The sequence below is a fragment of the Haemophilus influenzae genome, assembly GCF_019703545.1.
In the GTDB taxonomy this organism is placed as follows: Bacteria; Pseudomonadota; Gammaproteobacteria; order Enterobacterales; family Pasteurellaceae; genus Haemophilus; species Haemophilus influenzae_E.
In genome coordinates, this window is the sequence record NZ_AP018771.1 from 1095757 (window position 1) to 1153427 (window position 57671).

Annotated in this window: 46 protein-coding genes, 1 tRNA gene, 2 rRNA genes and 1 pseudogene (2 of these 50 only partly in view); 37 read left to right on the forward strand and 13 right to left on the reverse strand. The window is 37.8% G+C overall.

Features of this window, described 5'->3' with window-relative positions; translation table 11 throughout:
• The 8 genes from K6J66_RS05445 to K6J66_RS05480 all read left to right on the forward strand — a co-directional run.
• A 23S ribosomal RNA gene (locus K6J66_RS05445) occupies positions 1 to 1908 on the forward strand; it begins 1102 nt to the left of the window's first position.
• A gap of 193 nt (positions 1909 to 2101) precedes the next feature.
• Positions 2102 to 2217 (forward strand): 5S ribosomal RNA (gene rrf, locus K6J66_RS05450).
• Between the two features lie 270 nt (positions 2218 to 2487).
• Positions 2488 to 2715 (forward strand): hypothetical protein, encoded by a 228-nt coding sequence (locus K6J66_RS05455; RefSeq protein WP_005667093.1) that lies wholly within the window; start codon positions 2488 to 2490, stop codon positions 2713 to 2715.
• A 9-nt stretch (positions 2716 to 2724) separates the two neighbouring features.
• A complete protein-coding gene (locus tag K6J66_RS05460; protein ID WP_005667095.1) occupies positions 2725 to 3225 on the forward strand; it encodes a hypothetical protein in 501 nt (166 codons plus the stop codon).
• 230 nt (positions 3226 to 3455) lie between these two features.
• Positions 3456 to 4385 carry a LysR family transcriptional regulator gene (locus tag K6J66_RS05465; RefSeq protein WP_038439636.1) on the forward strand — a complete coding sequence of 310 codons (930 nt, stop codon included), beginning with the start codon at positions 3456 to 3458 and terminating at the stop codon, positions 4383 to 4385.
• A gap of 9 nt (positions 4386 to 4394) precedes the next feature.
• Positions 4395 to 5114 carry an azaleucine resistance protein AzlC gene (gene azlC, locus K6J66_RS05470; protein ID WP_038439637.1) on the forward strand — a complete coding sequence of 240 codons (720 nt, stop codon included), beginning with the start codon at positions 4395 to 4397 and terminating at the stop codon, positions 5112 to 5114.
• Positions 5111 to 5440: a branched-chain amino acid transporter permease gene (locus K6J66_RS05475; RefSeq protein WP_005670246.1), complete on the forward strand. Its 330-nt coding sequence runs from the start codon at positions 5111 to 5113 to the stop codon at positions 5438 to 5440. The genes azlC and K6J66_RS05475 overlap by 4 nt, the downstream gene beginning before the upstream one ends.
• Positions 5441 to 5542: 102 nt before the next feature.
• Positions 5543 to 5776, forward strand: a complete 234-nt coding sequence (locus K6J66_RS05480) for a YgjV family protein (RefSeq protein ID WP_038439638.1) — start codon at positions 5543 to 5545, stop codon at positions 5774 to 5776.
• A 75-nt stretch (positions 5777 to 5851) separates the two neighbouring features.
• Here the strand turns inward: K6J66_RS05480 and prfC are convergent, their stop codons facing one another.
• Positions 5852 to 7432 (reverse strand): peptide chain release factor 3, encoded by a 1581-nt coding sequence (prfC, locus tag K6J66_RS05485; protein ID WP_038439639.1) that lies wholly within the window; start codon positions 7430 to 7432, stop codon positions 5852 to 5854.
• A 329-nt stretch (positions 7433 to 7761) separates the two neighbouring features.
• Between prfC and K6J66_RS05490 the strand changes: the two genes are divergently transcribed.
• From K6J66_RS05490 to K6J66_RS05520, 7 genes are all read left to right on the forward strand, one after another.
• Positions 7762 to 8550, forward strand: a complete 789-nt coding sequence (locus K6J66_RS05490; protein ID WP_038439640.1) for an SDR family oxidoreductase — start codon at positions 7762 to 7764, stop codon at positions 8548 to 8550.
• 79 nt (positions 8551 to 8629) lie between these two features.
• The gene (gene rnb / locus K6J66_RS05495; protein WP_038439641.1) at positions 8630 to 10609 is read left to right on the forward strand and encodes an exoribonuclease II; all 1980 of its coding nucleotides are present in this window, start codon (positions 8630 to 8632) and stop codon (positions 10607 to 10609) included.
• A gap of 378 nt (positions 10610 to 10987) precedes the next feature.
• Positions 10988 to 14542: an autotransporter adhesin Hia gene (hia, locus tag K6J66_RS05500; RefSeq protein WP_425514514.1), complete on the forward strand. Its 3555-nt coding sequence runs from the start codon at positions 10988 to 10990 to the stop codon at positions 14540 to 14542.
• Between the two features lie 145 nt (positions 14543 to 14687).
• Positions 14688 to 15329, forward strand: a complete 642-nt coding sequence (pxpB, locus tag K6J66_RS05505) for a 5-oxoprolinase subunit PxpB (RefSeq protein WP_110442626.1) — start codon at positions 14688 to 14690, stop codon at positions 15327 to 15329.
• On the forward strand, positions 15326 to 16255 hold the full coding sequence (locus K6J66_RS05510) for a 5-oxoprolinase subunit C family protein (RefSeq protein WP_038439644.1): 930 nt from the start codon (positions 15326 to 15328) through the stop codon (positions 16253 to 16255). Before pxpB ends, K6J66_RS05510 begins: the two co-directional genes overlap by 4 nt.
• On the forward strand, positions 16242 to 16979 hold the full coding sequence (pxpA, locus tag K6J66_RS05515; protein WP_038439645.1) for a 5-oxoprolinase subunit PxpA: 738 nt from the start codon (positions 16242 to 16244) through the stop codon (positions 16977 to 16979). The genes K6J66_RS05510 and pxpA overlap by 14 nt, the downstream gene beginning before the upstream one ends.
• Positions 16980 to 17022: 43 nt before the next feature.
• Positions 17023 to 18216, forward strand: coding sequence for an NRAMP family divalent metal transporter (locus K6J66_RS05520; protein WP_038439646.1), 1194 nt, complete (start codon positions 17023 to 17025; stop codon positions 18214 to 18216).
• Positions 18217 to 18286: 70 nt separating this feature from the next.
• Here the strand turns inward: K6J66_RS05520 and argG are convergent, their stop codons facing one another.
• From argG to erpA, 5 genes are all read right to left on the reverse strand, one after another.
• On the reverse strand, positions 18287 to 19621 hold the full coding sequence (gene argG / locus K6J66_RS05525; protein ID WP_005658289.1) for an argininosuccinate synthase: 1335 nt from the start codon (positions 19619 to 19621) through the stop codon (positions 18287 to 18289).
• Positions 19622 to 19776: 155 nt separating this feature from the next.
• Positions 19777 to 20649, reverse strand: coding sequence for a phosphoribosylaminoimidazolesuccinocarboxamide synthase (locus K6J66_RS05530; protein ID WP_038439647.1), 873 nt, complete (start codon positions 20647 to 20649; stop codon positions 19777 to 19779).
• 172 nt (positions 20650 to 20821) lie between these two features.
• Positions 20822 to 23167, reverse strand: coding sequence for a penicillin-binding protein 1B (gene mrcB, locus K6J66_RS05535; protein ID WP_110442627.1), 2346 nt, complete (start codon positions 23165 to 23167; stop codon positions 20822 to 20824).
• A gap of 6 nt (positions 23168 to 23173) precedes the next feature.
• Positions 23174 to 23527 (reverse strand): YacL family protein, encoded by a 354-nt coding sequence (locus K6J66_RS05540; RefSeq protein ID WP_011272764.1) that lies wholly within the window; start codon positions 23525 to 23527, stop codon positions 23174 to 23176.
• A 1-nt stretch (position 23528) separates the two neighbouring features.
• Positions 23529 to 23873, reverse strand: a complete 345-nt coding sequence (gene erpA / locus K6J66_RS05545) for an iron-sulfur cluster insertion protein ErpA (protein ID WP_005654936.1) — start codon at positions 23871 to 23873, stop codon at positions 23529 to 23531.
• Positions 23874 to 24008: 135 nt separating this feature from the next.
• On the opposite strand from erpA, the gene map reads away from it, so the two are divergent.
• The 3 genes from map to wecA all read left to right on the forward strand — a co-directional run bounded on the left by map (position 24009) and on the right by wecA (position 28642).
• Positions 24009 to 24815 (forward strand): type I methionyl aminopeptidase, encoded by an 807-nt coding sequence (gene map, locus K6J66_RS05550; protein WP_005649958.1) that lies wholly within the window; start codon positions 24009 to 24011, stop codon positions 24813 to 24815.
• A gap of 93 nt (positions 24816 to 24908) precedes the next feature.
• Positions 24909 to 27500, forward strand: a complete 2592-nt coding sequence (gene glnD / locus K6J66_RS05555) for a bifunctional uridylyltransferase/uridylyl-removing protein GlnD (protein WP_038439652.1) — start codon at positions 24909 to 24911, stop codon at positions 27498 to 27500.
• Between the two features lie 74 nt (positions 27501 to 27574).
• Positions 27575 to 28642 carry a UDP-N-acetylglucosamine--undecaprenyl-phosphate N-acetylglucosaminephosphotransferase gene (wecA, locus tag K6J66_RS05560; protein WP_005688044.1) on the forward strand — a complete coding sequence of 356 codons (1068 nt, stop codon included), beginning with the start codon at positions 27575 to 27577 and terminating at the stop codon, positions 28640 to 28642.
• A 136-nt stretch (positions 28643 to 28778) separates the two neighbouring features.
• Here the strand turns inward: wecA and K6J66_RS05565 are convergent.
• Positions 28779 to 28854: transfer RNA gene (locus tag K6J66_RS05565), tRNA-Gly, on the reverse strand.
• A 93-nt stretch (positions 28855 to 28947) separates the two neighbouring features.
• On the reverse strand, positions 28948 to 29496 hold the full coding sequence (orn, locus tag K6J66_RS05570) for an oligoribonuclease (protein WP_038439653.1): 549 nt from the start codon (positions 29494 to 29496) through the stop codon (positions 28948 to 28950).
• Positions 29497 to 29566: 70 nt separating this feature from the next.
• Here orn and rsgA point away from each other — a divergent pair, with 70 nt between their 5' ends.
• From rsgA to K6J66_RS05615, 9 genes and pseudogenes are all read left to right on the forward strand, one after another.
• Positions 29567 to 30607 carry a small ribosomal subunit biogenesis GTPase RsgA gene (rsgA, locus tag K6J66_RS05575; protein ID WP_038439654.1) on the forward strand — a complete coding sequence of 347 codons (1041 nt, stop codon included), beginning with the start codon at positions 29567 to 29569 and terminating at the stop codon, positions 30605 to 30607.
• Between the two features lie 158 nt (positions 30608 to 30765).
• On the forward strand, positions 30766 to 31023 hold the full coding sequence (locus K6J66_RS05580) for an HPr family phosphocarrier protein (RefSeq protein WP_038439655.1): 258 nt from the start codon (positions 30766 to 30768) through the stop codon (positions 31021 to 31023).
• A 79-nt stretch (positions 31024 to 31102) separates the two neighbouring features.
• Positions 31103 to 32830 carry a phosphoenolpyruvate-protein phosphotransferase PtsI gene (ptsI, locus tag K6J66_RS05585; RefSeq protein WP_038439656.1) on the forward strand — a complete coding sequence of 576 codons (1728 nt, stop codon included), beginning with the start codon at positions 31103 to 31105 and terminating at the stop codon, positions 32828 to 32830.
• A gap of 59 nt (positions 32831 to 32889) precedes the next feature.
• Positions 32890 to 33390, forward strand: a complete 501-nt coding sequence (gene crr / locus K6J66_RS05590; RefSeq protein WP_038439657.1) for a PTS glucose transporter subunit IIA — start codon at positions 32890 to 32892, stop codon at positions 33388 to 33390.
• A 244-nt stretch (positions 33391 to 33634) separates the two neighbouring features.
• Positions 33635 to 34654 (forward strand): annotated as a pseudogene (manA, locus tag K6J66_RS05595) (mannose-6-phosphate isomerase, class I).
• Between the two features lie 114 nt (positions 34655 to 34768).
• Positions 34769 to 35134, forward strand: a complete 366-nt coding sequence (locus tag K6J66_RS05600) for a YgiW/YdeI family stress tolerance OB fold protein (protein ID WP_038439658.1) — start codon at positions 34769 to 34771, stop codon at positions 35132 to 35134.
• A gap of 63 nt (positions 35135 to 35197) precedes the next feature.
• Positions 35198 to 35863 (forward strand): response regulator, encoded by a 666-nt coding sequence (locus K6J66_RS05605; RefSeq protein WP_038439659.1) that lies wholly within the window; start codon positions 35198 to 35200, stop codon positions 35861 to 35863.
• Positions 35860 to 37215 carry a quorum sensing histidine kinase QseC gene (gene qseC, locus K6J66_RS05610; protein ID WP_038439660.1) on the forward strand — a complete coding sequence of 452 codons (1356 nt, stop codon included), beginning with the start codon at positions 35860 to 35862 and terminating at the stop codon, positions 37213 to 37215. Before K6J66_RS05605 ends, qseC begins: the two co-directional genes overlap by 4 nt.
• 265 nt (positions 37216 to 37480) lie before the next feature.
• Positions 37481 to 39508: a BCCT family transporter gene (locus tag K6J66_RS05615; RefSeq protein WP_038439662.1), complete on the forward strand. Its 2028-nt coding sequence runs from the start codon at positions 37481 to 37483 to the stop codon at positions 39506 to 39508.
• 105 nt (positions 39509 to 39613) lie between these two features.
• On the opposite strand, the gene K6J66_RS05620 is transcribed toward K6J66_RS05615, so the two are convergent.
• The 3 genes from K6J66_RS05620 to K6J66_RS05630 all read right to left on the reverse strand — a co-directional run bounded on the left by K6J66_RS05620 (position 39614) and on the right by K6J66_RS05630 (position 44410).
• The gene (locus K6J66_RS05620) at positions 39614 to 42109 is read right to left on the reverse strand and encodes a DEAD/DEAH box helicase (protein WP_110442628.1); all 2496 of its coding nucleotides are present in this window, start codon (positions 42107 to 42109) and stop codon (positions 39614 to 39616) included.
• Positions 42110 to 42288: 179 nt separating this feature from the next.
• Positions 42289 to 43806 carry an Eco57I restriction-modification methylase domain-containing protein gene (locus K6J66_RS05625; protein ID WP_061723927.1) on the reverse strand — a complete coding sequence of 506 codons (1518 nt, stop codon included), beginning with the start codon at positions 43804 to 43806 and terminating at the stop codon, positions 42289 to 42291.
• Complete coding sequence (locus tag K6J66_RS05630) at positions 43781 to 44410, reverse strand: DNA methyltransferase (RefSeq protein WP_005692119.1); 630 nt, start codon at positions 44408 to 44410, stop codon at positions 43781 to 43783. The genes K6J66_RS05625 and K6J66_RS05630 overlap by 26 nt, the downstream gene beginning before the upstream one ends.
• A 111-nt stretch (positions 44411 to 44521) precedes the next feature.
• Here K6J66_RS05630 and K6J66_RS05635 point away from each other — a divergent pair, with 111 nt between their 5' ends.
• Complete coding sequence (locus tag K6J66_RS05635) at positions 44522 to 44938, forward strand: hypothetical protein (protein ID WP_005692117.1); 417 nt, start codon at positions 44522 to 44524, stop codon at positions 44936 to 44938.
• Between the two features lie 47 nt (positions 44939 to 44985).
• On the opposite strand, the gene K6J66_RS05640 is transcribed toward K6J66_RS05635, so the two are convergent.
• Complete coding sequence (locus tag K6J66_RS05640) at positions 44986 to 46461, reverse strand: leucyl aminopeptidase (RefSeq protein ID WP_038439664.1); 1476 nt, start codon at positions 46459 to 46461, stop codon at positions 44986 to 44988.
• Between the two features lie 107 nt (positions 46462 to 46568).
• Between K6J66_RS05640 and lptF the strand changes: the two genes are divergently transcribed.
• The 3 genes from lptF to metE all read left to right on the forward strand — a co-directional run bounded on the left by lptF (position 46569) and on the right by metE (position 51209).
• Entirely contained in the window at positions 46569 to 47672 is a 1104-nt protein-coding gene (gene lptF, locus K6J66_RS05645) for an LPS export ABC transporter permease LptF (protein ID WP_005658246.1), read from the forward strand.
• Positions 47669 to 48745, forward strand: a complete 1077-nt coding sequence (lptG, locus tag K6J66_RS05650; RefSeq protein WP_038439665.1) for an LPS export ABC transporter permease LptG — start codon at positions 47669 to 47671, stop codon at positions 48743 to 48745. Before lptF ends, lptG begins: the two co-directional genes overlap by 4 nt.
• Before the next feature lie 193 nt (positions 48746 to 48938).
• A complete protein-coding gene (metE, locus tag K6J66_RS05655) occupies positions 48939 to 51209 on the forward strand; it encodes a 5-methyltetrahydropteroyltriglutamate--homocysteine S-methyltransferase (protein WP_038439666.1) in 2271 nt (756 codons plus the stop codon).
• Between the two features lie 220 nt (positions 51210 to 51429).
• Here metE and K6J66_RS05660 read toward each other — a convergent pair whose 3' ends face one another.
• The gene (locus K6J66_RS05660) at positions 51430 to 52173 is read right to left on the reverse strand and encodes a YdcF family protein (protein ID WP_005670331.1); all 744 of its coding nucleotides are present in this window, start codon (positions 52171 to 52173) and stop codon (positions 51430 to 51432) included.
• A 134-nt stretch (positions 52174 to 52307) separates the two neighbouring features.
• On the opposite strand from K6J66_RS05660, the gene lsgA reads away from it, so the two are divergent.
• The 6 genes in view from lsgA to lsgF are tightly spaced (at most 11 nt apart) and all read left to right on the forward strand, a layout consistent with a single transcriptional unit that may run on beyond the window.
• Positions 52308 to 53513, forward strand: a complete 1206-nt coding sequence (lsgA, locus tag K6J66_RS05665) for a lipooligosaccharide flippase LsgA (protein ID WP_038439668.1) — start codon at positions 52308 to 52310, stop codon at positions 53511 to 53513.
• Entirely contained in the window at positions 53510 to 54424 is a 915-nt protein-coding gene (gene lsgB / locus K6J66_RS05670) for a lipooligosaccharide biosynthesis sialyltransferase LsgB (RefSeq protein ID WP_040033959.1), read from the forward strand. The genes lsgA and lsgB overlap by 4 nt, the downstream gene beginning before the upstream one ends.
• Before the next feature lies 1 nt (position 54425).
• On the forward strand, positions 54426 to 55487 hold the full coding sequence (gene lsgC, locus K6J66_RS05675; protein ID WP_110442629.1) for a lipooligosaccharide biosynthesis family 4 glycosyltransferase LsgC: 1062 nt from the start codon (positions 54426 to 54428) through the stop codon (positions 55485 to 55487).
• A gap of 11 nt (positions 55488 to 55498) precedes the next feature.
• Entirely contained in the window at positions 55499 to 56272 is a 774-nt protein-coding gene (gene lsgD, locus K6J66_RS05680) for a lipooligosaccharide biosynthesis galactosyltransferase LsgD (RefSeq protein ID WP_040033954.1), read from the forward strand.
• A gap of 11 nt (positions 56273 to 56283) precedes the next feature.
• A complete protein-coding gene (gene lsgE / locus K6J66_RS05685; RefSeq protein ID WP_040033953.1) occupies positions 56284 to 57168 on the forward strand; it encodes a lipooligosaccharide biosynthesis N-acetyl-glucosamine transferase LsgE in 885 nt (294 codons plus the stop codon).
• A 1-nt stretch (position 57169) separates the two neighbouring features.
• A protein-coding gene (gene lsgF, locus K6J66_RS05690) for a lipooligosaccharide biosynthesis galactosyltransferase LsgF (RefSeq protein ID WP_040033952.1) crosses the window boundary here: on the forward strand, positions 57170 to 57671 show its 5' portion. Its footprint extends 302 nt past the window's final position; 502 of the gene's 804 nt are visible here — the first part of the coding sequence; its start codon is at positions 57170 to 57172; its stop codon lies beyond the right edge, outside the window.

Here is a 57671-nt window from a genome sequence, read left to right on the forward strand (position 1 = left end):
AGTCGAGTCGGCCTGCGCGGAAGATGTAACGGGGCTGAAATATAGCACCGAAGCTGCGGCATCAGGCGTATCACTAATACGCCTTACGATTAACAAGCTAGAATGGTGCGAAGCGACATGAAAGGTTGTTCAAGCAACCCGAACGTTGAGTCGGGCATCTTAGAGTGAGGATTATTAGTGATACGCCTGTTGGGTAGGGGAGCGTTGTGTAAGCGGAAGAAGGTTCATCGAGAGGTGGGCTGGACGTATCACAAGTGCGAATGCTGACATAAGTAACGATAAAACGGGTGAAAAACCCGTTCGCCGGAAGACCAAGGGTTCCTGTCCAACGTTAATCGGGGCAGGGTGAGTCGGCCCCTAAGGCGAGGCTGAAAAGCGTAGTCGATGGGAAACAGGTTAATATTCCTGTACTTGGTAAAGCTGCGATGTGGGGACGGAGTAGGTTAGGTTATCGCACTGTTGGATATGTGCGTTTAAGTTGGTAGGTGGGAAGTTTAGGCAAATCCGGACTTCCTTAACACAGAGAGATGATGACGAGGCTCTACGGAGCTGAAGTAACTGATACCACACTTCCAGGAAAAGCCACTAAGCGAAAGGCTTTACTAAACCGTACTGAAAACCGACACAGGTGGTCAGGTAGAGAATACTCAGGCGCTTGAGAGAACTCGGGTGAAGGAACTAGGCAAAATAGCACCGTAACTTCGGGAGAAGGTGCGCTTACAGTAATTGTAGTCCCTTACGGATGAAGGTGAAGTAAGTCGAAGATACCAGCTGGCTGCAACTGTTTATTAAAAACACAGCACTCTGCAAACACGAAAGTGGACGTATAGGGTGTGATGCCTGCCCGGTGCTGGAAGGTTAATTGATGGTGTCATCGCAAGAGAAGCACCTGATCGAAGCCCCAGTAAACGGCGGCCGTAACTATAACGGTCCTAAGGTAGCGAAATTCCTTGTCGGGTAAGTTCCGACCTGCACGAATGGCATAATGATGGCCAGGCTGTCTCCACCCGAGACTCAGTGAAATTGAAATCGCCGTGAAGATGCGGTGTACCCGCGGCTAGACGGAAAGACCCCGTGAACCTTTACTATAGCTTGACACTGAACATTGAATTTTGATGTGTAGGATAGGTGGGAGCCTTTGAAGCAGTGACGCCAGTCATTGTGGAGGCGACCTTGAAATACCACCCTTTAACGTTTGATGTTCTAACGAAGATGACGAAACGTGGTCTCGGACAGTGTCTGGTGGGTAGTTTGACTGGGGCGGTCTCCTCCCAAAGCGTAACGGAGGAGCACGAAGGTTTGCTAATCACGGTCGGACATCGTGAGGTTAGTGCAATGGTATAAGCAAGCTTAACTGCGAGACAGACAAGTCGAGCAGGTACGAAAGTAGGTCATAGTGATCCGGTGGTTCTGAATGGAAGGGCCATCGCTCAACGGATAAAAGGTACTCCGGGGATAACAGGCTGATACCGCCCAAGAGTTCATATCGACGGCGGTGTTTGGCACCTCGATGTCGGCTCATCACATCCTGGGGCTGAAGTAGGTCCCAAGGGTATGGCTGTTCGCCATTTAAAGTGGTACGCGAGCTGGGTTTAGAACGTCGTGAGACAGTTCGGTCCCTATCTGCCGTGGGCGTAGGATGATTGATTGGGGCTGCTCCTAGTACGAGAGGACCGGAGTGGACGCATCACTGGTGTTCCAGTTGTCTCGCCAGAGGCATTGCTGGGTAGCTAAGTGCGGAAGAGATAAGTGCTGAAAGCATCTAAGCACGAAACTTGCCAAGAGATGAGTCATCCCTGACTTTAAGTCAGTAAGGGTTGTTGTAGACTACGACGTAGATAGGTCTGGTGTGTAAGTGTAGTGATACATTGAGCTAACAGATACTAATTGCCCGAGAGGCTTAACTATACAACGCTCAAGTGTTTTTGTGAAAGAGCGAAAGAGAAGGCTAGACAAACAAATCAAATAAGAAGACTTAATAGAAAGAAAATCGAGTTCAGCTTGTGACCAATAAGAACGAGTGAAAGGTAGAGGAAAGACTGAGTAACGAGAGATAAAAGAGACGAGAGATAAAAGAAAAGACGAGTTATCAAAGAATTATCCTGGCGGCGATAGTGCGGTGGACCCACCTGAGACCATACCGAACTCAGAAGTGAAACGCTGTAATGCCGATGGTAGTGTGGGGTTTCCCCATGTGAGAGTAGGGCACCGCCAGGTTAGCAAATACTTATCTAAGTTAAATAAAAACAGAAGAACCCCGTGTCGAAAGATATGGGGTTTTTGTTTTTTACAAATAGATATACCTGAAAAGATTTTTCAAAACCCTATTTCTTTTTTACCTATGTCCTTCCTATCCTTCCCATTTTTATTATTCTAATCAGAACAAAAATAAAGTATTTTTCACTTTAGTATACTAAAGTCCTTAGATATTGACATATCTAAGGAAACATACTGCTAAGAAACAATTTAACTTTGGAGAGGTTTAGAATGGAAACGTCATACGAATTATTGAATCGAGTCGTGCAATCTAAAATTGTGATTTTAAAAGAAGAAGCCCATCTTTCAGACAAAGAACAAAAAGCTACCGTTTTGCTACATTACACAAAGCGAACGATTGATAAATCTATGAAAAGGATTATTGATGAAAATCCAGATTATCATATTATTTATCGATGTGAAATCAATGCGGTTATTTTGCATATCAAGGTTAAATAAGGAGAAGTTATGAATAATAATCAAGGGTTTGAAAATATTAAAACACAAATGTCTGAGTTTATTTCTCTTAAGAAAGAAATAGACAGAATAGAGTTTATTATTTATAGTACAATTTCCATTTCATTATTCTTTCTTCCTTGGAGTCAATCTTACTTACTGAGATACAATTTATTTGATGGTGATGTTAATTCAGTTATAGCTTGGGGATTGGTGATTGTTATGGTTACATCTACTATCGGCCTTATTATATTTTCAATTCAACGTTTAAATTCATTAAATTTGAGTAGATATATTGCTTATATATTTATATTTCCAAATTTATTTATCATGAATATAGTTATGATAGATCCTTTATTGAGTAAGTGTGCTTGGTCTAATGTTTTTTGTAACGAAATGTTGGATTTTAGTAGGGAAGTAGCTTATAATTCTGAGAATCTTACAATTGTATTATCTTTTGTTTCTATTATTTTGATTCTTCTATTATCCGTTTTAAAAGGTATTAATAAATAATTTTCATATCTCATGTATATCAGAAGTGAAACGCTGTAATTTCGATGGTAGTGTAGAACTTCCCTATGTGAGCGTAAGGCACTATGGGTTACCAAATGTGAATTGAAAGAGAACAACCCCAGTTGAATGACTGGGTTTTTTGTTTTCTCTATAGAATATTAATTAGCATATTTCTAATTTTAATGTATTATACTGGTTCCCTAATTCTTAATTTTATATGAATATTATTAATGAAACCAACCTTTCTAGAATTTAGACATCTTAAAACTTTATTGGCTTTAAAAGAGACAGGCAGCGTTTCTCTAGCTGCAAAGCGCGTATATCTAACCCAATCAGCACTTTCTCACCAAATTAAATTAATAGAAGAACAATTTGGCTTGCCTTTATTTGAGCGTAAAAGTAATCCACTTCGTTTTACTTCAGCGGGAGAGCGTTTAATTCGTCTTGCGAATGAAGTAATACCGAAAGTGATTGATGCTGAACGTGATCTTGCACGGGTAAAACACGGCGATGCAGGACAGTTACGTATAGCGGTGGAATGCCATACTTGTTTTGATTGGTTAATGCCAGCGATGGATGAATTCCGTCAGCATTGGGGGCTAGTAGAACTGGATATTGTATCTGGCTTTCATACGGATCCCGTTGGCTTATTACTTTCCCATCGAGCAGATTGGGCGATAGTATCAGAAGTAGAGCATAATGATGATGTTATTTTTAAACCGCTCTTTTCTTATGAAATGGTTGGAATTTGCTCAAAAAATCATTCTTTAGCAGAAAAAGATATTTGGGAAGCAGAAGATTTTATTGATGAAACTTGGGTAACTTACCCCGTACCTGACGATATGTTAGATCTATGGCGTAAAGTGCTTAAACCAAAAGGCATTAATCCTACTCGCCGTACAACAGAACTTACTATTGCAATGATTCAACTTGTTGCGAGCAAACGCGGCATTGCCACAGTGCCTTATTGGGCTGCTTTGCCTTATTTGGAAAAAGGTTATGTTGTGGCAAGAAAAATCACAAAAAGTGGCTTATACAGCAACTTATATGCCGCGATTCGCAAAGAAGACGAATCCCTTTCTTATTTAGAAGATTTTTATCAAACAGTCAAATCTCAAAGTTTCTCAACTTTACCGGGACTTTCTGTTTTAAATTTATAGACGTAATTAATGAATTTATCTCAACAAAATCAACAGCCTAACCCAATTACTGAAGCGGCTAAGGCTGCTTTTCCCTACAGCGTACCAATGATTGCAGGATTTTTATTTCTTGGCATAGCATACGGTATTTATATGAAAGCACTTGGTTTCGGATTTTTATATCCCACTTTAATGGCTTTACTTATTTATGCGGGTTCTGTTGAATTTATTGCGGCAGGCGCACTTATCGCACCTTTCTCTCCAATCAGCGTATTATTAATTACCTTAATGATTAGTGCCAGACAAATTTTTTATGGCATATCAATGTTAGAAAAATATGGCATACATATAGGAAAAAAACGCTGGTATTTAATCACAACACTCGTAGATGAATCTTTTTCCTTAAATTATATGGCAAAAATCCCACCGCACTTAGATAAAGGATGGTATATGTTTTTTGTGAGCTTATATTTACATATTTATTGGGTACTTGGTGCAGCAATGGGGAATTTATTTGGTACTGTTTTACCTTTTAATTTAAAAGGTGTGGAATTTTCAATGACAGCACTATTCTTAGTTATTTTTGCCGAAAATTGGTTAAAAGAAAAATCCCACGAAAGCTCTCTATTAGGTTTAGGCATCGCATTAGTTTTTTTATTTATTATAGGAAAAGAATATTTTTTAATTCCAACATTAATTAGCATTTGGTTAATTTTAACTATGCGAATAGCTAAATTAGAAACAAAATGACACTAACAGAACAAATTATTACCATCGGAATTTGTATAGTCGCGGTACAATTTACACGTTTATTACCATTTTTTGTGTTTCCTGTTAATCGCCCCATTCCACAATATATCCGTTATCTCGGAAAAGTTTTACCTCCAGCAATGTTTGGTATGCTTGTCGTTTATTGCTATAAAAATATTGATATTTTAACTGGCTATCACGGCATTCCTGATTTGCTTGCAGGGATAGTCGTGCTTGGCTTACATTTCTGGAAGAAAAATATGTTTCTATCTATTGCCGTAGGCACACTTTTCTATATGGCTCTTGTTCAACTTATTTTTATATAATTTTCCCTTGCAAACGGTTGCTTCTTTTTCTTATCTTTTCCTTGCATTAAAAATCTTTTATCATAGCCAATGTTTTTATTTTTAATCAAAGAGAACAACATAATGGAATTTAATTTTATTGAGTTTTTAGGTTATATGGCGACTTTTTTTGTTGCTGCATCTTTCTTATTTAAATCTATTGTGCATTTACGCATTGTAAATAGTATCGGCGCTATTTTATTTGTTATTTACAGCGTAATTATCATAGCGTATCCTGTTGCATTATTAAATGCGTTTTTAGTTGTGGTAAATATTTATCAACTTTGGCGATTAAAACAAGAAAAAGTCTCTAAATAAAAGAAAAGCGTTGAATTAAATTTCAACGCTTTTTTTCTGGAAAAGTGCGGCAGAATTTTACCGCACTTTGTTATTTTAATGCTCCCGCGTTTTATAAAACGCCACATCGGGATAACGTTCTTGGGCTAAATTTAGATTTACCATTGTTGGTGCAATATAGGTTAAATTATCGCCGCCATCTAAGGCTAGATTTTGCTCGTTTTTACGTTTAAATTCTTCAAATTTTTTCCCATCGGCACATTCCACCCAACGAGCTGTGGCAACGTTCACATTTTCATAAATTGCTTCCACGTTATATTCAGTTTTTAGACGAGAAACCACCACATCAAACTGCAACACACCCACAGCACCCACAATTAAATCGTTGTTTAATAATGGACGAAACACTTGCACTGCACCTTCTTCAGAAAGTTGCACCAAGCCTTTTAACAGTTGTTTTTGTTTAAGAGGATCTTTCAAACGAATGCGACGGAATAACTCTGGCGCAAAGTTTGGAATGCCTGTAAATTTCAGCATTTCGCCTTGCGTGAAAGTATCGCCAATTTGAATGGTACCGTGATTATGCAAACCAATAATATCGCCTGCGTAAGCTTCTTCAGCGTGAGCGCGATCGCCCGCCATAAAAGTCAGCGCATCAGAAATAACCACATCTTTTCCAATACGGACGTGTTTAAGTTTCATTCCTTTTTCGTATTTGCCCGAAACAACACGCATAAACGCCACTCTGTCACGGTGTTTCGGATCCATATTGGCTTGAATTTTAAACACAAAACCACTGAATTTTTCTTCCGCACTTTCCACCGTTCTTGTATCCGCTTGACGAGATTGCGGCTTCGGAGCCCATTGCGTTAAGCCATCAAGAAAATGATCCACTCCAAAATTGCCTAATGCCGTCCCGAAAAATACTGGTGTAAGTTCCCCTTTAATAAAGGCATCTTGCTCAAATTCATTACTTGCGCCTTGCACCAATTCCAATTCGTCACGAAGCTGTTGTGCTAAATCATCGCCAACCGCGGCATCTAATTCAGGGCTATTTAAACCTTTAACAACACGAACTTCTTGAATAGTTGAGCCTTGACCAGATTGATAAAGATAGGTTTCATCTTTTGCAAGATGATAAACACCCTTAAACAATTTCCCACAGCCAATTGGCCAAGTAATTGGCGCACAACGAATTTTCAACACATTTTCCACCTCGTCCAACAATTCCATCGGATCACGAATATCACGGTCGAGTTTATTCATAAACGTGATAATTGGCGTATCACGTAAACGTGTGACTTCCATCAACTTAATCGTACGTTCCTCCACCCCTTTGGCAGAGTCAATAACCATCAAACAGCTATCCACAGCGGTTAAAGTGCGGTAAGTATCTTCAGAGAAATCTTCGTGTCCGGGGGTATCGAGCAAATTCACTAAACAATCATTATAAGGAAATTGCATCACAGAAGTGGTAATCGAAATTCCACGTTGTTTTTCCATTTCCATCCAGTCAGATTTTGCGTGAGCCGCCGAGCCTTTGCCCTTGACCGAGCCAGCGGTTTGAATTGCATTGCCGTATAAAAGTACTTTTTCAGTAATCGTTGTTTTACCCGCATCAGGGTGGGAAATAATCGCAAAAGTGCGACGTTTATTCACTTCTTGAGGATAAGCCATAATCTTCTCTTATTCATTCAAATTGTATTAAAAAATCGGCGTATTATCCTTGAAAATAGCGTGTTTTGCAAAAACACCTTATATAGAACCCTACAATTTTACAAATTTATAATGGAACACCGCGTGGGCTTACGCCCACCCTACAATTTTACAATTTTACGGTTTTGCAATTTTACAAATTTAAGGAAAATTTAATGGTTATCATAACATTTCCATTGTAGGGTGGGTGTAAGCCCACGCGTTTAATTTAAAAATTGGTCGGCTTTGTATAAAAACAAATTTTCGCTTATACTACGCAAGTTTTTTACGCTAACAACATAGGAAAAATTATGGGTTTCTTAACAGGTAAACGCATTTTAGTCACAGGTCTTGCAAGCAATCGTTCCATCGCTTACGGGATCGCAAAATCAATGAAAGAACAAGGTGCAGAACTTGCTTTCACTTATTTAAACGATAAATTACAACCACGTGTAGAAGAATTTGCCAAAGAATTTGGCTCTGACATCGTGCTTCCTTTAGATGTTGCAACTGATGAAAGCATTCAAACTTGCTTTGCAGAATTAAGCAAACGCTGGGAAAAATTTGATGGTTTTGTTCACGCAATCGCATTTGCACCGGGCGATCAACTAGACGGCGATTACGTCAATGCCGCAACCCGTGAGGGCTACCGCATCGCACACGACATCAGTGCATACAGCTTCGTCGCAATGGCACAAGCGGCACGCCCTTATTTAAACCCAAATTCAGCATTATTAACCCTTTCTTACTTAGGTGCAGAACGTGCAATTCCTAATTACAACGTAATGTGCCTCGCAAAAGCCTCTCTTGAAGCCGCAACACGCGTAATGGCAGCAGATCTAGGCAAAGAGGGCATTCGTGTAAACGCCATTTCAGCAGGCCCAATCCGCACTTTAGCGGCATCAGGCATTAAAAACTTCAAAAAAATGCTTTCCACCTTTGAGAAAACCGCTGCATTACGTCGCACTGTGACTATCGAAGATGTGGGTAACTCAGCGGCATTTTTATGTTCTGACTTAGCCTCTGGCATTACAGGCGAAATCGTTCACGTTGATGCAGGTTTCAGCATTACGGCAATGGGCGAATTAGGCGAAGAATAAATTTTCTTCCATTCTTTTTAGGCAGGCTTTCAGTCTGCCTTTTCGCTTTTTTAAAATATAACTATGTTTCAAAATAACTATGTTTCAAGATAATCCTCTACTCGCACAACTTAAACAACAAATCCACGACAGCAAAGAACAGGTTGAGGGCGTGGTAAAAAGCACAGATAAAGCCTACGGCTTTTTAGAGTGCGATAAAAAAAACTATTTCATCGCACCGCCATCAATGAAAAAAGTGATGCACGGCGACAAAATCAAAGCCACCATTGAAAAACAAGGCGACAAAGAACAAGCCGAGCCAGAAGCCTTAATAGAGCCAATGCTCACACGTTTTATCGCAAAAGTGCGGTTCAATAAAGACAACAAATTACAAGTGCTGGTGGATCACCCAAGCATCAATCAACCCATTGGCGCACAACAGGCGAAATCGGTAAAAGAAGAACTGCAAGAGGGCGACTGGGTCGTCGCACATTTAAAAACCCATCCATTGCGTGACGATCGCTTTTTCTACGCCACCATTAATCAATTTATTTGCCGAGCTGATGATGAATTTGCCCCTTGGTGGGTTACATTGGCACGCCACGAACAATCTCGCTATCCCGTGCAAGGCGTAGAACATTATGAAATGTTAGATCAAAAAACACGTGAAAATCTGACCGCACTTCATTTTGTAACCATTGATTCCGAAAGCACAATGGATATGGACGATGCCTTATATATCGAACCCATCACACAAAACAACGAACAAACAGGCTGGAAACTCGTGGTCGCCATTGCCGATCCCACCGCTTACATCGCCCTAGATTGTCAAATTGAACAAGAAGCAAAACAGCGTTGCTTCACAAATTATTTGCCGGGCTTTAACATTCCAATGTTACCCCGTGAATTATCCGATGAATTATGTTCCTTAATCGCCAATGAAACTCGCCCCGCACTGGTTTGTTATATCGAAACCGATCTTGCAGGCAACATCACAGCCAAACCGCATTTTGTTTCCGCTTATGTGCAATCTAAAGCCAAACTGGTTTACAACAACGTCTCGGATTATTTAGAACAAACCAATAACCAATGGCAGCCAGAAACGCCAGAAATTACACAACAAATTCATTGGTTACATCAATTTACCAAAGCACGCATACAATGGCGTAAAACCCATTCCTTACTCTTTAAAGAAAAACCCGATTATACCTTTGTGCTGGCAGAAAATGGCAAAGTGCAAGAAATCAAAGCAGAATATCGCCGCATTGCCAATCAAATTGTGGAAGAAGCAATGATTATCGCCAACATCTGTGCTGCCCAATTTTTACACGAACAGGCAAAAACAGGCATTTTCAACACCCACAGCGGTTTTGATAAAAAATACTTAGAAAATACGCATCATTTCTTAATGGCAAATTTAGCTAATGAACAAAATCAAGCTGAACTTGCAGTGCGTTATTCAGTAGAAAATTTAGCAACCTTAAACGGCTATTGCCAAATGCGTCACGACATCGACCATCTAGAAAGTGATTATGTAGCCCTACGCCTACGCCGTTATTTAACCTTCTCCGAATTTAAATCAGAATTAGCACCGCACTTCGGGCTGGGGCTAGAGGGCTATGCCACTTGGACATCCCCAATTCGTAAATATTCTGACATGGTTAATCATCGCTTAATCAAAGCCGTGCTTGCCCAACAGCCTTGCGAAAAACCACAAAATGAAGTTTTGGCACGTTTGCAAGAGGCCCGTCGCCAAAATCGCCTCGTCGAACGTGATATTGCCGATTGGCTATATTGCCGTTATCTTTCGCCGAAAGTGGCTGAAAATGTGGAATTTAATGCAGAAGTGCAAGATGTAATGCGGGCAGGCTTACGCGTACAACTGCTCGAAAATGGCGCATCGCTATTCATTCCTGCTGCCACCTTGCACAACAACAAAGAAGAAATACAACTAAATCCTGATGAACTCGCTCTTTACATAAAAGGCGACCGCACTTATAAAATCGGCGACATGGTAAAAGTGAAACTCACAGAAGTGAAAGAAACCACACGCAGCATTGTCGGCGAAATCGTTCAATAAATTGCCGTTCCCTTTTGCCTAAAACCTGCTTTCAATGCCAGAAAGTAGGTTTTTCTTTTAATTTTTACCGCACTTTTCAACAAAAAATACCTAAAATGAGTCATGATTAATCTTTTTTCTTGCTAAAAAGAAATAAAAGATAAACAAACCTAAACCTTATTTTAAATAAAAAATAAATTAACTTATCTGAAAATATTTGATTTTTGTGTAAGTGTTTGTTTTTTTTTATTTTTTTTTTTTTTTTTTTTTTTTTTTTTTGAGGCTAAACTTTTCGCAAAATATCACTTTTTTATTCTCCAAATGTAGAATAGAATGCACGCAATTTCACTAAGAAAAGTGTATTTACTATTAATTTTATTAAATATAAGGTAAATAAAAATGAACAAAATTTTTAACGTTATTTGGAATGTTGTGACTCAAACTTGGGTTGTCGTATCTGAACTCACTCGCACCCACACCAAATGCGCCTCCGCAACCGTGGCAACCGCTGTATTAGCTGTGTTGTCTGCAACGGTTCAGGCGAGTAACAGTAAAACTGTTACAAATGGTTTGAATGCTTATGGCAGTACAAATGCTAATTTCGATGCGTTGAATAACTCTGCAACTGATTTAAATAGAAACGTTGATCCTGCTTATAGCGGTTTATTAAACCTGAATGAAAAAACAGGTGCGAATAAACAGTTGTTGGTGGCTGACAGCACGGCGGCAACTGTAGGCGATTTGCGTAAGTTGGGTTGGGTCGTATCAACCAAAAACAGTACGAAAGAAGAAAGCAATCAAGTTAAACAAGCTGATGAAGTTCTCTTTACTGGATCTGGTGCTGCAACGGTTAGTTCCAAATCTGAAAACGGTAAACATACGATTACTGTGTCTGTTACCAAAGGCGAGTTTAATACCGTAAAAACAGATGCAGCTACGGCAGGTGCAGCAGGTGCAAATACTAACGAGCGCGGTAAAGTAACCGTGAGTGGTGTAACAGACCTTACAAAAGCAACTGCTGAAGATAAGAAAAAAGTGGCGACAGTGGTTGATGTTGCTAAGGCGATTAACGACGCAGCAACTTTCGTGAAAGTGGAAAACTCTAATGAAGAATTAGATGATAATCAGCAAGCTGATAATGCAGACCAAGCCCTTAAAGCAGGCGATACTTTGACCTTTAAGGCGGGTAAAAACTTAAAAGCCAAACGTGATGGTAAAAATATTACTTTTGCCCTTGCGAACGACCTTAACGTAAAAACTGCAACCGTTAGCGATAAATTATCGCTTGGTGCAAACGGTAATAAAGTTAATGTAACCAGTACAACTGATGGTTTGAACTTCGCGAAAGAGACAGCAGTTAATGGCGATACTAATATTCAATTGAGAGGTATTGGTTCAACTTTAACTGACACTATTACTGGTATAACAAAAACTGCAACTAACGGCGTGGCTGTTGAAAATCATAACCTTGCAGCAAGCGTGAAAGATGTGTTGAGTGCGGGTTGGAATATCAGAGGTGCTGCTACTGCGGGTGGTGTGGTTGATAATGTTGATTTTGTTTCGACTTACGACACTGTGGATTTTACAGATGATGGCGAAACTACAACAGTAACCGTAACCCAAAAAGCAAATGGTAAAGGTGCTGAAGTTAAAATTGGTGCAAAAACTTCTGTTATCAAAGAAAAAGACGGTAAGTTAGTTACAGGTAAAGCTAATAAAGAAGCAGGTGGTACAAATACTACCCCTGCAACTGAAGATATGGACGAAGGCAAAGGCTTAGTGACTGCAGAGACTGTTATCAATGCAGTGAACAATGCTGGTTGGAGAATTAAAACAACAACGGCTAATGGTCAAGCTGGCAAGTTTGAAACTGTCACATCAGGCACAAATGTAACCTTTGATAATGGTAATGCGACCACTGCGATTGTAAGCAAGGATGATAAAGGTAACATCACTGTCAAGTACGATGTAAATGTTGGCGATGGCTTGAAAGTTGATACTGCAACGAAAAAAATCGTTGCAGATACGACCGCACTTACTGTGAATAGTGGTAATGAAGCTAACAAACCGAAAGGTAAAGTGGCTGAAATTACAAATGAAGGCGACAAGAAAAAGCTGGTTAATGCGGAAGGCTTAGTAAATGCTTTAAACAGCTTAAGCTGGACAGCAACTGCTGGCAAAGATGGCACTGGTAATGCAGAGGGTGCAAGCGACCAAGAAGTTAAAGCAGGCGACAAAGTTACCTTCAAAGCTGGCGACAACTTAGAAGTGAAACAGGATGGTGCGAACTTTACTTATTCACTGAATAGTACTTTGACTGGTTTAACGAGCATTACTTTAGATAAGACAGCGAATGGCGCAACCACTAAGATTACCAAAGACGGCTTAACCATTACGCCTGCGAATGGCGGTGCAACAGGTACGAATAATGCAAACATCATTAGCGTAACTACATCAGGTATTAGTGCGGGTAATAAAGCGATTACCAATGTTGCGAGTGGTTTGAATGCTTATGGCGATACGAATACTAATTTCGATGCTACAGCTAATTCTGCAACTGATTTAACTAGACAGTTTGATGCGAATGGTGCTTATAACGGTTTATTAAATCTGAATGAAAAAGGAGCAAATAAAAATCTCTTGGTGGCTGACAGCACTGCAGCGACCGTAGGCGATTTGCGCGGCTTGGGTTGGGTTATTTCTGCGGACAAAACCACAGGAGAACCCAATAAGGAATACAACGCGCAAGTGCGTAACGCCAATGAAGTGAAATTCAAGAGCGGTAACGGTATCAATGTTTCCGGTAAAACATTAGATAACGGTACGCGCGAAATTACCTTTGAATTGGCTAAAGGCGAAGTGGTTAAATCGAATGAGTTTACCGTCAAAGAAACCAATGGCAAGGAAACGAGCTTGGTTAAAGTTGGCGATAAGTATTACAGCAAAGAGGATATTGACCCAGCAACCGGTAAACCGAAAGTTACAAATGGCAATGCAGTTACTGCGAAATATCAAACTCAAGGCAATAAAATCGTTTCTACTGACGGCAATAATACCGAAGCTACCTTAACCAACAAAGGTTCTGGCTATGTAACAGGTAACCAAGTGGCAGATGCGATTGCGAAATCAGGCTTTGAGCTTGGTTTGGCAAATGAAACAAAAGCGAAAGCAGCGTTTGGCGATAAAGAAAAAGCCTTGTCTGATACTAAACTTGAAACTGTAAATGCCCACGATAAAGTCCGTTTTGCTAATGGTTTAAATACCAAAGTGAGCGCGGCAACGGTGGAAAGCACCGATGCAAACGGCGATAAAGTGACCACAACCTTTGTGAAAACCGATGTGGAATTGCCTTTAACGCAAATCTACAACACCGATGCAAACGGTAATAAGATCGTTAAAAAAGCTGACGGAAAATGGTATGAAGTGAATTCTGATGGTACAGCAAGTAACACAGAAGTGACACTTGGTAATGTGGATGCAAACGGTAAGAAAGTTGTTAAAGTAACCGAAAATGGTGCGGATAAGTGGTATTACACCAAAGCTGACGGTACTGCGGATAAAACCAAAGGCGAAGTGAGCAATGCTAAAGTTTCTACCGATGAAAAACACGTTGTCAGCCTTGATCCAAATGATCAATCAAAAGGTAAAGGCGTGGTCATTGACAATATGGCTAATGGCGAAATTTCTGCCACTTCCACCGATGCGATTAACGGAAGCCAGTTGTATGCCGTGGCAAAAGAGGTAACAAACCTTGCTGGACAAGTGAATAATCTTGAGGGCAAAGTGAATATATTCGCTTGTCAGGCACAACCAATAGTCAAGGTAAAACAGGCGTTGCAGCAGGTGTTGGTTACCAGTGGTAAAGTTTGGATTATCCCTCTTAAAAAGCGGCATTTGCCGCTTTTTTTATGGGTGGCTATTATGTATCGTTTCAACCAAATGAATTTGTGCTAAATTTCCTTTTGATGGTTAAAGTGCGGTGTTTTTAAATTGAATTAAAAGATGAAAATAAAGACTTGACAAAACCTATAAATATCCTTTAAAAGAGATCTGTAACAAAAAAATAACAAATTACATAACATCATATAAAGGGTATATTATGAATATCGTTCCGATCAGTGAGTCGGCGGTGGTTTGCTCTTTGCCACCCCCAGCTTCCATTCAACAACAACGCCAATTATGGGCGTTTGCTCGTCAATTGCAATCAGAACAAGATATTGTAGAAGTTGTCTTGGGAATGAATAATCTTACGGTTTTTACCGATTTTTTCGTGGATTTTAAGCAGCTTGTGCAACGTTTAGAACAACTTTGGGCTGAATTGAAAGTATCGGATTTTCAAGGACGCCATATTGAAATTCCTGTTATTTATGGGGGAGAGCGAGGTCAGGATTTATCCGATGTCGCAAAATTTCATCACACGACACCAGAGCGGATTATTCAGATGCACAGTGAGCCTATTTATACTGTGTATATGATTGGTTTCCAAGCAGGCTTTCCTTATTTGGGTGGTTTACCTGAAAACGTACACACGCCACGCCGTGCCACGCCAAGAACGGTTGTTCCTGCTGGTTCTGTTGGTATTGGGGGCGCGCAAACGGGGATTTATCCTTTTGCTTCGCCAGGTGGGTGGCAGTTGATCGGTTATACTAAGCAAGCACTTTTTGATAAAAATCAAGCACAACCAACCTTATTACAAGCTGGCGATACTGTGAAATTTATTGTGGAGGGGATTGAACTATGATTGATGTGCTTGATGTGCAATCCCGTGCGACTATTCAAGATTTAGGACGTTTTGGTTTACGCCGATTTGGTATTAGCCATTGTGGGGCAATGGATAAATTAGCCTTACGTGCAGGCAATATTTTATTGGGCAATGCAGAGAACGTTCCTGCCATTGAAGTGCCTTTAGGTGGCATTACATTGCAATTTCAGCAAGATATGAATTTTTGTGTGACAGGTGCTTTTTATGAAATGACGTTAGATGATAAGCCTGTTTTTGCTTATTGGCGTTATCAAGCACGTGCCGGTCAAATATTAAAAATGACCCGTGCAAAAATTGGAATGTATGGTTATTTATGTGTTCAAGGCGGTTTTGTTTTGCCTCAAGCATTGAATTCTTGTAGCACGGATTTAAGAGCGAAAATAGGGGGCATTGAGGGACGTTGTTTGCAGGCAGGCGATCAGCTACAAACGGCAAATGATCATATTTTGCGTAGCGAAATTGGTGTTGCGCCGATTCCGCTTAGTGATGTTATTCGTGCTTTGCCATCTTCTGAATATCAGGCGTTTAAACGAAAATCCCAATATTATTGGTGGCGAAATGAATGGACGTTGCAAAGTAATAGTGATCGTATGGGTTATCGTTTTCAAGGTCAGACATTAGAATTAAAGCAGCCGTTGGAAATGCTATCTCACGCCATTCAGTTTGGTAGTGTGCAAGTTCCACCAAGTGGTCAGCCTATTATTTTGATGGCGGATGCGCAAACCACAGGCGGTTATCCTAAAATTGCTAATGTGATTGATGCCGATCTTGGGGCTTTGGCACAGGTGCGTTTAGGTTCAACGATTAAATTTGAAGCGGTTAGCTTACAAGAGGCTGCTAAATTACGCCGTAAAAATGAAATATACCTTGATCAAATTAGGAGAATTGTTGATGAAAAAAATTGATTTAAATGCAGATATTGCAGAGGGTTTTCCTTTTGATGAAAGTTTGTTGCAGTTGCTTTCTTCTGCAAATATTGCCTGTGGCTTACACGCTGGGGGCGCAAAGGAAATGCAAAGTGCGGTCAAATTTGCGAAAGAAAATAAGGTGCGTATTGGTGCGCACCCTAGTTTTCCTGATCGAGAAAATTTTGGTCGTACGGCAATGGCGTTGTCTTTACAGGAATTAATCGCACATTTGCGTTATCAATTAGGTGCATTAAAAGCGATTTGTGATGGCGAGGGGGCGGTAATTAGTTATGTTAAGCCTCACGGTGCGTTATATAACCAAGCGGCAAAAGATGAAAAAATAGCGCGTGTAATTGCACAAACTGTTTATCAATTTGATCCGAATTTGAAATTAATGGGGTTAGCGGGTAGTTTAATGTTGCGTATCGCAGAGGAAGAAGGGTTGCAAACTATTTCTGAAGTGTTTGCCGATCGACATTATATGCCTGATGGGAGTTTAGTGCCTCGTTCTCAACCAAATGCAATGGTAAAATCTGATAAGGAAGCTATTCAACAAGTGTTACAAATGGTAACAAAGGGGCAAGTCAATGCCATTGATGGAAGCCTCGTGCCTGTAAAAGCAGAAAGTATTTGCTTACACGGCGATAATCAACATTCTTTGCAATTTGCTAAACGCATTGTGGAAGAATTAGAAAAAAATCATATCAAAATAACGGCATAAGCCGAATAAACACATAACATCAACTTAACAATGGAGGTGCTTTATGGCATCAATTACTCACAGACGAAATGCGGTTTTAGGGGCGGCTTTCTTAATGGCGACATCCGCTATTGGTCCTGGGTTTTTAACTCAAACTGCAACCTTTACCAATACTTTATTAGCAAGTTTTGGCTTTGTTATTTTATTATCAATTTTGTTAGATATTGGTGCTCAACTTAATATTTGGCGAATTGTTATTGTGTCTGGCAAACGTGCGCAAGATATTTCTAATGCGGTTTTTCCGAAAGCAGGGTATTTTCTTGCTGCACTGATTGTGATGGGCGGACTGGCTTTTAACATTGGTAATGTTGGCGGTGCGGGGCTTGGTTTAAATTCTATTTTTGGCATAGCACCAGAAATAGGCGCAGTGATTAGCGGTATTATTGCTATTTTGATTTTTTTGCGTAAAGAAGCAGGCTTATTAATGGATCGTTTTGCGCAATTAATGGGCTTTATTATGGTTGCGCTCACATTTTATGTAATGTTTAAAACTGAACCACCTGTGGCTGAAGCAGCGTATCATTCCTTTATTCCAGAACAAATTGATCCTATTGCTATTGTTACATTAGTGGGGGGAACCGTAGGCGGTTATATTACTTTTGCAGGCGCGCATCGTTTATTAGATGCGGGCATTCAAGGCGAAAAAGCAATGGCTGAAGTGAGCCGTAGTTCTGTTTCAGCCATTTTAATTGCTTCAACAATGCGTGTTGTATTATTTCTTGCGGTGCTTGGTGTGGTCTCAAAAGGTGTGTCTCTTAATCCTAAAAATCCAGCTGAAACGCCTTTTGAATATGTAGCAGGCAATTTTGGTCAAGTGTTATTTGGAGTGGTTATTTGGGCTGCGTCTGTCACATCTGTTATTGGTGCGGCTTATACTTCAGTTTCTTTCTTAACGACCCTTTGTCCAACCATTGAACGCAATCGTAATCGTTGGATTATTGCTTTTATTGTGATTTCTACTGTTGTTTTAGTCACTGTGGGAAAACCTGCTGCGGTATTAGTCTTTGTGGGAACATTAAATGGCTTAATATTGCCAATTGCATTGGCATTAATTTTGTTAGCTGCTTACAGAAGTGATATTGTTGGCACTTATAAACACCCTGTTTTTTTAGCTTTTTCAGGCTGGTTTGTTGTGATTATTATGGCAATATTAAGTGGAAAAACGATTATTTCTTATATTTCTAGTTTTTTTAGCTAACTAATATTTTGTGAAAGAATCTGCATTTCATGATGTTAAATATCAGTCATTGAAATGCAGATTTTATTATTTATTTTTTGCCTAATTGTGGCAATACGGAATCTTTAATTGCGCTTAATAAACCTGTTTGTGCATAGATGCCAAGTTTACCTCGGGTGTCTGATACATCTAAATTACGCATTGTTAATTGACCGATACGATCAATTGGATCAAATGGCGCATCTTCCACTTTTTCCATACTTAAACGCTCTGCTTCGTAGGTTAAGTTTGGCGATTCGGTATTTAAAATTGTGAAGTCGTTACCACGACGAAGTTCAAGGGTTACTGTGCCTGTAATTGCTTTTGCCACCCAACGTTGTGCTGTTTCACGCAACATTAATGCTTGCGGATCAAACCAACGACCTTGGTATAACAAACGGCCTAAACGGATGCCATTAATACGATATTGTTCGATGGTATCTTCATTGTGAATACCTGTGACTAAACGTTCGTAAGCGATATGTAATAATGCCATCCCTGGTGCTTCATAAATACCACGAGATTTGGCTTCAATAATACGATTTTCGATTTGGTCTGACATTCCTAAACCATGACGACCACCGATACGATTGGCTTCCAGAATAATATCAACTGCATTATCAAAACGTTTACCATTTAATGCCACAGGGACACCTTCTTCAAAAGTGACGGTGACTGTTTCAGGTTTAATTTCAACCTTTTCATCCCAAAATGCGACACCCATAATCGGCTTAACAATTTTCATTCCTGTGCTTAATTGTTCTAAGTCTTTTGCTTCATGGGTTGCACCGAGCATATTGGAATCAGTGGAATAGGCTTTTTCAACGGACATTTTATAGTCAAAACCATTTTCGATAAGGAATTGAGACATTTCTAAACGACCGCCAAGTTCTTCAATAAATTGTGCATCTAACCAAGGTTTATAGATTTTTAAATTTGGGTTCGTTAATAAACCATAACGATAGAAACGCTCAATATCATTCCCTTTGAAAGTGGAGCCGTCGCCCCAAATGTTTACATCATCTTCTTTCATTGCTGCAACAAGCATTGTTCCCGTAACGGCGCGACCAAGTGGAGTCGTGTTGAAATAAGGAATTCCGCCTGTAGAAATATGGAATGCGCCACATTGAATTGCGGCAATTCCCTCGTGAGCAAGCTGAGCGCGACAATCAATTAAGCGAGCATTTTCTGCACCATACGCCATGGCTTTTTTAGGGATTGCATTGTAATCATCTTCATCGGGTTGCCCTAAATTAGCGGTGTAGGCATAAGGCACTGCGCCTTTTTGACGCATCCAAAGTAATGCTGCGCTAGTGTCTAAACCACCAGAGAAAGCGATCCCTACTTTTTGTCCTTTAGGTAAATTCTGTAGAATAGTATTTGACATATATTTTCCTTACTAATAATTAGAATTGAATAAATAATCGATTTTTATGAATAAAAATTCGATAGAGTATAACCGCACTTTTCCTCTTTGTCTAGTGTTTTGTGCATTAAAAGCAAAAATCTTTATTTAGCTTTGTGCATAAAAAATCCTAATTTTCATTTTGTTAATAAATCCAGTGCTTCTTGATATTTATCAACGGTTTTCTGAATAATATTTTCTGGCACTTTTGGTGCGGGAGCTTGTTTATTCCAGCCGCTATTTTCTAACCAATCGCGCACAAATTGTTTATCGAATGATGGGGGATTTGTTCCTGCTTGGTAAGTATCCACAGACCAAAAACGGCTAGAGTCTGGTGTTAATACTTCATCCATTAAGGTAAGCGTGCCATTTTCATCTAAACCAAATTCAAATTTTGTGTCACAAATAATAATCCCTTTAGTCAGTGCATATTCTGCAGCCACGGTATAAAGTGCGATAGCTTTTTCTTTTACTTGTGCGGCTAAATCAGCCCCGATAAGTTTTTCGCATTCTGCATAGCTGATATTTATATCGTGGTTGCCAACTTCTTCTTTGCTTGATGGCGTGAAAATAGCTTCGGGTAATTTACTCGCTTCCACCAAGCCTTCAGGTAATTTTAATCCGCAGATAGTACCAGTTTGTTTGTAATCTTTTAAACCACTGCCAGTTAAATAACCACGTGCGATAGATTCAATTTTAATGGGATTCAAACGTTTACACACGACGGCGCGATCTCTGATTAAATCCGCTTCTTCTTTTGGTAACACATCATAAACGCTGTCGCCAGTGAAATGATTGGGCATAATGTGAGCAAGTTTATTAAACCAAAAATTGGAAATTTGAGTTAGGATTTCGCCTTTTCGTGGAATGGGATCATCTAAAATAACATCAAAGGCAGATAAGCGGTCAGAAGCAACCATTAGCATGCGTTTATCATCGATTTCATAGAGATCGCGTACTTTGCCTGAATAGATTTTTTTTAGACTTAAAATGGGGAGTTGTTGTGTCATCGTTTTGCACCTGTATGAAAGTAAAAACTGGCGCGTATTGTACCGCACTTTTAAATCAAATAAAGCAAACGTTTGCTATTTTTTAAAAAGAAATAAAAATCCTCTGAAATGTTAGGGGAAGTATAGGGGGAAAATGTTTATTATTGGAAATTTAGTAAATCCTATGGCTTAATTATTGAGCGGGTGGATTGGGATTATCCAATACGTCCCACAGGCTTTCTTGTGGTGGTGTTTCTGTTTCAGTTGTTGGCGTGAGAGAGGGAGATGATGTTTCGCCACAGAAATTCTGACGATTATTTAGCCAAACAGGAATTGTTCGATAACTCTCACAATCCCAGTCACCGTATTGATTTATCCCCACCCATTTCACTGTTGTAGGGGGAGTAATTGTTAATTTTTCAATATTTGTACGGTTTAAATAATCTTTATAAATTTGCAATGCGCCAGAAGCACCAGTCAGTTTTGTTTCGCCATTATCATCGCGACCAAGCCAGACGGTGCTGATATTTTTTCCGTCAATTCCCACAAACCACGTATCGCGTGATTCATTGGTTGTGCCTGTTTTGCCTGCTAAATGTAAATCAGCGTAATCCTTTTGCAAACTGCGAGCTGTACCACGTTCAACAGTTTGTTGCATTGCAAATAAGGTTTGGAATGCCGCTTCTTGTGGCACCACTTGTTTTGCACTTTTATCGTGTTGAAAAATTAGGTTACCTTGACGATCTGCAATACTATCGACGGTTGTAAGCGCAATTCTCCCACCTTGATTGGCAAGGGTTTGATAAAGTTTTGTGACATCATAAGGCGAAATGCTATAAGAACCGAGCAACATCGCAGGCACTTTAGGAATTTCCACGTTGTCCCAGCCCATCGCTTTTTGCGTGTCAATGACTTTGCTCAAGCCAACTTTCATACCAATATTTACAGTGGGAATATTTAAAGAACGGGCTAAGGCATCCATTAACATTACTGAATCACTATATTTTTTGTCATAGTTGCGTGGCTGCCACGGCGGGCTACCTTTGACATTAATTGTTATTGGTTGGTTATTAATTGGGGTATTCAAACGGAACTGTTCTGGGTTAGAAAGTGCGGTCAAATAAATAGAAGGTTTTACTAAAGAACCAATCTGACGTTTTGCCATTAATGCACGATTAAAGCCTGCATATTGCGTTTGTAAACCGCCAACTACTGCACGAATTTCGCCTGTGCGATAATCCGTTATAATCATCGCTCCCTCTAAATGGGGATTTTTCATTTTCAGTTGTAATTGCGAAACGGTATTGACCACTGCATTTTCTGCTTGAGCTTGTTGTTTTAAATCCATTGTGGAAAAAATACGTGCACCAAGTAAACTGGATATTTTGTGTTCGCCCAGTTCACGGCGTAAATCTGCTTGTAAAGTTTGAATAAACGCAGGATATTTACGCGAGATTTGCCCTTTCTTTTGCACACCTAAAGGTCGCTGACTTAATAATTGATAAAGTTCATCGCCGATCATTTTATGTTCAAGCATTAGCTTTAAAACAATGTTGCGACGTTCGAGCGCGTTTTGCGGATTACGCCACGGATTATAAAGTGAAGGGCCTTTGACCATCCCCACTAAAAGGGCAATTTGATCTAAGCTAATTTCACGAATCGAACGACCAAAATAAAATTGGCTGGCTAATTCAAAACCGTGAATTTGCGTATCGCCATTTTGCCCGAGATAAATTTCATTGAGATAGGTTTCGAGAATTCGGTTTTTATCGTAACGCCAATCTAACACCAATGACATCAAGGCTTCGTTAGCTTTGCGTGTAATGGTGCGTTCGCGTGATAAAAATAAATTTTTGACTAATTGTTGAGTGAGTGTACTGCCGCCCTGTACCGTTTGACCTGCACGAATATTGGCAATTAATGCACGTAAAATCCCCACTGGATTAATGCCATTATGTTCATAAAAGCGGCGATCTTCCGTTAAAATTAATGTATCAATTAATAAACGGGGATAATTTTGCAAAGGAATAGCAAGGCGATCTTCGTTGTCTGATTGCAACATCGCAATCAACTTTGGTGCAAGACGAAATTCATCAACAGTTTTGACTGTGACTAAATCTTCAATGCGAGATAATTTATTATGGCTAAAACGCAAGCGTAAAACTCGCTGAGGTTCTGCTTTATCGGGGAAAGGAAAAGCGCGGCGAAGCACTACAATGCTATCATCTTCTAATTTGAAATCGCCAGGGGCAGCAACCATTGTGGTTTGGCGATATTCGTTATCTAATAAAATTTGAATGACTTCATCAAAAGCGAGATTATCGGCAATTTTCACACTTTCTAATCGACTATAAACTTCCGCAGGCAAATGCCAAATTTGACCGTCCATTTTAGAACGAATTTGCCAATCGAGATAACCGCCGTAAAAAATCGTTAAGACAAGTGCAGTGAAGCTAAATTTAAGTAAAAAACCTTTAAAAGTGCGGTTATTTTTTGGCGTGTTTTTCGATGATTTTTTAGCGGAGTGTTGAGAAGTCATAGTGAGTTAAGCAATAAAATCAACATAAGATTGGAGAAAATGAATAAAATCTTGCGTACCGCAAAAAGCAAGGCTTTCTTCATCATAATAATGGAAATCTTGTTCTAAAATTTCATCTGATTCAATGGCGAGATTGTTGGCGCGCACCATTACTTCATCAGCATTTAAAAATAACGTATATTCCGCACCGACTAAGACTTTTTCTTGATTTTCAATAAGTGATTTTGCAGTGGAAAGTGCGGTTAAAATCTTGTCTGAATTTGACCGCACTTCTGTGTTGAACCAGTTAGCAAGGGCAATGTGTTCCATCGAACATTTGACGGATACATTGCCTTGATAATGTGTAAATTGAAAATCCATCTTAGATACTAAAGGATGAACCACAGCCACAAGTGCTGGTGGCATTTGGATTATTTACAGTAAAACGTGAACCCTCTAAACCCTCAGTATAATCGACTGTACCGCCGATTAAATACTGTAAGCTCATCGGGTCAATCACAAGTTGAACCCCTGATTTTTCAATGGTTAAATCGCCGTCATTGACTTTTTCATCAAAGGTAAAACCATATTGGAAACCGCTGCAACCACCCCCTGTGATATACACGCGTAATTTCAAATCAGTATTTTCTTCTTCGCTGATTAAACTTTTTACTTTATTTGCCGCTGCATCAGTAAATGTCAGTGGCACCGCAATATCATCTATCATAACTATTTCCTACTTTCCTAAAATTTCAATCCCGCCATTATCTAATAACCCTTTACTCCATTCAAGTGTAATCCAGTTTTTTCCTAGAAATCGTGCTATAATCTCGCAAAGTTTTTTCAAAAAAGTGAGATAAAAATGGCTATTCCAATTAGAACTGAAAAAGAAATTGTAAAACTGCGTGAGGCCTGCAAATTGGCTTCGGATGTGCTGGTGATGATTGAACCTTACGTAAAAGCAGGTGTAACTACAGGTGAACTTGATCGCATTTGCCATGAATATATGGTAAATGAACAAAAGGTTATTCCTGCTTGTTTGAATTATCACGGTTTCCCAAAGGCGACCTGTATTTCCATTAACGAAGTCGTTTGTCACGGTATTCCAAGTGATGATAAAGTGTTAAAAAATGGCGATATTGTGAATATTGATGTTACCGTGATTAAAGACGGTTATTTTGGCGATAACTCAAAAATGTATATCGTGGGCGGAGAAACAAATATTCGTAGTAAAAAGTTAGTGGAAGCGGCACAAGAGGCATTATATGTTGGGATACGCACTGTAAAACCCGATATTCGTTTAAATGAAATAGGTAAAGCCGTGCAAAAATATACGGAAAGCCAAACTTTCAGCGTTGTGCGTGAATATTGCGGACACGGCGTTGGTACGGAATTTCACTGCGAACCTCAAGTATTGCATTATTACGCCGATGATGGCGGTGTAATTTTAAAACCCGGAATGGTGTTTACCATTGAGCCAATGATTAACGCGGGCAAAAAAGAAGTGCGCGTAATGGGAGATGGTTGGACAGTAAAAACCAAAGATCGCAGCCATTCAGCACAATATGAACATCAACTTGTTGTCACCGAAACTGGTTGTGAAGTGATGACTATTCGCGATGAAGAAATTGCAGAAGGGCGAATTTCGCGGATTATGGTGAATGTGTAATTGACATTAAATTATAAGATAAGGGCGTAGATATACGCCCTTTTTGTTTTTCTTTATAATAAAACGACTTCGATCTAATAAAAGGCAATTCATATGTTGTTTTCTCCGACACTATCTTCTCCTTTAACGCCAAGTGCGGTCAAAATTGAGCGAGAAAATCTCAAGCAATTTGAGCTCGAGAATTTTTCTTGTTATTCCATTTTTGAGCTTATTGAAAATCGCAGTGATTTTTATGATGCCTTATTGATTCAACTTTGGCAGGAAATAGAATTAAGTGAACAGCAAGGCATTTCTTTAATTGCGGTGGGCGGTTATGGACGGCGTGAGATGTTTCCTTTGTCGGATTTAGATTTTTTGATTTTAGTCGAGCAAACCCCAAGCCCTGAGATTGAAGAAAAAATTACTCAATTTATCCAATTTTTATGGGATTGTGGCTTTGAGGTGGGAAATAGTGTTCGAACCTTAGCACAATGCGAATCGGAAGGAAAACAAGATATTACGATTGCCACCAATTTATTAGAAGCAAGATTTCTCACTGGAAATCGACCGCACTTTGATGCGCTAAATGAATTGGTAAAACGTGCTGATTTTTGGTCGAAAGAAGATTTTTTTAATGCCAAAGTGCAAGAGCAAATAGAACGTTATCAGCGTTATCACAATACGGCTTATAACCTTGAGCCAGATATTAAGTACAGCCCTGGTGGCTTGCGTGATTTGCATTTGTTGTATTGGGTGGCGTTGCGTCATTCGGGGGCTTTGACCCTTGAGGCCATTTTACAAAGTGGTTTTATTTATCCTCAAGAATATCAGCAACTACAAGAAAGTCGTGCATTTTTATTTAAAGTGCGGTTCGCTTTGCATTTGATTTTGAAACGTTACGATAATCGTCTGTTGTTTGATCGCCAAATTAAAGTTAGTGAATTGTTGGGCTTTCGAGGGGAAGGCAATCCAGCTGTGGAAAAAATGATGAAATGTTTTTTCCAAGCATTGCACCGAATTTCGCTGATTAGTAATTTGCTGATTCAGCATTATCGAGAAAATGTGCTTTCATCAAATAAGGCTACTGTGATTGACCAATTAGACGATGATTTTCAACTGATTAATCAATGTTTATGTTTGCGTAATAGTCGTGTTTTTCAAGAAAAACCAGCGCGAATTTTAGATCTATTCTTTTATTTAACGCAGTACAAGCAGGCGGATATTCATTCTGATACCTTACGTCAATTACAAATTTCCTTAGATCAATTATCACAAAAATTATGCGAAATTCCTGCTGCTCGAGAAAAATTTCTACGTTTGTTTAATCAACCTAATGCGATTAAGCGTGCGTTTATGCCGATGCACCAATATGGCGTATTAACTGCGTATCTTCCGCAATGGCAAGCTATTGAAGGTTTAATGCAATTTGATTTATTCCATATTTATACGGTGGATGAGCATACATTGCGCGTGATGTTGAAATTGGAAAGTTTTCTGTCACAGGAAAGTGCGCAAGAACACCCCATTGCTCATCGAATTTTTAGCCAACTTTCTGACCGCACTTTGCTTTATATTGCGGCGTTGTTCCACGATATTGCAAAAGGGCGGGGCGGTGATCACGCAGAACTTGGCGTAGAAGATGTGGCAGACTTTGCGCAATTACATGGTTTAGATCGTCGAGAAATTGATACCCTTGCTTGGCTAGTTCAATCCCATTTGCTGATGTCAATTACGGCACAACGCCGTGATATTCATGATCCTGAAGTCGTCATGAATTTTGCGGAAGCCGTGCAAAATCAAGTTCGATTAGATTATCTGACCTGTTTAACGGTGGCAGATATTTGTGCAACCAATGGTAATTTATGGAATAGCTGGAAACGTTCGCTTTTTGCCTCTTTATATGAATTTACAGGACGGCAATTTTCACAAGGCATGAAAGAATTGCTTGATTATTCAGAAAAATCGGCAGAAAACCGAAAACTTGCACAGCAAATTTTAACGCAGGATTATTCCGATATTGCACCAATCTCTATTGAGAAATTATGGACTCGTTGTCCAGAAGATTATTTTGTGCGTAATACGCCAAAACAAATTGCGTGGCATACAAGTTTGCTGGTGGATTTCGTTGAGGCATTATTAGTGAAAATTAGTAATCGCTTTTCACTTGGCGGCACGGAAGTGTTTATTTATTGCCAAGATCAACCGCACTTATTTAATAAAGTGGTGAGTACCATTGGCGCAAAAAAATTCAGTATCCACGATGCGCAGATTATTACGACACAAGATGGTTATGTTTTTGATAGCTTTATCATCACAGAACTTAACGGTGAATTAGTGGAATTTGATCGTCGCCGAGAACTAGAGCAAGCTCTAACATTAGCCCTTCAAAGTGAAAAATTGCCCGCACTTTCTATTACGCCGAATCGTCAGCTTCAACATTTTATTGTACAAACCGACGTGCGTTTTTTACATGAAAACAAAAAAGAACATACTGAAATGGAACTGGTTGCCTTGGATAAACCCGGTTTATTAGCCCAAGTGAGCCAGATTTTTACTGAGTTAAATCTAAATTTATTAAATGCGAAAATTACCACCGTAGGCGAAAAAGCCGAGGATTTTTTTATTTTGACGAACCAATTTGGGCAAGCTCTGGATTCTCAACAAAGAGAAATATTACGTAACGTGCTGTATCGAAATATTGGATAGTCCTTTTTATAAAAATATATTTCTAGGTAAATTTGCCTTATGTTATCCTTTACAAAAAATTTTAGGGTCACACTATGCTGAGTATTTTTGTTACTTTTCTTGGTGCATTTTTAACATTGATTGTGATGCGACCACTTGCCAATTGGATTGGATTAGTTGATAAGCCAAACTATCGTAAACGTCATCAAGGCACAATTCCACTAATCGGTGGCGTATCGCTTTTTGTTGGAAATCTTTGCTATTATTTGATGGAATGGGATCAACTTCGATTACCGTATCTTTATTTGTTCAGTATTTTTGTTTTATTGGCGATTGGGATTTTAGATGATCGCTTTGATATTAGCCCTTTTTTAAGAGCAGGCATTCAAGCAATATTGGCGATTTTAATGATCGATCTTGGGAATATTTATCTTGATCATCTTGGTCAAATTTTAGGGCCTTTCCAATTAACGCTCGGTTCAATTGGTTTGATTATTACCGTTTTTGCTACTATTGCGATTATTAATGCCTTTAATATGATTGATGGTATTGATGGATTGCTTGGGGGACTCTCTTGTGTTTCTTTTGCGGCGATTGGTATTTTAATGTATCGAGATGGGCAAATGGATATGGCGCATTGGAGTTTTGCTTTAATCGTATCGATTTTACCTTATTTGATGCTCAATCTAGGGATTCCATTTGGACCAAAATATAAGGTGTTTATGGGGGATGCTGGGAGCACATTAATTGGCTTTACCATTATTTGGATTTTGTTATTGAGTACGCAAGGAAAAGGGCATCCGATGAATCCAGTAACCGCACTTTGGATTATTGCGATTCCTTTGATTGATATGGTTGCGATTATTTATCGCCGTGTACGTAAAGGTAAAAGCCCATTCCGTCCAGATCGTTTACATGTTCATCATTTAATGGTAAGAGCGGGTTTAACATCAAGACAAGCCTTTTTATTGATTACGTTTGTTTCTGCAGTTTGTGCAACTATCGGTATTTTAGGGGAAGTTTATTATGTGAATGAGTGGGCGATGTTTGTTGGCTTTTTCATTTTATTTTTCCTTTATGTCTATTCAATTACGCATGCATGGCGAATTACCCGTTGGGTAAGAAGAATGAAACGTCGTGCCAAACGGTTGAAGAAAGCATAAAAAAATAAAGGCTTGTGTTATTAAATCACAAGCCTTTATTTTTTGAGAAAATTCACAGCACTTTTTAATTAACATTTTGGTGATCTATTTTTGTAGATAGAACAAATCCCCAGCCTTTTGCCTAGGGATTGAAATTTGGAGCGGGAAACGAGGCTCGAACTCGCGACCCCGACCTTGGCAAGGTCGTGCTCTACCAACTGAGCTATTCCCGCAGTTCACATCAGTGAATGAGCCCACATTATACAAATATTTTTAGGGCTTGCAAGGGCAATTTCATAAAAAGAAATTTTTTGTTGAAGTTTTCGTCAATCTAATTTCATGAAGTGTTTGCGATAATAAGCCAGCTCTTTAATGGATTCTCGAATGTCATCTAGCGCTAAATGCGTATTCTCTTTTTTAAAGCCTTCTAAAATTTCAGGTTTCCAACGTGCTGCAAGTTCTTTTAATGTGCTCACGTCTAAATGACGATAATGAAAATAATCGGCTAAATCTGGCATATATTTCACTAAGAAGCGTTTATCTTGGGCAATGCTGTTACCGCAAATTGGCGACGAACCTTTTGGCACCCATTTTTTTAAAAAGTCTAAGGTTTGTAATTCTGCTGCTCGTTCGGTAAGTTTGCTGGCTTTTACGCGTTCAATTAAGCCGTTTTCACTATGCGTTTTTTGGCACCAATCATTCATTTTATTGAGTAATTCATCAGGCTGATGAACCGCTAATACTGGGCCCTCTGCCAAAATATTTAAATTTTTATCTGTCATAATAGTCGCAATTTCAATAATACGTTCTTTTTCCGGTTCTAAACCGGTCATTTCTAAATCAATCCAAATAAGATTTTGTTTATCGAATGACATAATATCAGGTATCCTATGCAAAAATTTTTTTCATTTTACCAAAAACAAGGGAAAAAACGACCGCACTTTTATGGCTAAACGTAAATTAACTCAAAACCAAACTCGAAGAATTCAATCAAATAATGCGAAAACATTACATCGCCATAAGAAAAAAGACATTGAATGGTCAGATGAAATGCTGGGCGAATCGCAAGAAGGCGTTGTGGTCACACGTTATTCTATTCACGCAGATGTCGAAAATGAACAAGGCGAAATTTATCGTTGTAATTTGCGTCGTACTTTGTCGAGTTTGGTGGTGGGAGATAAAGTTGTTTGGCGTAAAGGTAATGAACAATTACAAGGTGTGAGCGGCGTGATTGAGGCGATTCACCCTCGAGAAAATGAAATTTCCCGCCCTGATTATTATGATGGTTTGAAACCCATCGCGGCGAATATTGATCGTATTATTATTGTATCAGCAGTATTGCCAACGCTTTCCTTAAATATTATCGATCGTTATCTTGTTGTGTGTGAAATTGCGGGAATTACGCCTCTCATTGTTTTGAATAAAGTGGATTTATTGACGCAGGAACAGCGTCAAGAAATTGAAGAACAACTTAAAATTTACCAAGATATTGGCTATGAAATTTTAATGATTTCAGCAAAGAGCGGTGAAAATATGGAAAAATTGACCGCACTTTTGGCACAAGGCACGGCGATTTTTGTTGGGCAATCTGGTGTTGGTAAATCGAGTTTAATTAATCATATTTTGCCTAGCGTAAACGCTCAAGTAGGAGATGTGAGCGAAACATCAGGGTTAGGGCAGCATACCACGACATCGTCACGTCTTTACCATTTGCCACAAGGCGGTAATTTAATTGATTCGCCCGGAATTAGAGAATTTGGGCTTTGGCATTTAGATGCCGAGCAAATCACAAAAGGCTATCGAGAATTTCAATATGTTTTGGGCACCTGTAAATTCCGTGATTGTAAACATTTGAGCGACCCCGGATGTGCGTTGCGTGAAGCCGTTGAGCAAGGCAAAATTTCGCCTGTTCGTTATGATAACTATCATCGATTAATTGAAAGTTTAAGTGAAACAAAATCACAACGTCATTTTTCATTAGTTTAACGATTGAGATTGTGAATAATAAATAAACTATTTAGCTTATTTTTATGATTTAATTCAGGCTTTTTAGTGTTTATTCTTGATTATTTTGCTTTGAAAAAGGATACTAGGGCAATTTTCTGGTTTTATATTTTTAATTATTGATTAGTCGAGGTAGCATTATGTATTCAAAAGATGTGGAAATTATTGCGTCAAACGGTTTACACACGCGCCCTGCTGCACAATTTGTGAAAGAAGCGAAAGCATTTTCTTCTGAAATTACAGTAACCTCTGGGGGGAAAAGTGCAAGTGCAAAGAGCTTATTTAAGTTGCAAACATTAGCTTTAACGCAGGGAACAACACTTACCATTTCTGCTGATGGAGAAGACGAGCAACAGGCAGTTGAACATTTAGTCGCGTTAATTCCAACTTTAGAATAATTCTTACTTAGCCATAAAATTGTGAAATTTTATGGCTATTGTTTATTTATTACTTTGTTAATTGTTTCGGAAGGTATCTATGATTTCTGGCATTCTCGCATCCCCAGGTATTGCCTTTGGTAAGGCACTTGTTCTTAAAGAAGAAAAGATTGTTCTTGATACACAAAAAATTACTGATGATCAAATTGACGCAGAAGTCGCTCGGTTTTACGAAGGACGTGCTGCGGCGGTAGAACAACTTAATTCAATTAGAGAACGTGCATTAATTTCTTTAGGCGAAGAAAAAGCGGCAATCTTTGAAGGTCACTTGATGATTCTTGAGGATGAAGAATTAGAAGAAGAAATTCTTGATTATCTTCGTTCAAATAAAGTGAATGCAGGCGTTGCGGCGAGTAAAATTTTAGATCAACAAGTGACAATGTTATCTGAAATTGATGATGAATATTTGAAAGAACGTGCAGGCGATATTCGGGATATTGCTAACCGTTTAGTTAAAAATATTTTGGGAATGTACATTGTTGATCTTGGTGATATTCAGGAAGAATCTATTCTTGTTGCTTATGATCTGACTCCCTCAGAAACAGCTCAACTTAATCTTGAAAAAGTATTAGGGGTTGTCACTGATATTGGTGGTAGAACCTCACATACTTCTATTATGGCGCGTTCTTTAGAATTGCCAGCGATTGTCGGCACAAATAAAGTGACTAAATTAGTCAATACGGGCGATTATTTAATTTTAGATGCTATCAATAACCAAGTTTATATTAACCCAACAGCATCTCAGATTGATGAATTAAAAGCACTTGAAGCGAAAATTTCTGAGGAAAAAGCAGAGTTAGCTAAATTAAAAGATCTTCCTGCAATCACATTAGATGGACATAAGGTTGATGTGGTTGCGAATATCGGGACGATTCGTGATTGTGACGGCGCAGAACGTAATGGAGCGGAAGGGATTGGGCTATACCGAACTGAATTCTTATTTATGGATCGTGAACAGCTTCCCACAGAAGAAGAACAATTTATTGCCTATAAACAAGTGGTAGAAGCAATGAACGGACGTTTAACCGTGCTTCGTACTATGGATATTGGTGGCGATAAAGAGCTTTCATATTTAGATTTACCAAAAGAAATGAATCCATTCTTGGGATGGCGTGCGATTCGCATTGCATTAGATCGCCGTGAAATTTTAAATGCACAATTACGTGCGGTGTTGCGTGCTTCAGCGTTTGGTAAATTGGCGGTGATGTTTCCGATGATTATTTCTGTAGAAGAAATTCGGGAATTAAAAGCGGTTATTGAAACATTAAAAGCGGAATTACGTGAAGAGGGGAGACTGTTTGATAATAATATCCAAGTTGGGGTAATGGTCGAAACCCCCTCTGCCGCGGTAAATGCAAAATTTTTAGCAAAAGAAGTAGATTTCTTTAGTATCGGTACTAACGATTTAACCCAATATACTTTGGCTGTAGATCGCGGTAATGAGTTTATTTCCCATCTTTATAATCCAATGCACCCTTCAGTGCTTGGTTTAATTAAACAAGTGATTGATGCTTCTCACACAGAAGGAAAATGGACGGGAATGTGTGGGGAATTAGCAGGGGATGAACGCGCGACTTTATTGTTACTTGGTATGGGATTAGATGAATTTAGCATGAGTGCGATTTCTGTACCTCGCATTAAAAAATTAATCCGTAATGTAAATTTCCAAGATGCAAAAGCGCTTGCTGATGCCGCATTACAAAAACCGACCGCTGCAGAAATTGATCAATTAATTGAAGAATTTTTGCTGGAAAATTCATTAAATTAAACAAAAGTATTTGATTTTACGTTAAAATAGCAGCCATCTTGAATGGATAGGAGATTAAAATGGGCTTATTTGACAAGTTATTTGGTTCAAAAGAAAACAAATCTGTGGAAGTTGAAATTTATGCACCGATCTCTGGCGAGATCGTTAATATTGAAGATGTTCCTGATGTGGTTTTCTCTGAAAAAATCGTTGGCGATGGTGTTGCTGTTCGTCCTATTGGTAACAAAATCGTTGCGCCAGTGGATGGTGTGATTGGTAAAATTTTTGAAACCAATCACGCTTTTTCAATGGAATCAAAAGAAGGGGTAGAATTATTTGTACACTTTGGTATTGATACTGTTGAGTTGAAAGGTGAAGGCTTTACTCGTATTGCACAAGAAGGTCAATCTGTTAAGCGTGGCGATACCGTGATTGAATTTGATCTTGTGCTATTAGAATCAAAAGCAAAATCTGTCTTAACACCAATCGTAATTTCAAACATGGACGAAATTTCTTGTATCGTAAAAAAATCAGGCGAAGTAGTGGCTGGAGAATCAGTGGTATTAGCCTTAAAGAAATAATTTGTTTACGGTAAAAAAAGTCCGCCTTTGTGCGGATTTTTTATTTATTATAGTTACCTGCGGTTAAATAAATAATCTAGGGGAAGACAAATTGCCTAGGGTAGGTATACCCTAGGTTAATCTCAATGCTACCCCATTGGGGTAATCTAAAGTTCCCCAAAGGGGAACTACTATAATTAACCGTGGGTATACCTACCCACGGTTACACAGTAAAAAATTACGTTAGTTAAAATAGAAATAAATAATGATCTATAAACTTACAGGCTCACTCCAAAATTACGTATGGGGAGGGCATCAATATATTCCAGAATTACTGAATATTCCTGCTGATGAATTACCTATTTATTAAAAATTCTTGATGTCGCCCAACCTCTTTCCATTCAACTTCATCCAACAAAAACGCAAGCTGAAATAGGTTTTGCGGAAGAAAATGCGAAAGGCATTGATTTAAAAGCATCAACACGTACTTATAAAGATAACAATCATAAACCTGAAATGATGATTGCTTTATCTGATTTCTGGTTGTTGCATGGTTTTAAAAATAAATCGGATATTATAGAAGCTTGCAAAAAAATTGCAGGAACAAGATTTACCTGATTTTTATGCTGATATTATGTAGGCAGATCAAACGCTATTGTACCAATGGTTTTCCCCAATTCTGTTAGAGAATCAAGCAGCTTATGAGGCTAACAATCTTGATTTAATTAATCCAGATTATTGGGTGCTTTACACTATTGATGCGATGAATATTTCTTTAGATAAATTAGATGCAGGTTTAATTTGTTTCTATTTGTTTAATATTGTACATCTCAAAAAAGGCGAGGGAATTTACCAAGATGCTGGCATTCCACACGCTTATTTGCGTGGGCAAAATATTGAATTGATGGCTTGTTCAGATAATGTAATTCGAGGTGGTTTAACGCCTAAATATGTTGATATTCCAGAATTGCTTAAAATTGTCGATTGCCGTGAAGTGGAGCCTAAAATTATCCCGTCGGCACCTCAAGACGCGCGTATATTTACTTATGCTACGCCTGCGCAAGATTTCGCTTTGCAAAATATTCAATATGAATGTGGCGAAACACATCATTTAAAAGCACAAAGTGCGAGTATTTTATTAGTAATGAAAGGGCAGTTAAATTTACGCTCAGAAACGACCGCACTTTCATTGAAACAAGGCGAGGCTGCTTTTATTACTGCAAATGCTTCTTATGAAGTGGACGGCTTAATTGAAGGCTATGCAGTGGTCGCGAAATTGCCTTGATAAAGTCTTACCAAAAAAGTATAGTCCTCTTAATCTTTTATTAAGATTTATTTGTTTTAATACACACATCCAAGCAATGGTGCTTGAAATTAACTAACTTAAAAAGGAAACGTCATGAAAAAATTTGCATTAGCAACAATCTTCGCATTAGCAACCACTTCAGCATTTGCTGGTTTTAATGGCAATAATAGTCAAGGTGGTTTTCAACAAACAGCCCCTGCTGCAATTAGCGTAAAACAAGCTTTATCTGCGGCTGATAATTCAATGATTACTTTGGTGGGTAATATTACACAACAAATTGATGACGATGAATTTTGGTTTACTGATGGGACAGGGCAAATCAAGATTGAAATCAAAAAACGCGTTTGGAATGGTTTAAATGTAGAGTCAAAGGATAAAGTGAAAATTTATGGAAAATTGGATAATGAAGCCTTTGAGAAAGCAGAACTTGATGTATTGCGCGTTGAAAAAGCAGAATAATTATCTTTGAAGATAGCGGGCATTAGCTCGCTATTTTTGTTTATAAAGTGCGGTCAATTTTTTATGAGAATTTTATTGATAGAAGATGATAATCTAATCGGCAATGGGCTGCAGATTGGTTTAACTAAACTTGGTTTTGCGGTGGATTGGTTTACCGATGGAAAAACAGGAATGGCTGCTTTAACCTCTGCGCCTTATGATGCGGTGGTATTGGATTTAACCTTGCCTAAACTTGACGGATTAGATGTATTGCAACAATGGCGATCTAATCGTCAAGATGCTCCCGTATTAATTTTGACTGCTCGAGATACCTTAGATGAACGCGTCAAAGGTTTACAAAGTGGTGCAGATGATTACCTTTGCAAGCCTTTTGCTTTGGCTGAAGTTGCGGCGCGCTTGCAAGCACTTATTCGTCGTCGTTATGGTCATCATCATTCAGTAATTGAGCATGCTGGTGTTAAGCTCGATCAGAATCAACGTTCCGTTTGGCTGAATAATCAACCTATTTCTTTAACAAGCCGTGAATATAAATTATTAGAATTACTTATGCTGAATAAAGATCGTGTGCTGTCTCGCACATCGATTGAAGAAAAATTATCCAGTTGGGATGAAGAAATTAGCAGTGGCGCATTAGATGTGCATATTTATAATTTACGCCAAAAATTGGGGAAACAATTTATTCGCACGGTACATGGTGTTGGATATGCTTTAGGACAAGTTGAAAAATGAAAAATAGAAGCATTACTTTGCGTCTTATTTCTGTGCTTTCTTTAACCGCACTTTTAGTTTGGTTTGGTTCTACGCTGGTGGCTTGGTGGCAAGTACGTCACGATGTGAATAAAGTTTTTGATGCACAACAAGTTCTCTTTGCCGAACGGCTCGCTAATTCTGATTTAAGTGCTATTTTGTTGGAATCTAGCACAAAGCTAGATAAAAATTCACAGTCGGCATTAAAAAAAAGTTATGACGATGATGCCTTAGCCTTTGCTATTTTTTCTAAAACAGGGAAACTTTTATTTAGTGATGGACGAAATGGAAAGGATTTTATTTTTAATTATAAAACGGGGTTTTATAACGAGAATATTTATGATGATGACGATAAATGGCGAATTTTTTGGCGTACGGCAGCTAATGGAGAATTATTTATCGCAGTAGGGCAAGAATTAGATTACCGTGAAGATTTAATTGAAGAAATGATTTTTGGGCAAATGTGGATTTGGTTTGCGAGTTTGCCTATTTTGATTATCGTTTTAGTATGGTTGATTCATAAAGAACTTCGACCAATTAAACGTTTAAGTCAAGAAGTGCAAAGTCGAAAATCTGGCGATGTATCACTGCTTAATCCTTCGGGTTTACCCGTTGAAATGTTGCCCTTAGTAAAAAATTTAAATCAATTTTTTGACCGCACTTCAGCTATGTTGCAACGAGAACGCCGTTTTACTTCTGATGCAGCTCACGAATTGCGTAGTCCATTGGCGGCATTGCGTATTCAAACTGAAGTTGCGCAACTCGCTGGCGATGATATAGCGTTACGAGAACAAGCACTTTTACATTTAACGCAAGGCATTGATCGGGCTTCGCAATTGATTGAACAATTATTAACGCTCTCCCGCTTGGATAATTTGCAAGCCTTAGAAACACTACAGCTGCTTGATTGGGAAGCCATTGTTCAATCATTAATTTCTGAGCGTTATTTTGTGGCAGAAAAACGTAAAATTACCTTGGTTTTTGAGAAAGAATCTGAACCAAAGCAAAAACAAGGACAATTAGTTTTAGTTTCATTGATGCTTAGAAATTTACTCGACAATGCTATTAAATATTGTCCTGAAGATACAATCGTTTCAGTAAAAATTTCATCCTCACAGATTATTATTGAGGACAATGGTGGTGGCGTTGAACCTGAAGATTTGAAAAAACTTGGACAGCGTTTTTATCGTCCAGCTGGGCAAAATGAAAAGGGAAGTGGCTTAGGGCTTTCTATTGTCATGCGAATTGCGGAATTACACGGATTCAAAGTGCGGTTAGAAAACGTTGTAAAAGAGGGGAAAAGAATTGGTTTAAAAGCAATAATATCTTTGTAGAAATGGCTTTAAAATAAATGATATTTGTGCGGTAAATTATTTTGTAAATTTTACCGCACTTTTCACTTTAGCTTTCACTAATTTGAAATAATGACTGTATTTTGTTAATATATACAAGTTTTTGGAAACAATCCTTCAATTCCTACTGAACGTTTCCTTCAAAATCGCACTTCTATGTGCTGTCCTTTGTAGTGGTTCCATTACACATTTTTGCCTCTAGGCAATTTTTATTAAATCTATTCACTTAATCGTTAAGGGGAAAAGTTTGTCTTTATCTCAATTTATGACAAAGCGAACGTCATTTAATCCTTTGGTAATTGGCGTTACATTATTTTTTGTGTTGTTACTGATGGCAATGATTTTTATTGCGCCAGAGCAAACTCAAGCATTATTGAATCAAGCTAAAAGTGGTATTTTTGCTAATTTTAGTTGGTTTTATGTACTCACTTTTTCAGTGTTTTTAGGATTTTTATTAATTTTATCAGTAAGTAGTCTTGGCAATATAAAATTAGGGCAGGATGAAGAAGAACCTGAATTTAGTTTCTTATCTTGGCTTGCGATGTTATTTGCCGCTGGAATGGGGGTGGGGTTGATGTTTTTTGGCGTAGCAGAACCATTAACCCATTATCTTTCTGACATTACAGCAGGTTCTGCAGAACATAAACAACAAGAGGCTTTACTTCATACTCTGTTCCACTGGGGAATTCACGCGTGGGCAGTATATGGCACCATTGCTTTAGCATTAGCTTATTTTGGGTTTCGTTATAAATTACCTTTAGCGTTGCGCTCTTGTTTTTATCCTTTATTAAAAGATCGTATTAATGGCAAAATCGGCGATGCGATTGATGTAATGGCGTTACTTGCCACATTATTTGGGATTATTACTACATTAGGTTTTGGTTCATCACAGCTTGGTGCAGGGCTTGAACAAATAGGTTGGATAAGCCAGAACAGCTTTGCTTTACAAGTTGGCGTTATTATTGTAGTGATGTGTTTAGCGGTATTTTCTGCCATTTCTGGTGTTGGAAAAGGCGTGAAAATATTAAGTGAAATTAACTTAACTTTAGCATTTTGTTTACTTCTGTTTGTTTTAATTGCAGGCCCTACGTTATACCTTTTATCTGCATTTAGCGACAATATTGGTAATTATTTCAGCAATTTAGTGCAACTCAGTTTTAAAACCTATGCTTATGAACAAGAACATACTGGCTGGTTTAGCGGATGGACTGTGCTTTATTGGGCTTGGTGGTGTTCTTGGGCTCCGTTTGTGGGTTTATTTATTGCCCGTATTTCTAAAGGACGAACTATCCGTGAATTTATTTTTGGTGTATTAGTTATTCCAAGTTTATTTGGTATTTTATGGTTTACTGTTTTTGGTAATACAGCAGTATGGCTAAATGATGGCATTGCTGCGGGTGGGCTTGGCGAATTTATTTCTTCCCCAGAAATTTTATTATTTAAATTTTTAAATTATCTGCCTTTGCCAACAGTAACAGGCTTTGTGAGTTTATTAGTGATTTCATTGTTTTTTATCACTTCAGCGGATTCAGGTATTTATGTGTTAAATAACATTGCATCTCGTGATAAAAGTTTAGCTTCGCCTGCGTGGCAAGCCATAATGTGGGGCACTTTAATGTCAGTTGTTGCAATTGTGCTTATGCAATCTGGTGGACTTGCTAATTTGCAAACAATGACATTAATTGTTGCCTTGCCTTTTGCTTTATTGATGTTGGTAATGTGTTTTAGTTTATGGAAAGGCTTAATTGCGGATAAAAAATATTTTTCTACTAAAGTCAATCCAACTAGTATCTTCTGGAGCGGCGATAAATGGAAATCACATTTAGAGCAAATGATGAACCAAACGCAAGAGAAAGATATTTTACGTTTCCTTAAAAATACGGCGTTACCCGCTATGCGAGAATTACGTCAAGAATTAACAGGAAAATATAATTTAAGTGTAGAAATCAACACATTATTTGAACAAGAAGAGCCAGCTTTGGAATTGGTAATTCATAAAGAATCAATGCGAGATTTTATGTATGGTATTAAATCTGTTGGGCGAGAAGTGTCAGAGCAATTAATTAACGATGAAAATCTACCGCACATTCAGCATAGTGTTACTTACGAGCCTTACACTTATTTCTTTGATGGACGAGTCGGTTACGATGTTCAATATATGGATCAAGATGAATTGATTGCCGATATGTTGAAACAATATGAACGTTATCTAAGTTTGCTTGATGATGTGGGTCAGGAACTGATGGCACACGAGCAAACCGAACTAGCAGAGTAATCGATTTAAAGGTGCAACGTGTGCCAGTTTTGTGGTTATTTAATTCTTAGTTAATATTTAAAGATTGTGGATTACTAACAATCCACAATTTTTAAAAAACGAAAACTAATATTCTCCTTTATATTCACGAATATCCACTGTTGTATCATAAAGTCCAATTTGTTCTGAATGATGTTTCACAACACCAGTATACTCAAGACTGCTATCTTCATAGCGTTTGAATTTAAATACAGCATCGTTCATCAAACCTTTATTAAACAAATTAAGGCTGACTAATAGATCAAAATCGGCTTGCGTTAAGCCTGTCACCTTTTTAAATAATTCACTATCTAGTTGTCGGATTACATCTTCTAAGATATATTCGCGGTAATCGGTCAAATACATAAAAATCGGAATACGGGTGGCGAACTTTATCAATTTTTCTTGAATCTGTTTACGCAAACTTTTCTCCGCTTTTTCTTCCTCCGAAATCGCTTTTTTCTCTTGCGGTGTCGGGTTATCGCCTGACTCTTTTTTCGCTTTTTTGACTGCTTCTGATTTATTGATGATGGTTTCTAAATCTAAATTTAACTGACGGAAGCCTTCAATATTCATCAATGCTTTCATTGCCTGATCGTTATTTTTCAGTTTTCTAAGTGTGTCATTGTCCACGTTCACCAACAACGCACTTTCCCAACGACGTGCCAAAAGTGTTGCCGTTGTGCCACTCATCACCATATCTAAAATGCCCGATGCATCAATTGGTAGCATTGAGCTTCCATTATATGCCAACACAGGCAAAAATTGGATAAATTCCGCCACTTTACGTTCTGGGTTAATACTCTCTGTATTCAGTTGGCAGCTGTAATCAGCAAGCTGTCGCAATGCTCGGTCTGGTGCGAAATCAAACACATAGCAATTCTCTTTTAGAATACATTGTGCATTGGGATTATTCGGATCTTGTCCACGTAATACCCAAGGGGTTTGCACGCGGAAAGCTGCTTGGAAATAAGTTTCCGGGCTGGCAAGGTTTCGCAACATAAAAATCCCTGCCCAAGGTGCAACGGATACACCTGTCGTCAATTTACCACAGCTAAGCGTAATGCTTTTGGTTTTAAGTGGATCTTGCATCGCCTTTTTCACGGGAATTAATGCATCAGCCCCCATTCCTGCTTCATTACCTGCCGCCACAATAATTTGATAATCGTGGTAAAACGTATTTTGCGATTGAGCCAATAAATTCCGCATTGCATAACAGCTTGCCACATTTGGTAAGAACCAAAGGGTGTGTAACAAACTGCCTAATAAATTGGCATCACTAAATGGCATTGGTGGGCGTTCTGCGCCCATTTTGAGATTATCTACCGTAGTAGAAAGTAGCTGCCCACGAATAAGATCTAACCATTTTTGCACTTCATTTTGGTATTTAAATTTCGCTTTTTCTCCTTCACCTGTAGCAGAGAAAAATACATTTAAATCAAACTCAGCAAACTCTCCTTTTAAGGCAACTTCACGAATTTCATCGGGTAATTGATAAGTCAGCATCACCATTTTCGGCAAGGCTAAATATGGGTTATCTTCGCCTTCCCACGTATTTTTGGCTTTTTGCTCATCGGAATACGTCCAGTTGAAAATTTGCTCTTCAATAAACTCGCCCGAATTGATGGCACGGAATGGCGTACCCGATAAATAAAGGTAATGATCGGTGGTAATTGGCAACAATTCCTCATCAAAGTAGTTAGGCGAATCAAGCTCCATTTCGTGCTCTTCGGCTTTCTGTTGCTTGGATTGCTCTTTCTCCCAATCATTATCGGCAAAGAGATCTTTCGCCTTGTCTCGCCACGCACCGTAGTGATATTCATCAAAAATCACACAGTCCCAATTGATAGCGTGTACCCATTCATTTTTGAGCTTAATCCCGCCCGCTTTGCTTTTGCCCAAATAATCTTGGAACGAACCAAAACAAACCTGCGGAAAATTCGCATTCATTTGCCAATCTTTTTCTTCTGTCACGAACGCCCAATCTTGGAAATCAAGGTGATTTTGTAAATCTTCTTGCCACGCGTTTTGTACTGCAGGTTTAAACGTTAGTACTAACACTTTCTTCCACCCCATTCTTTTTGCTAATTGGTACGCTGCAAAGGTTTTCCCAAAACGCATTTTTGCATTCCAAAGAAAATGGGGAATTTTATCTTGATTAAGTGGGTCATTGACAAAATTCTGGAAATAATCAACCGCTTTTTCCACCGCACTTTGCTGTTCAGGACGCATGCCGAAGTTAAAAATCGCTTGGCGTTTCTGCACTACGCCCGTTTTTATTTCCAATAATGCCACTTGTACTGCTTTTAAATCACATTTAAACCATTCTCCATCAAGACGTTCTACGCCATGTTTCAGCAAAACTTGATGCACTTCGTGATCAGTAAAAAATGAGCCATCTTCACGGATTGCCTCTTGGTCTAGTTCAATACGATAACTTTGGGAAGGTAATACAACAGGATATTGTTCTTTTAAGCGTTCCGTTACGGTTCTTGTGGTGTAACCGACTTTTAGACAATTGGGATAACGGGTGTCAGCGTAAGCATAAATTCTCGGACGACGTAGCGGTGAAAGGTAGCTCATTGTTTTTCCTTTGTGGTATTACAGACATATAAAATATAAATTTTGCTCAAAAACTCCCCTCTTTAGCAAAGAGGGGCAGGGGGGAGATTTGGCAGGAATGAAAACGAAGCTCATGAGAAATTAAGATCGCAATCAAATCTCCCCTAACCCCTCTTTTCTAAAGAGGGGGATCTTGAGCGTTATTCATTAGAAACAGGGCGAACCATTGATTCAATATATTCAATTTCTGCTTGCGTTAATTGATATTTTTCATAGAGTTCTTTGTCTGTCCATGGTTTAGAGAAGTCTTGCATTGGAACAAGTTCATAGACTTTTTTAGTGGTATGTTGGGTATTTTTCTTGAGCGTAAGCATAAAATGGAAAAAGCGCGTATTAATGTAACTCATTACATTTTCACAGGTTTGCTTATCTTCAAATGGTCCCATAACAAGATAAGTTTCCGTGCAAGCGGTATTGGGTTCGGCATAAATCGGTTTTACCCAGTCGGTTTTACTATCTCCGGAACCCACAGCATAAGGTGCAATAACTTTATGAGTATGAATCCATTGCTTATTAACAGGTATATCTTCTTGTTTTACATAACCAGTACCTTTATTTTGATAAAGTTTTACGTTATGAACTGATGATTTATACGGTACAGAATTTCCTTTAAAATTTGTTGCTAATCCAAATGGCTTTCTTCCACTAATTACATCACTAAAACTTTTTTCTTCTTTTTCTTTTACTTTCCTTAAAATGTGAATAGCACTGTTATAACGAATTAAAAAATCTAATCCCTCTTCTTTAAGCGGTCGTTTCATTTCAGAAATTTGCGAATTTTTTTCATGTGTCACAATTAAGCAATCATCGTTGTGTTGTTGTTCCCAAAGGAAGTAACAAACCCCACCTTTAATTTCTACACCAGTAAAACAATCACTTGAATTTGGAAAATCATGAATTTCTGAAATTCGTCGGTCATTGAGCATTTGATCACGAAAATCATCTAAACCTTTCCCGCCTGTAAACCATCTTGCAGGAATAATCATCGAAAGGTATTTGGGCTGTAATTTAATGGCTTGTTGTACAAATTGATCATAAATCGGTTTGGCACTGGCTTGTGCACCACCATCACTTAACTGATACGGCGGATTGCCGATAATGACATCAAATTTCACAGGTAATTTCTCATTGATATTGGCTAACTCTTGATGAATAAAGGAATAGGCGTGGTTTTCTAATTCATCGCGACGGTCATAAACTTGTTCACTTGCACCGCACTTTATGCAACGTCCGTTTTCCCATTGGTGTTTTAGCGGAGAATAAAAAATATTGCCTTGCGGGTGGTTAAATCCCTCACAAACAGAAAATTTTCCATTAGCTTCACGGCTGCAATAAAGTGTGCGACGGGCAAGTAAAGCAGTGAGTTCGGTTATACCTAAGCCAAAAATTTGTTTGGTTAGAATATGGTTGATTCGTGTTTGTAAATCGGGGATTTCGTCTTTTAACCCTTCCAATAATCGTTTGGCAATTTCTCGTAAAAACACGCCTGATTTAGTGGCAGGATCGAGAAATGTTGTTTTTGATGAACAGAATAATTCTTGCGGCAATAAATCCAACATTTGATTGGCAAGTGCAGGCGAGGTAAACACTTCGTCATTTGATAAATTCGCCAAGCAAGAAAGCACGTCAGGGTTATAGTTTATCGATGGGTTTTGCATTTTGGATGTCCAGAAAATAACAGCTTCGAAATTCTTGTAAGGATTGATAAGGCGAACCCGCGTTATCCACCAAATATTGATATTGGAAATCGTGCCGTTTGAGTGAAAATTTGCGAGGAAACGACACGGGAGACCATTGCGAAAAATGCAAAAATTCTTGACTCTCGGTGTAGCACATGGTTAAGGCATTTCCTTGCACAATGTTCAGGCTCAGAATAAAAGCCACCACCGCAATGCAATCAGGATTCGTCTGGTTGGGAAATGTTTGTTCATATTGCAAAATAAAATAAGAAAGTAACCGCTTGCGACAAGCCTTAACGTTATCTTTCAATAGTTCAATACCATAAATAGAGCAGACTGCTAGCACCGCATAAAACTCATATTCTCGTTGAGAAGTGCGGTAGTTTTTTTCAACGATTTCTAATTTTCTTTTCAGAATTTGAATTAAAAAATTGCCATTACCACAAGCGGGCTCAAGAAAACGGGATTCAATCCGTAAGGTTTCATCTTTAACAAGATCTAACATCACATTTACTTCTTGCTCACGAGTAAACACTTCCCCGTGATCCGCAACACGCTGTTTTGATTTAATTTGTTTGGTCATAACGTAATTAACGTAACTTTTAACGTAATTTAAAGCGTAATTATAATAATTGTTACGTAATTTTTCATCAAGATTTTCGTAAATCAAAAAGATCTGTTTAAAGTTGCAGATATGAATGAAAAAGAAAAATTTGCAACAAATTTACGTCGTATCTTGATTGAGAAGGGCTATGAACCAAAAGCCTCGGTAATTGAGCGTGAATTTAACTTACGTCATTATGGTAAACCGATTGGTTTGCACGCTGTCGCTCGCTGGTTAAGAGGAGAGGGATTGCCTTCGCTTGCTCGCTTACAAACCTTGGCGAAATGGCTTGAAATTGATATTCAAGAATTAGTATCAGATAAAAGAGCCTATCAAGTTGCAAAATTAGAAAAGAAAAAAGAACCGAATAAGCATATTTGGGAAAGTGCAGCAAGCTATCAAGATCAAACGCTTTTTCAGATATTCTTGAATTTGCCACAAGAGCAGAAAAAAGTGGTACGTGAGGTGATTATGGCGATGGATAAGGCGTATCGTTCGGGAAAATAATACGAATAACCACACTTTTCAAAAGTGCGGTTATTTTTATACCTATTTTATTTAACCTGATTAATCAAAAATTGGGTTAATAGCGAAACAGGGCGACCTGTTGCACCTTTATTTGCGCCTTGTAACCAAGCTGTACCTGCAATGTCTAAATGAGCCCAGCGATATTTTTTCGTGAAGTTAGACAAAAATGCACCCGCTGTAATTGCACCACCCCAACGACCGCCAATGTTGGCAAGGTCGGCGAAAGGTGATTTCAGTTGCTCTTGATATTCTTCGCTTAATGGTAAACGCCACGCTTTGTCAGTGGTTTCTGTTGCGGCTTGGAGTAGTGCATTGGCAAGATTGTTATCTGTAGAAACTAAGCCGCTATTGTGTTGCCCTAGTGCAACCACACAAGCACCAGTCAAGGTTGCAACATCAATAACAAGCTCAGGTTCAAAACGCTCAACATAAGTAAGGGCATCACAAAGCACTAAGCGACCTTCCGCATCGGTGTTGAGCACTTCTACGGTTAAACCATTCATAGTGGTAAGAATATCGCCTGGGCGATAAGCATTGCCATCTGGCAGATTTTCACAACCTGCTAAAACACCAATAACGTTTAATGGCAAGTTCAACTGTGCAATGGCTTTCATTGTGCCGAAGACAGAGGCTGCACCGCACATATCATATTTCATTTCATCCATATCTGCGGCGGGTTTAAGTGAAATACCGCCAGCATCAAAGGTTAATCCTTTGCCTACAAGTACAATAGGTTTGGCGTTTTTATCTGGCGCATTATTGAATGTTAAAACAGACATATAAGCACGGTTTTCAGAGCCTTTTGAGACGGCAAGATAAGCGTTCATTCCAAGTTTTGCCATTTCTTCTTCATCCACAACTTTCAATGAAAGTGCGGTAGAATTTTCTGCTAAATTTTTTGCTTGCTCAGCAAGATAAGCTGGATTACAAATATTTGGTGGCATATTTGCGATGTCGCGTGCTGCTTTTATGCCTGAGCTAATGGCATTGGCGTGAGAAATAGCTTGTTGTGCTTGAGCACAATCCGTATTGAAGATGAAAGATTCTAAAACAGAGGTTTCTGCTTTTTGAGATTTGAAATGATCAAATTGATAATTGGTGTGTTCAATCGTTTCAATGGCAAAGCGGATATTCCAATAAAGATCACGATCTTTTAATTCAATTTCAGTTAAATAAGAAACGACTTCACGCGCGTTGGTTTCTTTTAGCGTTTTTAATACAGCTTGGATGATTTGTTTATATTGACGCTCTGTGAGTTCTCCTTTTTTGCCACAGCCAACGATTAATAGGCGTTTAGCAGATAAACCTTGAAGATCACGAAGTAAAATGGTTTGGGCTAATTTGCCAGTGAGCTCACCTGATTTCACTAAATCGTTTAAATAACCTTGGGTTAATTGATCGATTTCATTAAAACTTTTTGAAAATTTATTATTTTCATAGACGCCTAAAACAATGCAATCAGTGGCTTGAGAAAGTGCGGTATTTTTTGCTTGATATTTCATTTGTTGTCCTTAAATTTCTGTTTAATTCAGCGAAAATAAGTTATCATATGCGACCGATTTTATCCAGTTTTCCTCCGTTTTAGATTTAGAAAAACAAACGAAATAAGATGATTTTAATTCGATATTTAATAAAAGAAGTTTTCAAAAGCCAAATCGCAATTTTACTAATTTTGCTATTGATTTTTTTTAGTCAGCAGTTTGTGCGTGTATTAGGTGCGGCGGCAAATGGGAATGTGCCAGCTGATTTGGTTTTCTCTTTATTAGGCTTGGGAATGCCAACAATGGCGCAGTTGATGTTGCCACTATGTTTATTTATTGCGATTTTACTGACTTTTGGTCGCCTTTACGCTGAAAGTGAAATCACAGTAATGCGTGCGTGCGGTGTGGGGCAACGGATTTTGGTTAAAGTGGCACTGATTATGTCTTTATTAACGGCAGGTATTGCCGCCTATAACGCATTATGGCTTTCGCCTTGGGCAATTCAAAAACAAGTGAATATGGTGGAAGATGCAAAGGCTAATCCAACCGTTGGCGTGCTGTCTTCAGGTCAGTTTATTTCTACCAATAACAATAACGTTGTGTTATTTATTGATAAGATTAAAGATAATCAAATCCGCAATGTTTATTTATTTCAAATGACACCTCAAAAACAAACAAAACCTTCAGTGATAACAGCTGAAAAAGGGGAATTAATTGCGTTGCCAAATGGTGATCAAGTCTTAAATTTGAAAAATACAAAACGGGTTGAAGGAACCTCCGCTTTGCCAGATTTTCGCATTACGCATTTTGATGAATATCACGCCTATTTAGGTTATCAATCCGCAGAAAATACCAATGATGAAGTAGCAGAATTAACATTGTCTCAACTTATCGATTTAGATTCTTCTTCTGCGAAAGCTGAATTGCATTGGCGTATTACCTTAATTTTGGCAGTGCCATTAATGGCATTGATTGCTGTACCATTAAGTCGCGTAAATCCTCGACAAGGTAGATTTGCCAAAATTTTACCCGCACTTTTACTCTATTTAATTTATTTCTTGTTACAAAGCTCTTTTAAATCTGCAGGTTCAGCGGGAAAATTAGAGGCTGAACTCTTAATGCCGCTTGTTAATATCGGATTTTTCTTACTTGCTGTGGTGTTGAATAGCTGGGACAGTGAAATAATGTATAAATTTCGCTATTTATTCAGTAAGAAAGGATCGGCAAAATGATAAATACCCTTGATCGTTATATTGGAAAAAGTATTCTTGGCACGATTTTTGCTACTTTAATGACTTTAGTGGGATTGTCGGCGATTATTAAATTTGTCGAACAATTTCGTAGTGTAGGTAAAGGCACTTATGATATTTGGCAAGCGGTAATTTTTACTGGTTTAACTATACCGAAAGATATTGAAACTTTCTTTCCTATGGCAGCATTGCTTGGGGCATTAATTGCACTAGGTAATCTTGCTAGCAGAAGCGAACTTGTTATTATGCAATCAGCTGGATTTTCTCGCTTTAAAATAGGTATAGCGGTAATGAAAACTGCATTACCATTAGTAGTATTTACAATGATTATTGGGGAGTGGGGAATTCCACAAACAGAACAATTTGCACGAGATATGCGTGCTAAGGCTCTTTCTGGTGGTTCAATACTTTCAATTAAAAATGGTGTGTGGGCGAAAGATGGTCATCATTTTGTATTTGTTAGGCGTGTGACGGATGATACAAAATTAGACGATATTTATATTTATACCTTTGATCTACAGCAGAATTTAATAAAATTAAAACATGCAAACCAGGCGAGTTATTCTGAAGATGAAGCTAAATGGACATTGCGTCAAGTTAATCATTCAACGATTACGAAAGATGAAATCATCACAACGAATCATTTATCAGAAACTTGGGAAACTAGTTTGACGCCAGATAAATTAGGTGCGGTTTCTTTGCGCCCGACATCATTATCTATCTCAGGTTTATATCATTACATTTCATTTCTGCGTGAAACAGGGCAAGATGTGAGTCGTTTTGAACTCACGTTTTGGCGTAAAATTTTCCAGCCTGTATCCGTTGGCGTAATGATGTTATTAGCCTTATCTTTTATTTTTGGCTCGCTACGCAGTGTGACTGCAGGCGCAAGGATAGTTACTGGGATTTGTGTAGGATTTTTATTTTATGTTGTTAATGAAATTTTAGGACAAACGAGTGTAGTTTACGGTATTCCTGCTATTTTTGGTGCATTGATCCCGAGCTTGCTTTTCATTGTAATGATTTGGTGGTTATTAAGTCGTAAGCGAGATTAATTTTAAGGAAATAAGTTAGCTGAATTGATTCATCGTTATTTGATAGATAAAAGAATGCTTGATTATGAATTTATTTAATGTAAATCCTGAAAATAATAAGTTTGCATAATAAATGAAGATCAAGCATTCTATATTGGTATAGACGTTTAGCCGTCTAAATGATTAAAAAAATTACTTTAAATTGGGAGTTATTATGACAACATCACATATTTTAGGCTTTCCTCGTGTAGGGGCAAAACGTGAATTAAAATTCGCACAAGAACGTTATTGGCGTAAAGAATTAGCCGAGCAAGATTTATTAGATTTAGCGAAAGCATTGCGTGAAAAAAACTGGAAACATCAAGCGACTGCCAATGCGGATTTCGTTGCAGTGGGCGATTTCACGTTCTACGATCATATTTTAGATTTACAAGTGGCAACAGGGGCAATTCCTGCTCGTTTTGGTTTTGATAGCCAAAATTTAACCCTTGATCAATATTTCCAACTTGCACGTGGTAACAAAGATCAATTCGCAATTGAAATGACCAAATGGTTTGATACGAACTATCACTATCTTGTGCCTGAGTTCCAAAAATCGACCGCTTTCAAAGCTAATCCAGCACATTATGTAAACCAAATCCGTGAAGCAAAAGCGTTAGGCTTAAACTTTAAACCTGTGATTGTTGGCCCATTAACATTCTTATGGTTAGGTAAAGAAAAAGGCGAAGCATTTAACCGTTTCGATTTATTAAATCAATTAGTGCCTGTTTATGTTGAAATATTAAATGCATTAGTGGCTGAAGGGGCAGAGTGGATTCAAATTGATGAACCTGCATTAGCATTAGATTTACCTGCAGAATGGGTTGAAGCCTATAAATCTGTTTACACTGAATTAAGCAAAGTGAACGCAAAATTATTATTAGCCACTTATTTTGGTTCTGTTGCACAACACGCTGAATTATTAAAAGCCTTACCTGTTGCAGGCTTGCATTTAGATTTAGTGCGTGCACCAGAACAACTTGCGGCATTTGAAGATTACAGCAAAGTGTTATCAGCTGGTGTGATTGAAGGCCGTAATATCTGGCGTGCAAACTTAAACAAAGTGTTAGATGTATTAGAGCCATTAAAAGCAAAATTAGGCGAGCGTTTATGGATTGCACCAAGTTGTTCATTATTGCACACCCCATTTGATTTAGAAGTGGAAGTACAATTAAAAGAAAAAAATACCGCACTTTACAGCTGGTTATCTTTCACGCTACAAAAAGTAGAAGAATTAAACGTATTAAAACAAGCCTTAAATCATGGTAGAGCTTCTGTGCAGGCTGCATTAGATGCAAGCCAAGCGGCAGCAGATGCACGCGCAATGTCAAAAGAAATTCATCGCCCTGAAGTGGCAGAACGTTTAGCAAACTTGCCAAAAGGTGCGGATCAACGTAAATCGCCATTTGCAGAACGTATCGTTAAGCAAAATGCGTGGTTAAATTTACCGCTTCTGCCAACTACAAACATTGGTTCATTCCCACAAACGACAGAAATTCGTCACGCACGTGCAAGTTTCAAAAAAGGCGAGTTATCTCTTTCAGATTACGAAGCGGCAATGAAAAAAGAAATCGAATATGTAGTACGTCGCCAAGAAGAATTAGATTTAGATGTGTTAGTTCACGGTGAAGCAGAACGTAACGACATGGTGGAATACTTTGGGGAATTATTAGATGGTTTCGCATTCACCAAGTTTGGTTGGGTACAAAGCTACGGTTCACGCTGTGTAAAACCACCAGTAATTTACGGTGATGTTACCCGCCCTGAGCCAATGACAGTACGTTGGTCTCAATATGCACAAAGTTTAACTAACCGTGTAATGAAAGGAATGCTCACAGGCCCTGTGACTATTTTACAATGGTCATTCGTGCGTAACGATATTCCACGTTCAACCGTATGTAAACAAATCGGCGTAGCATTATCTGATGAAGTGTTAGATTTAGAAGCAGCAGGCATTAAAGTCATTCAAATTGACGAACCAGCCATTCGTGAAGGTTTACCGCTTCAACGTGCAGATTGGGACGCATACTTACAATGGGCAGGCGAAGCATTCCGTTTAAGCTCAATGGGCGTGCAAGATGATACGCAAATTCACACACATATGTGTTATTCCGAGTTTAACGATATCTTACCTGCCATTGCGGCATTAGATGCAGACGTGATTACCATCGAAACTTCACGTTCAGATATGGAATTATTAACCGCATTTGCAGATTTCAAATATCCAAATGATATTGGCCCAGGTGTTTACGATATTCACAGCCCTCGTGTGCCAACGGCAACGGAAGTGGAACACTTATTACGCAAAGCATTAAATGTAATTCCAAAAGAACGCTTATGGGTAAATCCAGACTGCGGTTTAAAAACGCGTGGTTGGACAGAAACTATCGATCAATTAAAAGTGATGGTGGATGTAACCAAAAAATTACGTGCGGAATTAGCGTAAGTCATAATACATAAAGAATAATTTTCAAACACAACATAATTAAAGCCGAATCTCTATAAGATTCGGTTTTTCTTATAGATAAAATGTTGAATATAATAAAAAAGCCTTGAATTGATCTGCACCCCAAAAGTTGGACTAAACAACTAACTAAGGTGCAGATTTTTTATGAGCAAATACAATTTTCTTTTCAAACAACGAGTCATCGAGTTTTATAAGCAAATTATTCTACATAATGGGCTTTCCAATAACCAATCCACTCTTTTAATAAAACCATATTGCTATTCAATGCACCTAAGTCAGGAATAAAAGATTTTGCAGATAAATTTCCTTTGCTGCCATAGCTTGCCGCTGCAGCAGGAAGAACATCAAATCCTTGTTTTTCAAAAAGATATTTGGCTCGTTTCATATGCCATTGATTTGTTACTAAAATAATTTTTTGAATATGATCTTTAATTAAAATATTTTTAGTGAAACTGGCATTTTCTTCCGTATTACGGGCTTTATTTTCGATCCATTGTGTTGGCACATTAAAGAATTGGTTAAGTTCTTTTGCCATTAAATCGCCTTCAGAAATGCCGATCAAAGAATAGCCCGTGGTTAAAATAGGCAAGCCCGTTTCCTTTTGTAAAAATGCCGCATAACGTAAACGTTCTAGTTGTGGTGCGCCAGAAGCCGTTTCTGCATACAGCTCTTTGGTTGGGTAAGATCCACCGCCTAATATCACGATGGCTTGAGCTTGTTTATACTCATCTAGCGTAAGGGCTGGAGAATCATCATTATTTGTTAGCAATAAACCAGTAAAAGGCGCACTCATGATATAAAGCCAAGTGAAACTTATAATCGCAAGAAATTTGGCTAATTTTTTGAAATGAACACAATAAATAATCGCTGCAATAATCAGTAATACAAAGGTATTGAGAGGCGGTGCGATAAGTGCGGTAAGAAGTTTTCCTAGTTCTAACATAGATAAGATCCTTGATATAGAGCGGTTTCATTATAATGATTAGTCATAGCTTGTCCATGTTGATTTTGTTAAAATAAGCCCCCTTATTTTTTGATAAACGAACGCTCGAATTCATCAAAAGTGCGGTGATATTTATGAAAGTTTTTAAAGACAGTGCCATTTACCTTGCTGGGGAATTATCGTCAAAGTTAGTTCCTTTTTTACTTTTGCCTTATTTATCCCGTAAATTGGGCGTAGAAGGGTATGGCTCACTTTCTTATTATCAAACTTTTTTAAGTTTATTTTTAATTGTGGTTTCTTTAACTCAAGAAGGCGCAATTTCCCGTTATTTTTATTTTTACGGAAAACGTTCATTAAATTTAGTGGTGAATACCGGCTATGCTTATACCACGATAATCGGCAGTATTATTTTAATTGGCTGTTGGATTGCTCAGTCTGAAATATTATTTTACGCTGCACTTTCCTCAATTTTCCAATCTTTCTTAAATGTTCAGCTAAGTGTAAGACAATGCCAGAAAAAGGCTTGGTCTTATGCTTTTATTCAATTTTCACTTACTGTTACGGGAGCTGTATTTACGGTCGCATTGCTTGAGTATTATCAAAATGATCTTGTTGAAAAAAGAATTTTGGCAATTTTATTGAGTAATTTAGTCGTTTGGTTTTTTTCTTATTTTCTTTACAGAAAGAATGCAAAATCCAAGAAATATCAATTTAAACATTATCAATCCGCATTATTTTATATTTTAGGATTTGGATTACCGCTCATTTTGCATTATGCGAGCTTTTTCTTAAAAGGACAGTTAGACCGTATTTTTATTTATCACAAATTCAGTGAAACAGATTTAGGGCTTTATGCTATGGGGGCTCAACTTGCTTTAATTGTTTCTATTGCTATTCAAGCACTTAATAAAGCGATTATTCCCTATTTTTATGAAGCCTTAAAACAAAAGAAATTAGTTATTCAACAGCTACATAAATGGGCGTTATTTTCCTTTTTGCTAATACCTATTCCTGCCTTAATAATGTGGATTATTCCTGAGGATGTGTTAGTTTGGATTTTAGGTAGTCAATTTGTGGGAACGAAATATTATTTTATTTTATTTTTAATTTCGACCACATTAAGTATTCCTTATTTGATTTTAGTTAATTATCTTTTCTATTATGGGAAAAATAAACTTATTTCCCAATGTTCCGTTTTATCTACAATCATTTATGTGGCAAGCCTTGTAGCTTTAACTTTTACAGAAATTAAATATATCCCTTATGCTGGAATTATTGGTTCGCTTTCCATTATTCCTATTCTTTATTTTATGACATCTAAAGTGAGTAAAACCCTATGAATCTCATTCTTTGTTGCACACCATTGCAAGTATTAATTGCGAGAAAAATAATTGAATTACATCCTAATGAACAATTCTTTGGCGTAATGTTTGGTGGGGTATGGGATAAAAAAAGAACCTTGTATGCGAGTAAATTAGCGGAGGTTTGTAGTTATTCTGTGAATATTGATACGGGAAAAGATCTAAAAGGTTTCGATTCTCTCAAGTTAATGCGCCGGCTTAAGAATAAAATTACGCACAAAGGTTTTGATAAGGTTTTTCTCGCCAATCTTAATTCATTATGGCTACAAACTTATCTTAGTCATGTTTCATTTAAAGAACTTTATACCTTTGATGATGGTTCAGATAATATTTTCCCTCATCCAAATTTATTGAGAGAGCCTGATACATTTAAATATAAACTGATTAAAGCCTTTATTGGCGATAAATATAGTGTGAATAAATTATTTAAAAAAATAAAAAAACATTATACGGTTTATCCTAATTACAAAAATATTGTTTCCAATATTGAATCTATTTCCTTATGGGATAATAAAATAGATGGTGATATAGATGGCAAGGTCTCATTTTTTATTGGGCAACCATTGTTAAATACAAAAGAGGAAAACATCTCATTAATAAAAAAATTAAAAGATCAGATTCCTTTTGACTATTATTTCCCTCATCCAGCAGAAGATTATCGAGTGGATGGGGTAAATTATGTTGAATCTGAATTAATTTTTGAAGATTACGTATTTAAACATTTATCAAATAAAAAAGTAATTATTTATACGTTCTTCAGTTCTGTTGCATTTAATTTGTTAAGTCATCCTAATGTAGAAATTCGTTTTATTAGAACGAGTATTCCAAGATGGCAATTCTGTTACGATTCATTCTCTGAGCTTGGATTAACGATTTATAAGGAAATTTAAAATGAAAAAAATTGGTTTCTTTATAATGAATATCGAAAGTGCGGGTGGAACGGAGCGCGTTTCCATTAATGTTGCTAATGCTCTTGCTAAACAGGGTTATGATGTTTCTTTTATTAGCATTGGCGGTAACAAGCCTTTTTTCCAAATCGATGAAAAAATTAATATTTACCCAATGAATAAATTACCCTATTCATTGAAAAAAGATTATTTTTCTATCACTAAAAAATTAAGAGAATTAGTTAAAGAATTACAGCTGGATACCTTAATTGTGGTTGATGGTGCAATTATGCTTTTTTCTGCTTTGGCGTTGGTTAATTTAAATATAAAACATATTTTATGGGAGCATTATTCTTTTAATTTTACGGGCAATCATCTCGTTCGCACGCTCGGTAAATATTTAGCTGTAACAACTTGCGATAAAATAGTTACATTGACAGAAGCAGAAAAAATGCTGTGGCAAGAAAAATTTAAAACGAACAATATAATCACTATTGCTAATCCAAATACGCTTTTGCCAAAGAACAAATTAGCAAAATTGGAAAATAAAACTATTTTATCTGTAGGGCATTTATTTTCTTATAAAGGTTTTGATTATTTATTAAAAGCCTGGCAAGTTTTAGCAAAAAATCACCCAAATTGGAATTTAAAAATAGTGGGTTCAGGGGAGGAAGAAGAAAATTTAAAAAATTTTGCTAAGGAATTGGATATTAAAGATTCAGTTAATTTTATTCTTCGTACTAATGATGTTTCTTTTTATTATGAAAGCAGTTCAATTTATTGTTTACCTTCACAAACAGAAGGCTTGCCTTTAGTCGTTATTGAAGCGATGGCATTTGGCTTACCTATTGTTGCCTTTAATTGTTCTCCTGGCGTAAAGCAATTAGTGGAACATAAAGAAAATGGTTTTCTTTGTGAACAAAATAATATTGAAGAAATGGTTAAAGGTTTAGATTTATTAATCAATAATCCTGAACTTTATCAACAAATGTCAGACAAATCTCGTTTAATAAGTGAAGATTATGGCATTGAGAAAATTATTGAAGAATGGAAAGGGATTTTATAAGGAATAATTTTATGTTAAAAAAATATTTGATCTCTTTAGATAAAGATATTCAACGTCGGGAATTATTCTTTTCTCAAAAAAATACTGAGGATTTCCAAGTTTTTTCGGCCATTAATACCATGCAAAAAGATTGGGATGAATTAGCTGCTATTTTTAATATTGAACAATTTAAAGCATATTATTTTCGTAATGTGACTAAGGGCGAGATCGGTTGTACATTAAGCCATCTTTCGGTATATCAAAAAATTGTTGAAGACAACGATATTGCTGAAGATAGCTATGCGTTAGTCTGTGAAGATGATGCTTTATTCCACTTAGATTTTCAGCAAAATTTAACCGCACTTTTATCAGAAAAACTTGAGGCTGAAATTATATTGCTTGGACAGTCAAAAATTAATAATTTCAATGATACTGATTTAGAAATTAATTATCCCACAACTTTTTCTTTTCTATGCAAAAAAACAGGCAATGTAAATTATGCTTTCCCTTATAAAAGTTATTTTGCCGGCACAGTGGGCTATCTTATAAAAAAATCAGCGGCAAGAAGATTTATCCAGCAAATTTATCAAAATAAACCTTTTTGGTTAGCGGATGATTTTTTACTCTTTGAACAGAATTTTAATATAAGAAATAAAGTGGTTCGCCCTCTCATGGTAATTGAAAATCCTGTATTGATAAGCAATTTAGAAAGTGTTCGTGGATCTTTATCCAATAATTTATTTAAAAAATTAATGAAATATCCATTGAAAAAAATCTTTGCGATTAAGAAAAATTTGGCTAATTAAAGGAAGGAATTATGTTAAGCATTATTGTGCCTTCTTATAATCGAAAAGCAGAAGTGCCAGCTTTATTAGAAAGTCTAACTCAACAAACATCGAGTAATTTTGAAGTGATTATTGTGGATGATTGTTCCAAAGAGAGAGTAGTTGTTGAACAAAGTTATTCTTTTCCAGTTACAGTGATTCGTAATGAAACCAATCAAGGTGCAGCAGAAAGTCGTAATATTGGTGTGAGAGCATCAAAGGGTGATTGGTTGCTTTTTCTCGATGATGATGATCGTTTTATGCCGGAAAAATGTGAAAAAGTATTACAAGTGATTGAGCAAAATCCAGACATTAATTTTATTTATCATCCAGCTAAGTGTGAAATGGTCAATGAAGGGTTTACTTATGTGACTCAACCGATTGAACCTCAAGAAATCTCGACAGAACGTATTTTGTTAGCCAATAAGATTGGTGGCATGCCAATGGTTGCGATTAAAAAAGAGATGTTTTTAAAAATAGGTGGATTATCCACCGCACTTCGTTCTTTGGAAGACTATGATTTCTTGTTAAAACTGTTACAAGAGTCAAGTTTTACCCCTTATAAAATTAATGAACCACTAACTTATTGTACTTTCCATACTAAACGCTCAAGTGTGTCTACGGATACCACTAATACGCAAAAAGCCATTGATTATATTCGCGAGCATTATGTGAAAACGGTAGAGCAAGCTCGTAATTTTGATATTAACGCGAGCTATATTTTGGCTTATCCCCATATCATGAATTTATCGCGTAAAGCGGCAAAATATTATTTTGATATTTTTAAGAAAACAAAAAGCATTAAGCAATTTATTATTACTTTGGTTATTTTAATTTCGCCAAAATTAGCCATTAATTTAAAACGGTTGGGAAAATAAAATGAAATTTTCAGTCCTAATGTCCTTATATATTAAGGAAAATCCTCAATTCTTGCGGGAGTGTTTTGAAAGTCTTGTGGCACAAACTCGTCAAGCAGATGAAATTGTCTTGGTTTTTGATGGCGCAGTAACGCCAGAATTAGAATCTGTTGTGACAGAATTTGAAACAAAACTGCCATTAAAATTAGTTAAATTGCCGCAAAATCGGGGCTTAGGCAAAGCCTTGAACGAAGGTTTATTGCATTGTGATTATGACTGGGTTTTCCGTATGGATACCGATGATATTTGCGTGCCTTATCGTTTTGAAAAGCAAGTAGCGTTTATTGAACAGCACCCTGAAACCATCATTTTTGGCGGACAAATTGCTGAATTTGGTAAAAATGTAAATGATATTGTGGCATATCGTAATGTGCCAACGTCGGCTCAAGAAATTATTAAATTCACGCAAAAACGTTGTCCGTTTAATCATATGACGGTGGCATATCAAAAAAGTGCGGTCATTA

Bases quoted from the DNA above. Each gene is read 5' to 3' on its own strand.
- rsgA (WP_038439654.1), top strand. From the start codon at position 29,567: ATGGCTAAACGTAAATTAACTCAAAACCAAACTCGAAGAATTCAATCA.
- lsgA (WP_038439668.1), top strand. From the start codon at position 52,308: ATGAAAGTTTTTAAAGACAGTGCCATTTACCTTGCTGGGGAATTATCG.
- ptsI (WP_038439656.1), top strand. From the start codon at position 31,103: ATGATTTCTGGCATTCTCGCATCCCCAGGTATTGCCTTTGGTAAGGCA.
- K6J66_RS05600 (WP_038439658.1), top strand. From the start codon at position 34,769: ATGAAAAAATTTGCATTAGCAACAATCTTCGCATTAGCAACCACTTCA.
- lsgC (WP_110442629.1), top strand. From the start codon at position 54,426: ATGAAAAAAATTGGTTTCTTTATAATGAATATCGAAAGTGCGGGTGGA.
- map (WP_005649958.1), top strand. From the start codon at position 24,009: ATGGCTATTCCAATTAGAACTGAAAAAGAAATTGTAAAACTGCGTGAG.
- lptF (WP_005658246.1), top strand. From the start codon at position 46,569: ATGATTTTAATTCGATATTTAATAAAAGAAGTTTTCAAAAGCCAAATC.
- lsgE (WP_040033953.1), top strand. From the start codon at position 56,284: ATGTTAAGCATTATTGTGCCTTCTTATAATCGAAAAGCAGAAGTGCCA.
- K6J66_RS05605 (WP_038439659.1), top strand. From the start codon at position 35,198: ATGAGAATTTTATTGATAGAAGATGATAATCTAATCGGCAATGGGCTG.
- K6J66_RS05620 (WP_110442628.1), bottom strand. From the start codon at position 42,109: ATGAGCTACCTTTCACCGCTACGTCGTCCGAGAATTTATGCTTACGCT.
- K6J66_RS05630 (WP_005692119.1), bottom strand. From the start codon at position 44,410: ATGACCAAACAAATTAAATCAAAACAGCGTGTTGCGGATCACGGGGAA.
- pxpB (WP_110442626.1), top strand. From the start codon at position 14,688: ATGAATATCGTTCCGATCAGTGAGTCGGCGGTGGTTTGCTCTTTGCCA.
- hia (WP_425514514.1), top strand. From the start codon at position 10,988: ATGAACAAAATTTTTAACGTTATTTGGAATGTTGTGACTCAAACTTGG.
- azlC (WP_038439637.1), top strand. From the start codon at position 4,395: ATGAATTTATCTCAACAAAATCAACAGCCTAACCCAATTACTGAAGCG.
- prfC (WP_038439639.1), bottom strand. From the start codon at position 7,432: ATGGCTTATCCTCAAGAAGTGAATAAACGTCGCACTTTTGCGATTATT.
- K6J66_RS05540 (WP_011272764.1), bottom strand. From the start codon at position 23,527: ATGGATTTTCAATTTACACATTATCAAGGCAATGTATCCGTCAAATGT.
- lptG (WP_038439665.1), top strand. From the start codon at position 47,669: ATGATAAATACCCTTGATCGTTATATTGGAAAAAGTATTCTTGGCACG.
- wecA (WP_005688044.1), top strand. From the start codon at position 27,575: ATGCTGAGTATTTTTGTTACTTTTCTTGGTGCATTTTTAACATTGATT.
- K6J66_RS05625 (WP_061723927.1), bottom strand. From the start codon at position 43,806: ATGCAAAACCCATCGATAAACTATAACCCTGACGTGCTTTCTTGCTTG.
- K6J66_RS05490 (WP_038439640.1), top strand. From the start codon at position 7,762: ATGGGTTTCTTAACAGGTAAACGCATTTTAGTCACAGGTCTTGCAAGC.
- K6J66_RS05465 (WP_038439636.1), top strand. From the start codon at position 3,456: ATGAAACCAACCTTTCTAGAATTTAGACATCTTAAAACTTTATTGGCT.
- mrcB (WP_110442627.1), bottom strand. From the start codon at position 23,167: ATGACTTCTCAACACTCCGCTAAAAAATCATCGAAAAACACGCCAAAA.
- pxpA (WP_038439645.1), top strand. From the start codon at position 16,242: ATGAAAAAAATTGATTTAAATGCAGATATTGCAGAGGGTTTTCCTTTT.
- lsgD (WP_040033954.1), top strand. From the start codon at position 55,499: ATGTTAAAAAAATATTTGATCTCTTTAGATAAAGATATTCAACGTCGG.
- glnD (WP_038439652.1), top strand. From the start codon at position 24,909: ATGTTGTTTTCTCCGACACTATCTTCTCCTTTAACGCCAAGTGCGGTC.
- lsgB (WP_040033959.1), top strand. From the start codon at position 53,510: ATGAATCTCATTCTTTGTTGCACACCATTGCAAGTATTAATTGCGAGA.
- K6J66_RS05530 (WP_038439647.1), bottom strand. From the start codon at position 20,649: ATGACACAACAACTCCCCATTTTAAGTCTAAAAAAAATCTATTCAGGC.
- K6J66_RS05460 (WP_005667095.1), top strand. From the start codon at position 2,725: ATGAATAATAATCAAGGGTTTGAAAATATTAAAACACAAATGTCTGAG.
- K6J66_RS05455 (WP_005667093.1), top strand. From the start codon at position 2,488: ATGGAAACGTCATACGAATTATTGAATCGAGTCGTGCAATCTAAAATT.
- K6J66_RS05580 (WP_038439655.1), top strand. From the start codon at position 30,766: ATGTATTCAAAAGATGTGGAAATTATTGCGTCAAACGGTTTACACACG.
- metE (WP_038439666.1), top strand. From the start codon at position 48,939: ATGACAACATCACATATTTTAGGCTTTCCTCGTGTAGGGGCAAAACGT.
- K6J66_RS05480 (WP_038439638.1), top strand. From the start codon at position 5,543: ATGGAATTTAATTTTATTGAGTTTTTAGGTTATATGGCGACTTTTTTT.
- qseC (WP_038439660.1), top strand. From the start codon at position 35,860: ATGAAAAATAGAAGCATTACTTTGCGTCTTATTTCTGTGCTTTCTTTA.
- rnb (WP_038439641.1), top strand. From the start codon at position 8,630: ATGTTTCAAGATAATCCTCTACTCGCACAACTTAAACAACAAATCCAC.
- crr (WP_038439657.1), top strand. From the start codon at position 32,890: ATGGGCTTATTTGACAAGTTATTTGGTTCAAAAGAAAACAAATCTGTG.
- argG (WP_005658289.1), bottom strand. From the start codon at position 19,621: ATGTCAAATACTATTCTACAGAATTTACCTAAAGGACAAAAAGTAGGG.
- orn (WP_038439653.1), bottom strand. From the start codon at position 29,496: ATGTCATTCGATAAACAAAATCTTATTTGGATTGATTTAGAAATGACC.
- K6J66_RS05635 (WP_005692117.1), top strand. From the start codon at position 44,522: ATGAATGAAAAAGAAAAATTTGCAACAAATTTACGTCGTATCTTGATT.
- K6J66_RS05510 (WP_038439644.1), top strand. From the start codon at position 15,326: ATGATTGATGTGCTTGATGTGCAATCCCGTGCGACTATTCAAGATTTA.
- K6J66_RS05660 (WP_005670331.1), bottom strand. From the start codon at position 52,173: ATGTTAGAACTAGGAAAACTTCTTACCGCACTTATCGCACCGCCTCTC.
- erpA (WP_005654936.1), bottom strand. From the start codon at position 23,873: ATGATAGATGATATTGCGGTGCCACTGACATTTACTGATGCAGCGGCA.
- K6J66_RS05520 (WP_038439646.1), top strand. From the start codon at position 17,023: ATGGCATCAATTACTCACAGACGAAATGCGGTTTTAGGGGCGGCTTTC.
- K6J66_RS05475 (WP_005670246.1), top strand. From the start codon at position 5,111: ATGACACTAACAGAACAAATTATTACCATCGGAATTTGTATAGTCGCG.
- K6J66_RS05640 (WP_038439664.1), bottom strand. From the start codon at position 46,461: ATGAAATATCAAGCAAAAAATACCGCACTTTCTCAAGCCACTGATTGC.